Below are 57,124 nucleotides of genomic sequence, written 5' to 3' on the forward strand. Positions count from 1 at the left end.
TGCGTGTAATTGGCATGCTCGCGGGGCGGGCGCTGAGCGTCGCGGATGCGGGGCTGGGCCGTGCATACGCGGCCGAGCCGACCACGCCGCGGGCGCGGGGGGCGTTTCCCGCCGAGGGCAAGATCAAATACGTCGCCCGCGATTCCATCCTGGAGTTCAAGGCGCTGCCCGAATATCACGAGCCCGAGTGGGTCACCGAGAAATACGTCAAGACTGGCAAGCTGCCGCCGGTCAAGGATCGCCTGCCGAAGGAGCCGCTGGTGTTCAAGACCGGCAACATGCCGGACGGCATCGGCGTTTATGGCGACACCATGCGCCACGTCATTGGCGGCCGGCCGGAAGGCTGGAATTATGGCGCCGGCCAGACCCAAGGATGGGGCGGCATCGACATCGGCCTTTCGGAATGCCTGACGCGCACCGCGCCTTTGTTCCAGGTCGAGGCCAAGGACACCGAGCCGCTGCCCAACCTCGCCAGGAGCTGGGACTGGTCGAAGGATGGCCACACGCTGACCATGCACCTGGTCGAAGGCGCCAAATGGTCTGACGGCGTTGCCTTCAATGCCGACGATGTCATGTTCTACTGGGACGATGAGGTCGTCGACCCCAATGTCTCGCCGTTGAACGGCGCCACAGCGGAAACCTTCGGTGTCGGCACGACGCTGAAGAAGGTCGACGATTACACCGTCGAGTGGACCTTCAAGGACGCTTTCCCCAAACAGTATCTCTACGCCATGGCCTATGGCACCTTCTGCCCCGGCCCAGCGCATATCCTCAAGCCGCAGCATCCGAAGTACTCGAAGAATACCTACGAGCAGTTCAAGAACGCGTTCCCGCCGGAATATATGAACATTCCGGTGATGGGCGCCTGGGTGCCGGTGGAGTATAGGCCTGACGACATCATCGTCTTGCGCCGCAATCCCTACTACTGGAAGGTCGACGAGAAGGGCAACCAGCTGCCCTATCTCAACGAACTGCACTACAAGCTGTCGACCTGGGCCGACCGCGACGTGCAGGCGGTGGCAGGGGCCGCCGACTTCTCCAACCTCGAGCAGCCGGAGAATTTCGTCGCTTCGCTGAAGCGAGCGGCGGACAAGGACGCGCCGGCCCGGCTCGCCTTTGGCCCGCGCCTGATCGGCTACAATCTGCGCATGAACTTTTCCGCCAATGGCTGGGGCAATCCCGACGAACGCGGCCAGGCGATCCGCGAGCTCAATCGCAATGAGGACTTCCGCAAGGGCATCACCATGGCGCTCGACCGCAAGGCGCTCGGCGACTCGCTGGTCAAGGGGCCGTTCACCGCCATCTACCCCGGTGGCTTTTCCTCGGGCACCAGCTTCTATGACCGCAACTCGACCGTCTACTATCCCTTCGACATCGAGGGCGCCAAGGCGGAACTGGCCAAGGCTGGTCTCAAGGATACGGATGGCGACGGCTTCGTGAACTTCCCGGCCGGGACCGCCGGCGGCAAGAATGTCGAGATCGTGATGCTGGTCAACAATGACTACGGCACTGACAAGAGCCTCGCCGAAGGCGTCGTCGGCCAGATGGAAAAGCTTGGCATCAGGGTCGTGCTCAACGGCCTCAACGGCACCCAGCGTGATGCCTCGCAATATTCCGGCCGCTTCGACTGGCTGATCAGGCGCAACGAGCAGGAGCTGACTTCCGTCGTGCAGAATACCGTGCAACTCGCGCCCGTCGGACCCAAGACCAGCTGGGATCACCGCGCGCCCGAAAGCGGCGTGGTCGACCTGATGCCGTTCGAAAAGGAGCTTGTCGACATCGTCAACAAGTTCGTCTCCTCGTCAGACAATGACGAGCGCGCCAGCCTGATGAAGACGTTCCAGAAGATCTCGACGGAGCATGTCTACAATATCGGACTGACCGAATATCCCGGCGCCCTGATCATCAACAAGCGCTTCTCCAACATCCCGCAGGGAACGCCGATCTTCATGTTCAACTGGGCCGAGGATTCGATCGTGCGCGAACGCGTCTTCGTCGCCGCCGACAAGCAGCAAAAATACGAACTCTTTCCCGACCAGCTTCCCGGCAAGCCCGGCGACAAGGGTCCGACGAACTGAGTTTCCTCCCCTGGCTGACGCCCGGCCGCGCGGCGCGCGCGGCCGGGACGGAGTAAGGTCAGCGGCAACAGATTAGATCAAAGGAGGAGAAACGGTCCGATGCTGCGATTCCTGGCCATGCGCATAGCATCGGCGGTCCCGGTCATGGTCATCCTGAGCCTGGTCACCTTTGCCATCATCCAGGCGCCGCCGGGCGACTATGCCGACTATATCCGCTCGCAGCTTATCAACCAGGGCGGGGCGTCTTTTGCCGAAGCCGACGCGCAGGCGCAGGCCTATAGGGTCGAGCACGGCCTCGATAAACCGCTGCCCGTCCAGTACCTGAACTGGGTCGCCGGCATCATCACCCGCGGCGATTTCGGCTACAGCCTCTATTACAACAAGCCGGTCGCCGCCGTGGTCGGCGAGCGGCTGCCGCGCACGCTGCTGCTGGCACTGGTCTGCCATCTGCTGGCGTCGGTGCTCGGCATCACCTTCGGCATCTGGGCGGCGACCAGGCAATACACATGGATCGACTCGGCGCTGTCGGCCATCTCCTTCCTCGGCATGACCGTGCCGCGCTTCCTGATGGCGCTGATCATCGTCTATCTCCTGGTCTTCCAGTTCAACGTGTCGGAGATCGGCAGCTTCTTCTCGCCGCAATATGGCGGCGCGCCGTGGTCGTGGGCGAAATTCGCCGATCTCGTCAAGCATGTCTGGCCGGTGGTGGCGATCGCCACCTTCGGCGGGCTCGCCTACAATATGCGCGTCATGCGCGGCAATCTGCTCGATACGCTGAACGCGCAATATGTCGAGACGGCCAAGGCCAAGGGCCTGACCGGCAGCGCCGTCGTCATGCGCCATGCCGTGCCCAACGCACTGCACCCGCTCATCATGTATCAGGGCGTGGTGCTGCCCTACATGCTGACCGGCGAGATCGAGACGGGCATCATCTTTGCGCTGCCCACGGTCGGGCCCGCCATCGTCGGCTCGATGGCGGTCGGCGACGTTTATGTCACGGCGACCTTCATGATGGTGCTGTCGGCAACGCTGATCGTCGGCAACATCATCGCCGACATGCTGCTCGCGCTGCTCGATCCGCGCGTACGCCAGTTCAGGGAGAGCTAGATGCTGGCGCGTGACCCATCCCCGCCGCCGCCCCCGGCTGAAGCAACCGCGATTGCGACCCCACGCGGCAATGAGAGCTATATGGCGCTGGTCTGGCGCCGGCTGAGGCGCTCCTGGACCGGCATGGCCGGGCTGATCCTGGTCGTGCTTCTGGTGCTGATGGCGCTGTTTGCCGATTTCTTCGCGCCGATGGACCCCAAGGCGACCGATGTCGCTTTCGCCCCGCCGCAAGTGATGAGTTTTCACGACAGAGACGGGAATTTCGTGCTCCAGCCGCGGGTCTATGCGCTGGCGGATTCTGCAGACCTCGACCCGGTCACCTTCCAGCCGGTCGTCGGGCCGGATTACGAGCATCCGCGCCTGCTCGGCTTCTTCGTCAAGGGCGCCGACTACCGGCTGCTTGGCCTGATCCCCGCCAACCGGCATTTCTTCGCTTCGGCCGACGGCCAGCCGGTGCATTTTCTCGGCACCGACAAATTCGGCCGCGATGTGTTGTCGCGCGCCATCCAGGGCTCGCGCGTCTCGCTGATGATCGCGCTGACGGTGGTGTTCATCATCACCGTCATCGGCACCACGGTCGGCATGGTCTCGGGCTATTTCGGCGGCCGCTTCGACGTCTGGATGCAGCGCTTTGTCGAGTTGGTGCTCGCTTTCCCGCAATTGCCGCTTTATCTTGCGCTGACGACGCTGATCCCGGTGACCGCGCCGACCAACGTCTTCCTCGCCTTTGTCATCATCGTCATGTCGGCGCTGGGCTGGGCGCAGATGTCGCGCGAGGTGCGCGGCAAGACGCTGGCGCTGGCGCGGATCGACTATGTGCGCGCCGCCATGGCGGTCGGCGCCACCGACATGCGCATCATCATGCAACACATTTTCCCCAATGTGATGAGCCACGTCATCGTCGCCGTGACGATCGCCATCCCGACGGTGGTACTGCTCGAAGCCTTTCTCGGCTTCCTCGGCTTCGCGGTGAAGCCGCCGCTGATCTCGTGGGGGCTGATGCTGCAGGACACGGCTACCTATTCGGTCATCGGCACCTATCCGTGGATCCTGTCGCCGGTCGGCTTCGTGCTGATCACCGTCTTTGCCTTCAACGCGCTGGGCGACGGCCTGCGCGATGCCGTCGATCCCTATTGAGGTGGCCGGGATGACTGTAGCGCTCGCAGCCACCTTCGCACCAGCCGTCCGGTTCGACCATGCCGGCCGCCACGACCAACCCATCATCGATGCCCGCAACATCGAGGTCGCCTTCAAGGTCGAGCACGGCGTCGTCGACGCGGTGAAGGATGTCTCGTTCCAGCTCTATCGCGGGGAGACGATCGCCATCGTCGGCGAGTCCGGTTCCGGCAAGTCGGTGACGGCGCGCGCTGTCATGGGGCTCTTGTCAAAGCGGGCCACCGTGTCGCCGAAATCCACCATCCACTATTGCGGGCAGGACATACTGAAATTCCCCGAGAGCGCCCGGCGCAAGTTGCGCGGCAATCGCATCTCGATGATCTTCCAGGAGCCGATGAGCTCGCTCAACCCGATCTATACGGTCGGCAGTCAGATCGTCGAGGCGATCAGAGTGCATCGAAAGGTCAGCCGCAAGCAAGCCTGGGCGCGGGCGCTCGAGCTTTTGCGGCATGTCCAGATCCCCGAGCCGGAAGCGCGCATCAAACAGTATCCGCACCAGATGTCGGGCGGGCAGCGCCAGCGCGTGATGATCGCCATGGCGCTCGCCAACGACCCCGATGTGCTGATCGCCGACGAGCCAACGACAGCGCTCGACGTCACGGTGCAAGCACAGATCCTCAATTTGATCCGCAATCTGCAAAAAGAACTCAGGATGGCGGTCATCCTGATCACCCACGACCTCACCGTGGTGCGGAAATTCTCGGACTATGTCTATGTCATGCAGCATGGCGAGATGTGCGAGCACAACGTTACCGAGCGGCTGTTCGCCGACCCGCAGCATGCCTATACCAAGCGGCTGCTCGCTTCAGAGCCGCACGGCAAGCCGCAGCCGCTGCCGGAAAACAGCGGCACCATCCTCGAGGCCCGCAATATGCGCGTCTGCTTCATGCTGCGCCATGGCAGCTTCCTGAAGCCGGACTGGCGCGAGCTGGTCGCCGTCGACGATCTCGGCCTGAAGCTTTGCCGCCACGAGACACTGGGGCTGGTCGGCGAATCCGGCTCCGGCAAGACCACCTTCGGTCTCGCCTTGCTCAGACTCACCGAGGCCAAGCGCGGCGAGGTCAGCTTCGACGGCCAGCCGATCCACGGCCTGTCGCGCGCCGAGATGCGGCCGCTGCGCTCGCGCATGCAGGTCGTTTTTCAGGATCCGTTCTCGTCGCTCAACCCGCGTATGACGATCGGCCAGATCATCGAGGAAGGGCTGGTCGTCAACAGGATCGGCGCGACACGGCGCGAGCGGATCGATCGGGTTCGCGACGCCCTGGTCAGCGCCGGCATGCCCGGCGATATCCTGTCGCGGTTCCCGCACGAATTTTCCGGCGGCCAGCGGCAGCGCATCGCCATTGCCCGAGCCATCGCGCTGGAGCCCGAATTCATCCTGCTCGACGAACCGACATCGGCGCTCGACCTTTCGGTGCAGGCGCAGATCATCGACCTGTTGCGCAAGCTGCAGGACGAACGCGGCCTTAGCTATCTCTTCATTTCGCACGACCTCAAGGTCGTGCGCGCGCTCTGCCACCGTGTCATCGTCATGCAGAACGGCAAGATCGTCGAACAGGGGACTGTCGACGAGGTCCTCACCCATCCCAAGACCGCCTACACCGAACGGCTCGTCAGGGCCGCCTTCGACGTGGCGTAGCAAAGTGCCGGAGGTTTAATAGTGGCAAGACATCCCAGGATCACCTTCATTGGCGCGGGTTCGACCGTGTTCATGAAGAACATTGTCGGCGACGTGCTGCAGCGCCCATCGCTGTCAGGCGCGACGATCGCGCTGATGGACATCAATCCGCAGCGGCTGGAAGAGAGCGCCATCGTCGTCAACAAGCTGATCGCAACGCTGGGCGTGAAGGCGAAGGCCGAGACCTATTCCGACCAGCGCAGGGCGCTCGCCGGCGCCGACTTCGTCGTCGTCGCCTTCCAGATCGGCGGCTTTGAGCCCTGCACCGTCACCGATTTCGAGGTGCCGAAGAAATACGGCCTGCGCCAGACCATTGCCGACACGCTCGGCGTCGGCGGCATCATGCGCGGCCTCCGGACCGTGCCGCATCTGTGGAAGATCTGCGAGGACATGCTGGCCGTCTGCCCCGACGCGATCATGCTGCAATACGTCAACCCGATGGCGATCAACACCTGGGCGATTTCAGAGAAATTTCCTGACATCAAACAGGTCGGCCTCTGCCATTCGGTGCAAGGCACAGCGATGGAACTGGCGCACGATCTCGACATTCCCTACGACGAGATACGCTACCGCTCGGCCGGCATCAACCACATGGCCTTCTACCTGAAGTTCGAGCACCGGCAGCCGGATGGCTCTTACCGCAACCTCTATCCGGACCTCGTCCGCGCCTATCGCGAGGGCAGGGCACCGAAGCCGGGCTGGAACCCGCGGTGCCCCAACAAGGTGCGCTACGAGATGCTCACGCGGCTCGGCTATTTCGTCACCGAAAGCTCCGAGCATTTCGCCGAATACACGCCCTATTTCATCAAGGAAGGCCGCCCCGACCTGATCGACAAGTTCGGCATTCCGCTCGACGAATATCCCAAGCGCTGCATCGAACAGATCGAGCGCTGGAAGGGCCAGGCCGAGGCCTATCGCTCGGCCGACCGCATCGAAGTCGAGCAATCGAAGGAATACGCGTCCTCGATCATGAACTCGGTGTGGACCGGGGAGCCTTCGGTGATCTACGGCAATGTCCGCAACAATGGCTGCATCACCTCGCTGCCGGACAATTGCGCCGCCGAGGTGCCGTGTCTGGTGGACGCCTCCGGCATCCAGCCGACCTATATTGGCGAGCTGCCGCCGCAACTCACCGCGTTGATACGCACCAACATCAATGTGCAGGAACTGACGGTGCAGGCGTTGATGACCGAAAACCGCGAGCACATCTACCACGCGGCGATGATGGACCCGCATACGGCGGCCGAACTCGATCTCGACCAGATCTGGGCGCTGGTCGATGAGTTGCTGGCGACACATGGCGACTGGCTGCCGACCTGGGCGCGTGGGAGCGCCAAGGTCCGGGCCGCCTGAGCGCTGCTGCGGCGGTATCTACTCCACCGTCAGGCCTCCGGTGGCGCCGGCAACCGGTGGCGCAGTTCCTCGACCAGCACGCGCTCGTTCTCCGAATAGTCGATCGGAACGACGACGAGATGGACGCCACCGCCGGCAAAAGCCTGTTCAAGCGTCGATTGTATTTCTGAGACGGCGCCGACCCTGGTTCCCTTGGCGCCATAGGCCTCGGCATATCTGACGAAATCGGGATTGCCGAAGGTCATGCCGAAATCGGGGAACCGGTCGACCGCCTGCTTCCAGCGGATCATGCCGAAAGCATTGTCCTCGATGATCAGCACGACGAGGTTGAGCTTCAGCCTGACGGCGGTTTCCAGTTCCTGGCTGTTCATCATGAAGCCGCCATCGCCGCAGATCGCCATGACGCGGCGTGCGGGATAGAGCATCGCGGCCGTCATCGCCGAGGGCAGGCCGGCGCCCATCGTGGCCAGGGCGTTGTCGAGCAGCAAAGTGTTGGCGACGCGCGTGCGGTAATTGCGCGCGAACCAGATCTTGTACATGCCGTTGTCGAGCGCCAGGATGCCATCGGCCGGCATCACCGCGCGCACGTCATGAACCAGACGCTGCGGCGTGAAACGGTCTTCGGTGGCGCGGGCGGCAATGCGGGTCAAAATGCCTTCGCGCAATGGCAGCAACGCTTGCGCGTTGGGGATCTTGCCCTCGATCCGGTCGGCAAGCAGCCTGAGCGAAGCGCCGATGTCACCGATCACTTCGGTCTGCGGGAAATAGACCTGCTCGACATTGGCTGGCTGGTAACCGACATGGATCACCTTCGGTCCCTTGTCGCCCATAATGAAGGGCGGCTTCTCGATCGTGTCGTGGCCGATGGTGATGATGAGGTCGGCCTGTTCTATCGCCTCATGCACATAGTCGCGCTCCGACAGCGCCGCTGTGCCCATGTAGAGTTCGGTGCCGCCGGGCACCGTGCCCTTGCCCATCTGGGTGGTGAAATAGGGAATGCCGGTTCTGATGACGAACTGGGCGAGGTCGGAGGTCGAGCGCGGCCGCGACGCGGCGGCGCCCAGCATCGCCAGCGGCCGCTGCGCCTTGATGATCATCTCAGCGGCACGGTCGAGCGCCAGCGGGCTGGCCAGCGGAAGCTCGACCGGATGCGGCGGGATCAGCGCGACATCGTCGCACTCCTCGGCCGCGATGTCTTCGGGCAGTTCCAGATGCACCGGCCCCGGACGCTCCTCCTCGGCAATCCGAAACGCTTCGCGCACCACGGCGGGAATGGTCTTCGCCGAGATGATCTGACGTGACAGCTTGGTCAACGGCTTCATCGCGGCGACGATGTCGACGATCTGGAAGCGGGCCTGGCGCGACGAGCGGATGCCCTTCTGCCCGGTGATCATGATCATCGGCATGGCGCCGAGCAGCGCATAGGCGGCACCCGTCGTCAGGTTCAGGGCGCCGGGTCCCAGCGTGGTGATGCACACACCTGGCTTGCCGGTGAGCCTGCCATGGGTGGCGGCCATGAACGCCGCCGCCTGCTCATGACGGGTGAGGATGAGCTGGATCGAGGATTTGCGGATGGATTCGACGACGTCCAGGTTTTCTTCGCCGGGAATGCCGAAGATGCGATCGACGCCCTCATTCTCGAGGGCGGCAACAAGCAGGTCAGAACCTTTGGGCACGAAGCATCTCCTGGGCAAAGCGGCGGCGAACCGCGTCGGGATATGATCAGACATAGTGCTGGCAAAGTCCTACCGCGAGGCGCGGCCGCCGCCAATATCGCTCTGCCTTACAGATCCTTCCGTTTCCTGAATTGGCCGGGCGAGACGCCGGCGTGGCGCCTGAAGGCGGTGGAGAAGGCGGCTTCCGAGCTGTAGCCGACCGCCTCGGCGACTTGGCCCAGGCTCTTGCCCTCGTGCAGCAGCCGGCTGGCCTGCCGCATGCGGCAGCCGAAGAGATAGGCCATGGGCGCTTCGCCGACGAGATCGCGAAAGCGGGCGGCAAAGGTTGCCCTGGAGAGCCCGACCGCGCGTGCCAGGGTCTCGATCGTCCAGTCGTGGCCATAGGCTTCATGCAGGGTCGCGAGCGCTCTGGCGATCGCGGGGTCCTGCAATCCCCTCAGCCAACCTGGATTGTCCATGCTTTCCAGACCGGAGCGCAAGGCGCGCGTGACGATGGCCCCAGACAGGCGAGCCATTACTACGTCGCTGCCGGGACCTTCGTCGGTCGCTTCCACCAGCAAGGCCTCGACATAGCCACGCAGCCATTTGGGCAGACGGCCATTCGATCCCCGGATGTGAACGATGCGCGGCAGGCCGGCAAGTGCCGGATGGTCGGCGTCGCGAAAGGCGAAGGCGCCGCACAGGATGACGGTCTTTTCGCCTTCGCCGCCGCTGCGAATACGCCCGGCTGCGGTTTGGGTCGCCAGTTCGGCGGCGGGGACGTTCGCGCTTTTGAGCGCGCCGGGCGACCGCAGCACATGCGGATCGGCGCGCGGTGCAATGATCAGGTCGCCGGCATCGAGAGGCTCGACATCTTCCTCACCGAACACCGCCTCGCATCGCCCCTTGATGACGACGTGAATGCCGCGAAGTCCAGCCTGGCTGAACGAGATCGCCCAGGGCGCGGCCAGTTCGAGGCGCCGGTACCCGGCGGCTGCGAAGTGCAATTCGCGCATGAGGGTAGCCAGGAGATCCACGCTTCGCTCCAGAAACAGACGATCGATAAATCAATCCAGACGCTGTCGAATAGCGCGCCGGCCTTACTGGACCTAGCTATGCCCGACAGGCCGCTTGCCGGCGATAACGAAACTCAGGAGTTATTCATGCCGCCAATCGAGCTTTTTGTCGCGCAGCTTTGTCCCTATGCGCACCGTGTCAGGCTCGCCCTTGCCGAGAAAGGCCTGCAGGCGACGGAAATCGAAATCGATCTGCGCAACAAGCCGGCGTGGTTCCTGAAACTCACGCCGACGGGAAAGGTGCCGCTGCTGCGCCATCAGGGGCAATATGTCAGGGAGTCGGCGATCATCTGCGAATATCTCGATGATGCATTCCCCGAACGGCCGATTTTCCCCAGGGATGCTCATGCCCGCGCTGAGGCGCGCATCTGGATCAGCTTCGCCGACACGCAGCTTTACGCCAGGACGGCAACCATGATGCACAGTTCCGACGCTATGGTTCATGAGCGGATCAAGGCCCAGCTTGGCGACGCCCTGCGCTTTGTGGAACAGCATGCCTTTGCGAGGCGAGGGGCGGACGAACGGTTTTTGCTGGGCTCGGAATTCAGCGCCGCCGACGTCGCCTTCTATCCCTGGTTCGAACAGCTGTGCGTGCTTGAGAAATATCTGGGCTTTGCCATGCCGACCGAATGCGAGCGCCTGCTGCGGTGGCAGGAAACGGTTGCCGCCAGGGAGGCGGTGCGGACCTGCGCAAGGTCGCCCGGCTTCTACCTGGAATCCTATGGCCGGCTTCTCGCGGCCTGAGACGAGCGGGCAAACGGAAAAAAATTCCTCACTATGGTGCTGCAAGGTCAGTCATTTGCTTCTTGCGGCAGGCGCAAGCCTGTAAATATGCGGCATCAAGCAGGTCCGCGAGAGGTGAGAGAAACATGCCCAATCCAACCGTCGTCGGGTTTTCCGGCAATTTCACCCGGCCGTCCAAGACGCGCGGCTTCGTCGACCAGGTCGTCAGGGACATTGCGCGCCAGCATGGATTGTCGGCGAGTACCTACGACATCGAAGACCTCGGCCCCTCACTTGGCGCTGCCAAATGGGCGCGCGATCTCGACGGTCAGGCGCGGGCAATCTTCGACAGCGTCGTCAATGCCGATGTGCTGGTGGTGGGGTCGCCGACCTACAAGGGCAGCTACACCGGCCTGTTCAAGCACTTCTTCGATCTGTTCGATCCCGCTTCCTTGCGCGGTAAGCCGGTGGTGCTGCTTGCCACCGGCGGTAACGATCGCCACGCGTTGATCGTCGAGCACCAGTTGCGGCCGCTGTTCGGCTTCTTCGAGGCGCTGACGCTGCCGACAGGGGTCTATGCCACGGACAAGGATTTTTCCGATGGCGTGCTGCGGGCAGAACCCATCCTGAAGCGCGTCGAGCAGGTCGTCGGCGAGGTCGGGCTGGTGCTGGCCAATCGCTCAGCTGCCGGCGTCGCGGCCGGATAGCACGCAGATTTTTACGTGATCCGCAAATCAATACCCCGCCGGCCAGGCCTGGCGGGGTATCGCCGTGCAAAGGTTCCCGCGCTTGCGGTCATCCTGAGCGACGATGACAACGCGGCTTGGCTAACTCCGAAATCCATTTCAGACGGATTTATCGCGATAACTAGTTCCTGTCCGCCGGCTTCGAACGCATCCTTGACACGGTCTCGCGCTCGGCGCGCTTGGAGCGCAGCGGCGGCAGGCCGCGGTCGATCAGGTCCATGTCTTCCAGAACCATGTCGCCCATGCGCTTGAAGGCGATGTCGAGCGCGCCGGCGCGATGGGCGGAGCGCAGGAAGCCGGGGATCGCACGGACCGGATGGTCCGCCGCCAGCGGCTCTTCGGGGAAGACATCGCTGGCGGCAAGGATGTGACCACTCTTCACCGCCGCCATCAAGGCCGGAAAATCGACGACGCCGGCGCGGCTGAGCAGGATGAAGGCGGCGCCCTTGCGCATGCTGGCAAAGGCATCGGTGCCGAGAAAACCCTGGTTCTCCGAGGTCACCGAAGCGACGACGAAGACGAAGTCACTGGTCGACAGCACCTCGTCGAGCGAGGCCGGTTCGACGCCATTGTCGATCAGGATCGATGGCGGCAGCCAGGGATCGAAGACCTTGGTGCGGGTACGAAAGCCCGACAGCAGCCGGTTCAGCGCACGGCCGAGATCGCCGAAGCCGATGATGCCGACATCGGCGCCGGACAGAAGCCGCGCCGTCAAATTGCCATCGCCGCCCCACAGCTCCTCGCCTTTGCGGAAAGCGAGGTCGGCATCGACAATATTTCGGGCAAGGTTGAGCGCCATGGCGAGGCCAAGCTCGGCCACCGGCTCGGCGAAGACGAGGCCGGTGGTGACGACATGGATGCCGCGCGCAAACAGCGTCTCATAGGGCATGTTGTTGATGAGGTTGGTCTCGACATTGAAGACGCAACGCAGCGCCTGCATCCGGTCCAAGGTCTCGGGCGAGATCGGCGGCTGGCCGATAATATAGCGGGCTTCGGCAAGCACGTCGGCGGGCAAGTTCGCCACGCCCTCGGCCGTCGTCTCGACGACGCGGTAATGCGCCTTGAGGCGCGCCAGCTGCGGTGAGGTGAAGATCAGGTCGAGCGTGCGTGGTTCCGGCGCGCTGATGACCAGCGGCAGGGCCTTGTTTGGCATAACGACTCCTCCCCGGCGCGATCCGTATCGCGTATTTTGCTTTGCACTTGCGGTAGTCCCCAAAACCGCTTGCCGCCGTCCGGCGGCATGTGCTTGAGGGGTAAAATACCCACGATTAAACGATTTACAACTCCGGGAGGGGCCGCCGATCGCGTGGCTCGAGCCTTGCCGGGTTTTGATGCGGGAATCCGTTGGCTCGCCAGGCAACGGCCCTGAGGGCTCCTTTCCTTCTCCCCTGTGAGAGAAGGTGCAGTCAAAACGGATAGTGCTGCCCCGGATCCTCGATGGTCAGCCAGCGCAGGTCGGTGAACTCGGCAATCGAGGCCTTGCCGCCGAAGCGGCCGTAGCCTGAACCCTTGACGCCGCCGAACGGCATTTGTGCCTCGTCGCCGACGGTCGGGCCGTTGATGTGGCAGATACCGGCTTCGATGCGCGCGGCGACCGTCATGGCACGGCGGATGTCGCGGCTGAACACGGCTGAGGACAGGCCGTATTCGGTGTCGTTGGCGACACGTACCGCTTCGTCCTCGCCCTCAACGCGGATCACGGGCTTGACCGGGCCGAAGGATTCTTCCGAATAGACGCGCATCGCCGGCGTCACGTGGTCGAGCAATGTCGCCTCGACCACGGTTCCGGTGCGCTTGCCGCCGGCCACAAGCCTGGCGCCCTTGGCGACGGCGTCGGCAACCAGTTCTTCCATCTTGTCGGCGGCCTGGCTGCTGATCAGCGAACCGAGCACGACATGGCCGCGCGGGTCGCCGGCCGGCAGCTGCGCCGCGCGGACGGCGAGCTTGGCGACGAATTCGTCGGCGACCTTTTCATCAACGACCAGACGCTCGGTCGACATGCAGATCTGGCCCTGATGCATGTAGGCGCCGAAGGTCGCCGCATTGACCGCGGCGTCGATGTCGGCATCGTCCAGCACGACCAGCGGCGCCTTGCCGCCAAGTTCGAGCAGCGCTGGCTTCAAGTGACGGCCGGCGAGTTCGGCAATGATCCTGCCGACCTTCGTCGAGCCGGTGAAGTTGACGCGTCTGACTGCTGGGTGCGCGACCAGTGTTTCGACGATTGCCGCTGCGTCCTTGGGGTCATTGGTGACGACATTGATGACGCCCTTGGGCAGGCCGGCCTCGACCAGCACCTGGCCGATCAGCCGGTGCGTGCCTGGGCACATTTCCGAAGCTTTCAGCACAACCGTGTTGCCGCAGGCGATCGGCATGGCGATGGCACGGGTTCCGAGGATGACCGGTGCATTCCACGGCGCGATGCCGAGGCAGACGCCGGCCGGCTGGCGGATCGCCATGGCCAGCGTGCCGGGCTTGTCGGAGGGAATGACCTCGCCCGAAATCTGCGTCGTCATGGCGGCTGCCTCGCGCAGCATTTTGGCGGCGAGCATGACGTTGAAGCCAGCCCAGGGGCCGGTCGCGCCGGTTTCTTCCATCATCAACTTGGTGAATTCGCCGACCTTGGAGTCCATGACATCGGCCGCCTTGGACAGCAAAGCGCGGCGCTCGCCCGGACCGGTCTTCGACCACGTCTTGAAAGCGGCAGCAGCGGCTTCGACCGCGGCATTGGCGTCGGCGATGCTGGCTGCGGCAGCGCGGGTCGCCAGCTTGCCGGTGAACGGGTCCATGCGCTCGTAAGAGGCTGAGCCGGAGGCATCCCTTTTGTCGCCGTCGATCAGAAGTCCGATGTCCATTGTTCTCTCCCTCGCTCGCCGTGGAGCGTCTTTTCTATCAATTATCGACCACGATCTGATCCGAACACCGGCTCCCACTTTTCGGGATCATGGTCTAGAAGCCGAGCACCTCGGCATTGATCGATGCTTCAAGCCCACCGTCAACAGGCACATTGGCGCCGTTGACCCAGCGTGCGCCGTCCGAGCACAGGAACAGCACGACAGGCGCGATGTCGCCCGAGGTTCCGGCGCGCCCGACCCTGGCGATGTCGCTGTCCACGCGGGCGTCACCCAGCACATTGCGGAACTGTTTGAGGATCGGCGTCTCGACCGGGCCGGGGCTCACTGCATTGACGCGGATGCCGCGGCTCCTGAACAGATCCTGATGTGCGGCGCGCTGCGTCCACAACAGCAGCAGCTCCTTGGAAACGGGATAGCCTTCCTCGTTCTTCACCTGATGGTCGGCGATCATCTTCGCCACATCGGGAAAGCCTTCGATGCCGACCATCGATGCCGCGCGGTTGAGATTGGCGCGCCAGCCATAGCCGGCGATCGAGGCGACGTTGACCACGGCGCCGCCTTCACGAAGTCTTGGTGCGAGGCCTTCCGAGAGCGCGCGCAGGCCGTAGAAGTTGACCGCCAGTGTCGACACCGCACCGGTGTTGCCGGGGAGGCCGGCGACATTGCAGAGCGCATCGATGCGCTGCGGCAGGCGCCCGAGGAGATCGTCGACGCCGGCCTTGGATGAGATGTCAGCCTTGACGAAACTGCCGGCCGATGCTGCCGGTTCACGCACGTCGACGCCGATCACGTCAGCGCCCAGTTGGCCGGCAAGTTCGGCCGTGCGAGCGCCGATACCAGAGGCGACACCGGTGATGAGGATGGTCTTGCCGAACAGCATGGTCACGCCTTTTCTGGATGCGTTGCGGCCTGTTGCGGCGAGGGCGCCGCGTCGCCATCTGCGGCGTTTGGCGGGAGCCTGACGCGATAGCCGACCGGCAGCAGGCGCAGGCCGAAGCGCTCCTCCAGCGTTCCCCACAGGCCGCGCGGCAGGAAGAGCGAGAACAGCACCGCCGTGGCGCCGAGGCCGATCAGATACCAGACGCCGGCGCCGCCGAACCAGGTCTCGATGAGGAAGAACAGCAGCGCACCCAGAATGGCGCCCTCGAAGGTGCCGATGCCGCCGACCAGCACCATGAAGATCATGTAGGCGGTCCACTGGACGTTGAAGTAGGTTTTCGGCTGGAAGGTGATCGACGTGGCCAACCACAGCGCGCCGGCCATGCCGATGCCGAAGGCGGCGAGCACGAAGAGCAGCCGCTTGGTTCCGGTGACGCGCACGCCGACCGATGCCGCGGCCTCCTCATTGTCCCTGATGGCGCGGATGGCCGCACCCGTGCTGCCACGCAGCAGGCTAAACAGGATGGCAAGGAGCGCCGTCATCGCGGCCAACGCCAGCCAGTAGATCGTCGCCCGCCTGGAACCGGCGTCATAGATGTTGAGCGAGATCAGCGACGTCCCGGTCTCGCCTTGCACCAGCCGGTCGAGATTGACCAGCAGATGGGTGAGCGCCGCGATCACCCACATGCCGATGGCGAACTCGCCGTTCTTAAGCTTCAGCATGAACAGCGACATTGGCCAGGAGATCGCGCCGACGATGATCGCCGAAACGAACAGCGAGGCGAACGGGTTGAGGCCGGCATCGGCCAGACGGATGGCGAAATAGGCGCCGAGGCCGAAGAACACTTGCTGTCCAACCGAAACCAGCCCGCCGAAGCCGGCCAGCGCGTTCCACATCGCTGCCAGGATCACATAGATGAACAAGGCGGTCAGGCGGTCGACGGCGCCGGCCGACAGGAAGTGCGGCGCGATGCCAAGCAGCGCGATGATGACGACGACCGCAATCGCCGAGATGCGCGAGGCGGAGGTGCCGCGCTCGATGACGGGGTCGTTTAAAACCGCGCTCATGATGCTTTCCTCGCGGGCAGGCGCAGCAGGCCGCGCAGGCCAAGGCCGGAGGTGGAGAGCCGGATGAACAGCACGATCAGGAAGGCGACATGGCCGCCGATCAGAAAACCTTGCGGATGGATCTGCGCGCCGAGCGTCTGGGCGAGCGCCAGAACGATGCCGCCGACCAGCGTGCCCCATAGCGAACCGGCGCCGCCGATCACCGCCGCCTCGAAAGCGAACAGCAATTGAGGTGCGCCGGTATAGGGATCGAAGGTGGCGCGCATGGCGAGGAAGGCGCCGGCAAGACCGACCGTGACCATGGCGATGGCGGCGGCGAGGGCGTTGGCGCGGCGCGCATCGACGCCGACGAGACCGGCCGTGTCGGGATCTTCCGACGTGGCGCGGATCGAGCGGCCAAGCCTGGTGTTGGTAAGGAACAGCTGCAGTCCGCCAAGCAATATGACGGCGGCGGCGAACATGATCACGGCAAGCTTGCCGACATAGATGCTGCCCGGCCATTCCCAGGAATCGTAGGAGAGGCTGCCGATATAGGGCGCCAGCGAACGTGTGTCGGCGCCGAACTGCTCGAACAGCGCATTGTCGATGACGATGGCGAGGCCGAACGTGGTCAGGATCGGCAGCAGCGCGCCTCCACGGGCGCTGCGCTCGAGCAGGAAGCGTTGCAGCGCCCAGCCGATGGCCGCCATCAGCGGCAGCACGATGAGCAGGCCGACGAAGGGCGAGATATGGAATTGCGAGGCGAGCCACCACAGCGCGTAGGCGGAAAACACGGCCAGGCTGCCATGCGCGAGGTTGATGATGCGCATCACCGAAAACATGAAGGAGAGGCCGCAGGCGATCAGCGCGTAGTAGCCGCCGAGCAGGATGCCCTGGACGATCTGGTTGCTCATGCCGGCACACTCCCGGCGCTTTTTCTGTGCAGGCCGAAATAGGCTTTCGTCACTTCATCGCGGGACATGCCCTTGCTCGGGCCTTCCAGCGCGACGCGTCCTTCGAGCATGCAGATGACCTTGTCCGAGACCGAGAGCGCGCGATTGAGGTCCTGTTCGACCAGGATGATCGTCGTGCCGGAGCTGATCAGCCCTTGCAGCGAAGCGTATACGCGATCGACCACCAGCGGCGACAGGCCGAGCGAGACCTCGTCGAGCAGCAGCAGCTCCGGATTGCTCATCAACGCGCGGCCGATGGCGGTGGCCTGCTGCTCGCCACCGGAGAGATGCCCGGTCTTGGCGTGGCGGCGCGGCTTCAGATTGGGGAACGTGTCGAGCACTCGTTCCACGCTCCAGTCGCCGGGACGGCCGGCGGTTCTGCCAAGCAGGAGGTTCTCCTCGACCGTCATCTGCACGAACAGTTTTCGACCTTCCGGCACCAGCGCGACGCCCATGCCGACGCGCTTGTGCGAGGGAACGCCGGTGATATCGGCGCCATTCAGCAGCACGCGGCCGGCCGTCGGCTGGTGCGCGCCGGCGATCGCCCGCAGCAGCGTCGTCTTGCCGGCGCCGTTGGCGCCGACCAGCGCCAGCGTTTCGCCGCGCTCGATCGTAAAGCTCACACCGCGCACCGCCTGCAACAGGCCATGGCGGACGACCAGATTCTCGATTGCGAGCAGGCTCATTTCGGGCCTCCGCCGAGATAGGCGCGCACGACTTCCGGGTCGGCCATCACCGCTTGCGGCTCGCCATCGGCGATGATCTTGCCGGCGTCCATACAGATCAGCCGCTCTGCCACCTGCAGCAGGATGTGGACGATGTGCTCGATCCAGACGATGCCGATCTTGCGGCGGCGCAATTCCTTGATGGTATCGACAAGTTCGCTCGCCTCGCCATCGGTCAGTCCGCCGCCGATCTCGTCGAGCAGAAGCAGCGTAGGCCTTGCCGCGAGCGCGCGGGCAAGTTCCAGCCGCTTGCGGTCGAGCAGGCCGAGCGTTTCGGCGCGCCGGTTGGCCACGCCCATCATGCCGCACAGTTTCAGCGACTCCAGCGCCTCTTCATAGGCCTCGTCGCGGGCGAGACCGGCGCCATGCGACGCGGCAACAAAAACGTTCTCGAAGGTGGTCATGCCGCTGAACGGCTTGGGCACCTGGTGCGTGCGCACCAGGCCGAGACGACAGCGCGCTGTAGCCGGCATCGCGGTCACATCGCCACCCTTGAAGGCGACCGTGCCGGCGCTCGGCGGGAAGGCGCCTGATAAGATGCTGAGCAGCGTCGTCTTGCCGGCGCCGTTCGGGCCGACGATGCCGACGGCCTCATCGGCATTCATGGCGAAGTCGACATCGTCGAGCACCACCAGCGCGCCGAAGCGTTTCTGGATGCCGGCAGCGCGGAGGATCGCGGCGTTTGCTGAACCGTTCACGATGCGATCCCCGTAGCCGACCGTCAGCCGTTATACGGCTGGAGCTTGGCCTCGACCGGAACCTTCGGGTCGGTGGCGTTCTCGGTCACGACGTAGTCGAGCGGGAATTTGCCGCCTTCCTTGGCCGCCACCCATTGGGTGCCGATGATCGGGCCGGGAGAGACATTGGCGACCGGGCCGCTGGTGAAGTCGACCTTGCCGATCATGGTCTCGGTGTTGAGCGTGCTCAGCGCCTTGGCGACGGCCGCCTTGTCCTTGGCGTCGGTGCTTGCCTTCAGCGCCTCGAAGCCGGCGTCGAGCAGCGACATCGAGGCGCCGAGCTGCTGCGTCCACTGCTTGCCGCTGGCGGCCTCATAACCGTCGGCCAGTTCGATTCCCGAAACGCCGGTCAGCGGCGACTTGTAGGGAAAGGCCTTGTGCCAGTAAGCGGCGCTCGAAATCTTGTTGCCGAGATCGCCCAGCGCCTCGATGTCGGACGGGAACAATCCGGTCTTGGCGACCTGGCAGATCTTGATCTGCTTGATCAGGCCTTGCTGTGCAGCCTGACGCCAGAAGGCGGCGAAGTCCGGCGGGATCGGGAAGGAGTTGAAGATCTCGACGCCTTCCTGCTTGAACAGCGCGATCTGCGAGGAATAGTCGGTGGTGCCGGTCTCGTAGGCGCCGGGATCGACGATGGTGAAACCCTGCTTTGCCAGCAACGGCGCCAGATGGGTGCGGATGGCATTGCCGTCGGCGTCGTTGGGATACATGACGCCGACCTTCTTGTTGGTCTCGATCAGGTTCCATTGCGAGATGTAGGTCCGGAAGAACTCGTCGACGCCGAAGCCGAAATGATAGGTCCATTTGAACGGCGAGGGTTCGCCGGGCTTGGCGCCGCGGCCGAAATACCAGGCCTCCCACGGCATGACGGTGGAGAGGCAAGGCACGCCGGCGGCTTCGCAGGCGTCGGCGACCGGGTTGATCACCTCCGGCGTCGACACCGCAAGCATCAGGTCGACGGCCTGGTTGTTGATGAGGTCCTTGGCGAGCTGGCCGGCGCGGGACGGGTCGGATTGCGTGTCCTGGTCGATGATCTCGACACTGTATTTCTTGCCGCCGATGTCTAGGCCGTTGGCGAGCGCCTTGCGGGCGAGGTCGAGCACATAGCCGTCGGTCTGGCCGAAGCCGGCGAGCGGCCCGGTGCGCGGGCTGACAAAGCCGACCTTCAGCGTGTCGGCGGCCTGCGCGAAGGCCTGGCCGCGGCTGAGCGCAAGTGCCGCGCCGCCGGCGAGCGATGTGGCGATGAACTGGCGCCGCGAGACGCCGGATTTGCTTGAGGTCATGCTGGTATTCCTCCCTTTCCTGACGGCACCTGGAGGTCACCGCCGGCCTGCTCAAAATCGATGCCGCCCGTTCTTAAGATCGGAGATCGCCCCGGCAGGCCTTGAGGCGGCAGCGGAACGCCGCCAATGCCGATAACGGCACGATTTCGATCCTCCCATCGTCACAGTGCCCTAGGTGTTTGGTTTGGTAAAATGATATTTTGCGGTGTTTCGTTAACCAACAGGTTATGGAAATACGGCTGAAGGCCCGCTCTGCGCCAGATTGGCGAAAGGTGCTCAGGCGTTCTGGCTGGCCGCCTCGCGAATGGTCTGCAGCAGGATGGTGAAGGCCGGCGAAGGCGCAGTGTCGGTCCGCATCGTCAGGCCGACCGGCCCTTTGGTTTCCTCGGTGTTGACGGGCAAGGCGACGAAGGCGCCGCTGGAGAGTTCGTTGGCGACGACGCCTGTCGATATGATCCAGACCGCATTGCTTTGGCGCAGGAAGGCACGGCCGAAGGAATCCGAGACGGTCTCGATCTCGGTCGCAGGCGCCGTCATGCCGTTGGTGATGAACAGGCGGTCGACGAAGGGGCGGATGACCGACTCCCGCGTCGGCATCAGCACCGGGAATTCATCGAGCCGGGCGAAGATGTCCTGGCCCGGCTGCAGCAGCGGATGGCCGGCCCTCACCACGAACAGCACCGGTTCGGAATAGAGATGCTCGAAGAAGAAGCCGGTCATGTTTTCCGGCGCCGCAAGCCGGCCGACGACGAGATCGAGCGCACCGACGCGCAACTGTTCCAGCAGGACCGCGTTCTCGCCGGTGACGATCTTGATCGCAGCACCGGTATTTTCACTCAGGAACAGGCTTATGGCGCGTGGCATCACCTTGGCCGACACTGTCGGGAGCGCGCCGATGCGGATCGGATGCCGGTTGATGGCGCCGTCCTGGCGGACGGAATCGACGCCGCGCTTCAGTGCCGTGATCGCCGTGCCGGCATGGCCGAGAAAGATTTCGCCAAGCCGTGTCACCCTGATGCCGCGGCCGTCGCGTTCGACGACAGCGATGCCAAGCGCCTCCTCCAATTCGCGCAACGTCTTGGTCACGGCCGGTGGGCTGACATGGAGAAAGTCGGCCGCCCTCGCCACGCTGCCTTGCCGCGCTACCTCAAGGAATGCCTGCAGGTGACGGAACCTTATGCGGCTTTCGGACATGTTCTCATAACCTAGCAGTTAATGAAACGGCGTAAAATATCATTTTACCAAACCAAATGCCTTGTGCAATGTGAACACGGAGGATCGAAATCGTGCCATTCGTCAACATTGGCGGCATCACGCTGCACCATCGCCATATCAAGGCGAAGGGAAATGCGCGGCCGATCGTGTTCATCAATTCGCTGGGCACCGACTTCCGCGTCTGGGACGAGGTGTTGTCCGAACTGGGTGGCGAAATGCCTGTGTTGGTCTACGACAAGCGCGGCCATGGCCTGTCCGACATTGGTGGCGTCAGCTCGATCGACGAGCATGTCGATGATCTGTCGGGCCTGATCGATCATTTCGAACTGAACAATGCGGTGCTGTGCGGCCTGTCGGTGGGCGGCCTGATTGCGCAAGGGTTTTATGCCCGGCGCCCCGAAATCGTCGACGGCCTCATCCTGTGCGACACCGCCCACAAGATCGGCACGGCCGACAGCTGGAACACCCGCATCGAAACGGTCGAAAGCAAAGGTATCCAGGCCATCGCCGATGCCGTGCTCAAAATGTGGTTTACGCCTGCCTTCCACGCGGACCGTGTCGCCGAGCTCGACGGCTACTGGAACATGATGACCCGGCAAGCCGTCGCCGGCTATGTCGGCACCTGCGCCGCGGTGCGCGATGCCGATTTCACCGAGGCCGCGCAGGGGATCGCGGTACCCACGCTTTGCGTCGTTGGCGACCAGGACGGCTCGACGCCGCCGGATCTCGTCCGCTGGCTGGCCGATCTGATCCCAGGCGCACATTTCGAAATCATTCGTGACGCCGCGCACATCCCTTGCGTCGAACAGCCCAAGGCGCTGACCACCCTGATCCGCGATTTCGTCGCGGCGCTTCCCCTGAGAAAGCAGACCCATGGATGAACTGCCCAAAAACGAAACCAGATATCAGACCGGGCTGACCGTCAGGCGCTCGGTGCTCGGCGACCCGCATGTTGATCGCAGCGAGGATGCCGTCACCGATTTCGACCGGCCGTTCCAGGAGCTGATCACCGAGGCAGCCTGGGGCACTGTGTGGGCGCGTCCGGGCTTCAGCAGGCGCGAACGCTCGATCGTGACGCTGGCACTGCTGGCCGCCCTTGGCCATGATGAAGAGGTCGCCATGCATGTGCGCGCCACCGCCAACACCGGTGCGTCGCGCGACGATATCTGCGAAGCGTTCCTGCATGTCGCGATCTATGCCGGCGTGCCGGCCGCCAACCGCGCCTTCAGGATCGCCAAGGAGGTGTTTTCGGAAATGGACGGAAGCAGGGCTGGCCATGCCAGCTGATGCCGGCTCGAACCGCAGGCCCGAGAGCGGAGCCTTCTTCCAGCGCGACCGCGGCTGGCATCCGCCGGCGCTGACGCCCGACTACAAGACGTCGGTGCTGCGCTCGCCGCAAAAGGCGCTGCTGGCCTTCGACAACACGGCGTCGGAAATCACCGGTCCGGTGTTCGGCCACGCCATGCTCGGCGAACTCGACAATGACCTGATCCACAACTTCGCCAAGCCCGGCGAGAGCGCAATCGGCGAGCGTATCATCGTCTATGGCCGCGTGCTCGACGAGCGCGGCCAGGGCGTCTCCGGCGCGCTGCTCGAATTCTGGCAGGCCAATTCAGGCGGCCGCTACCGCCACAAGAAGGACGGCTATCTCGCGCCGCTCGATCCGAATTTCGGCGGCTGCGGCCGCACCATCACCGATGCCGACGGCGGCTATGCCTTTCGCACGGTGAAGCCAGGTCCCTATCCCTGGCAGAACGGGCCCAATGACTGGCGGCCGTCGCACATCCATTTCTCGGTGTTCGGCCACGGCTTCGCACAGCGGCTGATCACGCAGATGTATTTCGAGGGCGACCCGCTGATCTGGCGGTGCCCGATCGTGCGCGGTATCCGCGACAGGGCGGCGATCGAAACGCTGGTCGCCGCGCTCGACATGCAGGCGACGATCCCGTTCGATGCGCGCGCCTACAAGTTCGACATCGTGTTGCGCGGACGTCGCGCCTCGCTGTTCGAAAACCGGCCGGAGGGAAATTGATGGCGCAGGCGCTGACCCGGCTGAAGGAGAGCCCGTCGCAGACCGCCGGGCCTTACGTGCATATCGGGCTGACGCCGAATTTCGGTGGTATCGGCGGCGTCTACCCGACAGACTTGGGCGCCACGATGCTCAACGACAACGCCAAGGGCGACCGCATCGGTTTGCGCATTCGCGTGCTCGACGGCACCGGCACGCCGCTCAGGGATGCCTTGATCGAAATCTGGCAAGCGGATGCCAATGGCTTCTACAATTCGCCGGCCGAATTGCGCGGCGATGCCGATCCGGATTTTCAGGGCTGGGGCCGTCAGCCGACCGACATGGAAACCGGCCTGTGCAGTTTTCAGACGATCAAGCCGGGACGCGTGCCGTATGGCGACGGGCGGCTGATGGCGCCGCATATCAGCTTGTGGATCGTCGCGCGCGGCATCAATATCGGCCTCCACACGCGGCTCTATTTCTCAGACGAGGCCAAGGCCAATGCCGAGGATCCGATCCTGGCCCGCATCGAGCACAAGGTGCGAGTGCCGACGCTGATCGCCGAGCGGCAAGGCGACAACTATATTTTCGACGTCCATCTCCAAGGGGAGAAGGAAACGGTCTTCTTCGACAGCTAGGAGACCAATGACATGACCGTATCGCCCTTCGACCATCCGCTGCTTTCCGGCCTGCTCGGCGACGAGGAGGCGGCTCGGCATTTTTCGGTGGATGGGGAAATCGCCGCCATGCTCGATTTCGAGCGCGCGCTGGCGCAAGCGGAAGCCGAAAGCGGGATTATCGGCACGGATGCCGCCGCGGCGATTATACCTGTCCTGTTGTCATACAAGCCGGACACCGCGCGGCTGCGGGCCGGTGTGGCGAAGGATGGCGTGATCGTGCCCGAACTGGTGCGCCAGTTGAAGGCAGCGGTCGGGGCGCCGCACGACGCCGGCGTGCATTTCGGCGCAACCAGCCAGGACGTCATCGACACTGGCCTGGTGCTTCGGCTGCGCCGGCTCATTGAACATGTCGACCTGCTGCTGACTGAAAACATTCTGCGGCTGGTGGGGCTGGAAGAACGTTTTGGCAGCCGTGCATTGACAGCGATGACGCGCATGCAGCCGGCGATCCCAATTCAGGCGTCGGACCGCGTGGCGGTGTGGCGCACGCCGCTGCAACGGCATCAGCAGAGACTGTCGGAGCAATCCAAGCGTCTGCTCGTGGTGCAGTTTGGCGGCGCCGCCGGCACGCTGGAGAAGCTGGGCGACAAAGGACCTGCCGTGCGCGCGGCCCTTGCCGCAAAGCTCGGCCTTGGCGACGCGCCGCAATGGCACAGCCAGCGGGATGCGCTGGCCGAATTCGCCGGGCTGCTATCGCTCATCACCGGCAGCCTCGGCAAGTTCGGCCAGGACATTGCGCTGATGGCTCAAGATAGAACCGACATCAAGCTGTCCGGCGGCGGCGGCTCGTCGGCCATGCCGCACAAGCAGAACCCGGTGAAGGCGGAAGTGCTGGTGACGCTGGCGCGCTTCAACGCCACCCAGCTTTCCGGCATGCATCAGGCGCTGGTGCATGAGCAGGAGCGCTCCGGTGCTGCCTGGACGCTGGAATGGCTGCTCTTGCCGCAGATGGCGGTTGCGACCGCGGCTGCGCTACGGCTCGCCGCCGAACTCGCCGGACAGATCGAAAGCCTGGGACACTGATGCGCACCCGGATTGTCATTGTCGGCTCCGGACCGTCCGGGCTGCTGCTTGGCCAGCTTCTCGGCACCATTGGCGTCGAGACGGTGATCCTCGAACGTTCGAGCCGGGAGCATGTGCTTGGCCGGGTGCGGGCAGGGGTGCTCGAACAAGGCACCGTCGAGTTGCTCGAAGAGGCGGGCGCAGCTGTAAGGCTGCATGCCGAGGGCCTGCTGCATGCCGGCATCTCGCTTGCGTTCGGCGGCGGCCTGCACCGGCTCGACCTCACGGCACTGACCGGCGGCAAGCATGTCACCGTCTATGGTCAGACCGAAGTGACGCACGATCTGATGGACAAGCGCGAGGCGGCCGGGCTGACCACCGTCTATGAGGCGGCCAACGTCGCGCTGCATGGTTTCGATGGCGAAGCGCCTTACGTCACCTACGGGAAGGACGGCGTCGGCCATCGCATCGACTGCGACTTCATCGCCGGCTGCGATGGCTATCACGGCGTCAGCCGCAAATCGGCGCCTGGGCAGGCGCTGAAAACCTTCGAGCGGACCTATCCCTTCGGCTGGCTCGGCGTGCTGGCCGAAGTGCCGCCGGCCGATCACGATCTGGTCTACGCCAACCATGAGCGGGGCTTTGCGCTGTGCTCGATGCGTTCGACGCATCGCAGCCGCTACTATGTGCAGGTCGCGGCTGACGAACAGGTCGACGCCTGGAGCGACGGTCGCTTCTGGGACGAGTTGCGCAGTCGCCTGCCGGAACAGACCGCAGCCGCCGTCGTTACCGGCCCGTCCTTCGAAAAATCGATCGCGCCGCTGCGCTCCTTCGTCGCCGAACCGATGCGCTTCGGCCGGCTGTTCCTGGTCGGCGACGCCGCCCATATCGTGCCGCCGACGGGCGCCAAGGGGCTCAACCTCGCCGCCAGCGACGTGCGCTATCTCTTTGCCGGGCTTCGCGAATTCTATCTGGACAAGTCGCCGGCCGGGCTCGACGCCTATTCAGCCAAAGCGCTGGCTCGGGTGTGGAAGGCGGTGCGCTTCTCCTGGTGGATGACGACGATGCTGCACCGCTTTCCCGATACGGGCGAGTTCGGCCAGCGCATCCAGGAAGCCGAGCTCGACTATCTCGTGCATTCGCAGGCGGCGTCGACCGCGCTGGCGGAGAACTATGTCGGTTTGCCCTATTAAGGGCAGTGCGATCTCAAACCCGTTCGAGCGCCACTGCGATGCCCTGGCCGACGCCGATGCACATGGTGGCGAGCGCATAGCGGGCGCCGCGCTCGCGCAGTTCCAGTGCCGCGGTGCCAGTGATACGCGCGCCCGACATGCCCAAGGGATGACCAAGCGCGATGGCGCCCCCATTCGGATTAACGTGCTCCGCGTCCTCGGAGATGCCGAGTTGGCGGAGCACGGCGATGCCTTGGGAGGCGAAAGCTTCGTTGAGCTCGATGACATCGAATTGCTGCGGTGTCAGGCCGAGGCGGGCGCAGAGCTTTTGTGTCGCCGGGGCAGGGCCGATGCCCATGATGCGTGGCGCCACGCCGGCAGCAGCGCCGCCGAGGACGCGGGCGATCGGCGTCAGGCCGTATTTTTTCACAGCCGCTTCGGAGGCGATGATCAGCGCTGCCGCGCCGTCATTGACGCCGGACGCGTTGCCGGCGGTGACGGTGCCGCCCTGGCGGAACGGCGTCGGCAATTTGGCTAGCGACTCGACCGTGGTGCCGGCGCGGGGATGCTCATCCTTCGATACGATAATCGCATCGCCCTTTTTCTGTGGGATCGTCACCGGGGTAATCTCCTTCGCCAGCCGGCCATTGGCCTGTGCCGCGACGGCCTTGTCCTGGCTGCGCACGGCAAAGGCGTCCTGGTCGGCGCGCGACACTGAAAAATCCTCGGCGACGTTCTCGCCGGTCTCCGGCATGGAATCGACGCCATACTGTTTCTTCATCAGCGGGTTGATGAAACGCCAGCCGATGGTGGTGTCGTGGATCTCGGCGTGGCGCGAAAAGGCTGTCTCGGCCTTGGGCATGACGAAGGGGGCGCGGCTCATCGATTCGACGCCGCCGGCGATCATCAACTCGGCTTCGCCCGCCTTGATGGCGCGGGCGGCAATGGTGAGCGCATCCATGCCGGAACCGCAGAGGCGATTGACGGTCGAGCCTGAAATTTCCTTCGGCAGTCCGGCCAGGAGCAGCGACATACGGGCTACATTGCGGTTGTCCTCGCCGGCCTGATTGGCGCAGCCATAGACGACGTCGTCGACAGCCTGCCAGTCGATGCCGGCATTGCGCTCGACCAGCGCCTTCAGCGGGATGGCGCCAAGATCGTCGGCCCGCACCGACGACAGCGAGCCGCCGAATCGGCCGATCGGGGTGCGGATGTAATCGCAGATGAATGCCTCGGTCATGTCATGCGGCCTTTTCTTTACCGCTTCCCTCATGCGCCGCCTTGGTGTGGGCCTGCAGGTCGCGCAATGTCGTCAGCTCGAGTTCCGTCGGCGCCGGCGTTTCGTCAAGCGCCTCGGCGAACTTTACGATCCAGCCACAGCTGTCCTGCACCTGCTGCCGCGTTGCGCCGGGATGCAACGACACCACGGTGAATTCCTTGCTCACCGGATCTGGCTTCCAGATGGCAAGGTCGGTGATCAGCAGCGTCGGCCCTGATGTCTCGATGCCGAGGCGCTGGCGATGGTCGCCGCCATCGCCATGGCCGAAGGAGGTGAAGAAGTCGATCTTCTCGACCATGCCGCGCTTGGACTGCGCCATGGTGATGTAGATCTCCTTCGACGAGGTGGCGATCTCCGGCGCGCCGCCGCCGCCGGGCAGGCGGGTCTTGGGATGCGCATAGTCGCCGATGATGGTGGTGTTGATGTTGCCGAACTTGTCGAGCTGGGCGGCACCGAGGAAACCGATCGAAATGCGGCCGCCCTGCAGCCAGTAACGAAACATCTCCGGCACCGAGACGGTCGTGACGGCGGTGTCGCAAAGTTCGCCGTCACCGATCGACAGCGGCAAAACATCGGGCGCGGTGCCGATGGTGCCGCTTTCATAGATCAGCGTGATGTCGGGCGCATGCGTCAGTCGCGCGACGTTGCAGGCGGCTGACGGCGCGCCAATGCCGACGAAGCAGACATCGTCGTTTTTCAGGGCTCGGCTGGCGGCAATCGTCATCATCTCATTGGGAGTAAAGCCGCTCATCCCGCGCTCCTCAGATGCTTTACGCGGCCGGCGAAATCGTCCGCCGTGCGATCGAGGACATTGGCCTGCATCCAGGTCTGGAATTTTTCACGGTCGGCGGCGATGTCGTCCCATTCGAGATAGGCGGCGTTGTCCCTGGCATAGTAGCCGTGCGCGTAGGAGGGATGCGAACCGCCTGATACCACCGAGATCGCAGCGATGGTCCAGCGCGGCAGCACGGTGAGGTTGGGATGCAGGTCGTCGAAATTGTCGACGACTTCCTCTACCGTCACCACGGCGCGCTTGGCCGCGAGCACCGCTTCCTTCTGGATGCCGATAATGCCTTCGACCAGAACATTGCCTTTTTTGTCGGCCTTCTGAGCGTGGATGAAGGTCACGTCCGGGCGGATGGAAGGAACGGCGGCAAGCACCTCGCCGGTGAACGGGCAGGTGACCGAGCGGATGTTGGGATTGACTGCCGCCAGCCCGGCGCCGCGATAGCCGCGGAACACTGCGCAAGGCAGGCCGGCAGCTCCCGCCTCGTAGGCGTTGGCCATGCCGGCATGGCTGTGCTCCTCGATCTCGATCGACCGGGGGAAGCCGTTCTCGATGGCGTCGCGGGCGCGGCGCAGCAGGCCGACGCCGGGATTGCCGACATAGGAGAAGATGATCTTCTTGGCCATGCCCATGCCGATCATCTGGTCGTAGACCAGGTCGGGGGTCATGCGGATGAGCGTCAGGTCGCGAAAGCCCTGGCGGATGGCCTCATGCGCCGCCGCCGTCGGGATCAGATGCGTGAAGCCTTCGAAGGCGACCGTGTCGCCATCGTGCAGGTTCTCCGCCACGGCCTGTTTGAGGGGCAGGAATTTGACCATCGCCAAGAACTCCGAAGTTCAAAAAGTTCGTATTGCGAACATTTGTTTTGTATGAGATATTTTTACATCGCGCCGCCGAGACGAGTCAAGGCGGCGCATTGTCTTGCGGAGGCCGCATGGAGGACGAGGCAACGACGCGCGACCATGTCGGCTCGCTGGAGCGCGGCCTCGCAGTCATGGAGATACTGGCCCGGCATCCGGCCGGGATGACGCTGACCGAAATGGCGGAGGAGGCGGGGCTGACCCGCGCCGGCGCGCGTCGCTTCCTGCTGACGCTAACCGCGACCGGCTATGCCACGCAATCCGGCCGGCAGTTTTCGCTGTCGCCGCGCCTGCTCACCATCGTGCGCTCTTGGCTCGGCGGCGCCTCGCTGTGGACATTCGCGGCATCCATCATGCGCGACGTCGCGGGCCAATTCGACGAGGCCTGTAACGCGGCGGTGCTGTCGGGCGAGGAAGTCGTCTATGTCGCGCGCATTCCTGGCCGCCGCATCCTCAGCGTTTCGCTCGATGTCGGCACCAGGCTGCCGGCGCATTGCACCTCGATGGGGCGCGTCCTGCTTGCGGGGCTGGGCGCGGATGAGCTGAGGGCCTTGCTTGCAGAGGCGAGGATCGAACGGCGCACGCCGAAGACGATCACCAGCCGCGCCGCGCTGGCCAAGGCCATCGACGCGGCGAGGGCGGATGGCTTTGCCGTCGTCGATGAAGAGCTGGAACTTGGCCTGCGCTCGATAGCGGTGCCGATCTATGACCGCGCCGGCAAGACCGTGGCGGCGATCAACGTCTCGACGCAGTCGGCGCGGTTCTCCGTCGAGGCGATGGAGCGGGATATCCTGCCAGCGCTGCGAACGGCCAAGCAACGGATTGAGGAATTTTTCTTCGTGTGAGCGCAAGGCTAATCGCCTGAGGGAAGCGCTGCCCCCGCTCTGTCTCGGAGACGGGACGCCCTGCGCGGTTAGCGTCGCCATGCGAACAAACGATGCCCGGGGCACCTGAGCACAACGCATATGCGTGAATCCAAATATATCGTTGACGTCGCCCTTCAACTCCAATATCGAACAGGACTATACAGGTTTACTGAACAGGTACCCATATGAAGCGGCGCGCGGTTCAACTTTCTCCCGGCACGGGCAAGCCCGAGCAGATCGCCACCGTTCTCGAACATGAGATCCGCTCCGGCGTGCTTGGCTTCGGCGACCGCCTGCAAAGCGAGAACGAACTCGTCCAGCGCTTTTCCGTCAGCCGCAACACGGTCCGCAAGGGCCTCGAGGAGCTGTCCAGCCGTGGGCTGATCACCACCAAGGTCGGTATCGGCTCCTTCGTCACTTTCGACGGCAAGCCGGTCGATGACAGCATTGGCTGGTCGCGGGCGCTTGCCAATGCCGGCGCCAATGCCGAGACCCGGACGCTGCGGCTTGAAGTGATCGAGGATGCCGATCTTGCCGCGCTGCTTGGCATCGAAAGCCCGTTCTTCATCGCCGTCGACCGGGTGCGCACCAATGCCAGCGACGGCCATGCGATCTCCATCGAACGCAGCCGCCTGCCGCTGTCGCCCGAACTGGAGGACGTGCCGCTGCGTGGCCTGCGCGAAGGCTCGCTGCACCAGACGCTGCGCGCCGCCGGCCTCATCCCAGACCATGGCGAGGAATGGGTGGGCATCGAGATGCTCAACCCCGAAGACGCCGCCATTCTCGGCTGCCCGCAAGGCACGCCGTTCCTGCGCGGACGCCGGCTGACGCGTGCGGCTGACGACCGGCCGATCGAATATGTAACCAGCCTGCTCAACCCGGCGCATTTCGCGCTGCATATGAGGTTTTGAGCGATGCCGGACAGAACCAACGACACGCTCGATCGCGCCATGGGCGCGCTTGTCGGTGGGGCGCTCGGTGATGCGCTGGGCATGCCGACGCAGCTTCTGTCGCCGGCGCGGATCGCCGAGCTATACGGCCATGTCGAGGATTTCGTGGCGCCGTTTGCCGATCATCCGGTGTCGAAGGGGCTCGTTGCCGGCACCATCACCGACGATACCGAACAGACGCTGCTGCTTGGTCGCATTCTCGTCGAGTCCGGCGACCGCTTCGATCATGCGCGCTGGGTGAACGCACTGCTCGATTGGGAGCGCGAGGTCAAGGCGCGCGGCAGCTATGACCTGCTGGGACCATCGACCAAGCGCGCCATCGACGCCATCAATGACGGCGTGCCGGCGGAAGAGGCGGGAAGCCGGGGCGACACCAATGGCGCGGCCATGCGCATCGCGCCGGTCGGCATCATGATGCCGCTGGAACCGCTCGACGCTTTTATCGCCAAGGTGGCGGAGACCTGCCGCGCGACGCACAACACCTCGATCGCCATTGCCACGGCTGCCGCCGTCGCCGCCGCCGTCAGCCGTGGCGTCGCCGGCGGCGACTGGCGTGCCGCTTCCGACAGCGCGGTAGCAGCCGCGCGGCGAGGCGCCAGGCTCGGACATTGGGTGACTGGTGGCGATATCGCCGCGCGTATCGCCTGGGCGCAGGAGCTCGTGCGCGGCAAGACCACGCGGGATGCGATCGGGCTCATCACCGATCTCGTCGGCACCGGTGTGGCCAGCCAGGAGTCCGTGCCGGCAGCTTTCGCCGTGCTTGAAGTCGCGCAGGGCGATCCCTGGCAAGCGGCAATCATCAGCGCCAATCTCGGCGGCGACACCGACACGATCGGCGCGATTGCCTCAAGCATGGCCGGCGCCTGCGTCGGCTTTTCGCAACTGCCGCAACAACACATCGCCAGGCTCGTCGGCATAGATATGGCGGAGGTGCGCTCGCTTGCCGAAGACCTCCTCGCGGCGCGCACGGCAAAGGCCAGCAAGGATGCCGCGGCATGAGTGGGCGTCTGGTCCATATCGGCAGCGCCGTCGTCGACTATGTCTACCGCATCGACGCCTTGCCGGCCCCGGGCTGCGAGAAGACCGCGTCGAGCTTTGCGCAGGTCGCCGGCGGCGGCTTCAACATGATGGTGGCGGCCAGCCGCACCGGCATGACGGTGGTGTTCGGCGGCCAGCTCGGCAGCGGACCGAATGGCGATTTTTTGCGCGCCGCATTTGCGGCCGAAGGCATCACAACGCTGACGTCGCCATCGCCGGTCATGGACAGCGGCAATTGCGTCGCCATGATCTCCGGGGATGCCGAGCGCACCTTCGTGTCGTGGCCCGGTGCGGAGAGCATTCTCAGCCTCGAGATGATGAGGCCCGTGGTGGTCGCGCCTGATGATTGGGTATTCACGTCAGGGTATACGCTGAGCTATCCCGGCAGCCGCGACGCGCTGACCGACTGGATCGAGGCGCTGCCAGAAAACATTCCCTTCGTTTTCGATCCAACGCCGGTCATCGCGGATATCCCACGTCCCATCCTGTCGCGGGTGCTTGCCCGTACGACATGGCTGAGCTGCAACATGACGGAAGCGGTCGAGATCGCTGGGCAAGGCGATGTCGAGGCACTCGCCGCCCTGCTGCTCGCCGACCACTGCCCAAAGGCCGAAGGCGTCGTTATCCGCGCCGGCGCCAAGGGCTGTTTCGTGAGGTTGGTCAATGGCGAGACGCAGACCATTGCCGGCTTCAAGGTCGATGCCATCAACACCAATGGCGCCGGCGACACCCATATCGGCGGTTTCGTCAGTGCACTCTCGCGCGGCGTGCACCCCTTCGAGGCGGCGCGCTATGCCAATGCGGCGGCAGCACTTTCCGTCACCCGCCATGGCGGTTCATCGGCGCCAACGGACACGGAGATTCAGATATTCCTGAGCCATGCCGATGATCACGAGCATGGCCGGAAGCAACAGGCCTAAACATGCCCCGCCAAGCGGGCAAACAATGAGAGGAACGAACATGCGTATGACCAGACTGACTGCTTTCCTGACTGCAACCTCCGTCATTGCCTCTGTGCTGGCCGCCAGTGCCGCCGAAGTGCATGTGCTCAATTGGAAGGGCTACGGCGCCGACGAGCCGTGGGCGATCGAAGCCTTCGAAAAGGCGACCGGCAACAAGGTCGTGAACGACTTCTTCAATTCCGAACAGGAAATGCTGACCAAGATCCGCACCAATCCGGGCCTCTATGACGTGGTCATGATCAACGCCGCCTTCAACGATCAGGCGATGGCGGAAAAGCTGATCCAGCCGATCGATACCTCCAAGCTGCCGAATTATGCCGACATCAGCAAGGACAAGGCGCAATCGCCGATGCTCGACCATGACGGCAAGGTCTATGGCGTGCCGTGGGTGTGGGGCCTGACGGCGCTGGCTATCAACGAAAAGGCCTTCGACAAGCCACCGACCTCGATCGCCGAAATGTGGGACCCAGCGCATAAGGGCCGGGTCGTCATTCGCGACGACGCTGTCGAAGCGGTGCAGTTCGGCGCCATCGCCACCGGCCAGAACATCAACGACATCAAGGATATGGACGCGGTCAAGACCAAGCTGACCTCGCTGATGCCGCAGATCAAGACCTTCTGGAGCTCGGAGAACGACTGGAACCAGATGGTCGCCTCCAACCAGATCGACATCGGCACCTATTGGAGCGGCTCGGCCGATCGCGCCAAGACCCACTTCAAGCTGCCGGTCTCGCTGGTCGTTCCGCAGGAAGGCGCCGTCGCCTGGCTCGACGCGTTCTCGATCCCGGTGGGCTCGAAGAATGTCGAAGGTGCGCAGGCCTTCATCAACTGGATGATCGATCCGAAATTCTATGTCGAATGGGTCACCAAGGTCGGCGCTCCGGTGTCGGCCAACACCAAGGCGGTGGAGGCGCTGCCTGAAGACTCCTTCAACCGCAAGGTGATGGGCGATCCCGAGGTGGCCAAGCGCATCCAGTTCCAGGCGCCGATCACCGACGCGCAGCGCGAGGCCTATCTGGCGCTGTGGCAGCAGCTCAAAGTCGACGTGAAGTAACGCTCACGTCCGGACCAGCCGGCGGTTGGCGCCGGCTGGCCCTTCAATCCTGGGGAGGAGGGTATCATGGCAGTACAGGGTGCGGTCGCGTCGCGCAGCGGGCTGAGATCGGCCCTGCCGCTGCTGGCGCCGGCCTATCTCTGGCTGACGGTGGCGATCTTCCTGCCGCTCTCGGCCATGGTATTCTTCTCCTTCATGACCGACCTGCCGCTGTCGGGAAAGCCGTGGGCGGTCACCCTTGGCAATTACGCCGCCTTCTTCTCGCAGAGCCTGTACCTGACGCTGCTGCTCGCTTCGCTGCGGCTCGGCCTCGAAGTGACTTTGTGGTGCGTCGTCATCGGCTACCCCGCCGCCTATGTGCTGGCCAAGGTGCTGAAGGGGCGCAGCCGCGAGGCGATCTTCCTGCTGGTCATCCTGCCGTTCTGGTCGAACGGGCTGGTGCGCATCTTCTCCTGGGCGATGGTGCTGCGCGAGGGCGGCATCCTCGACACGGCGCTCAACGCCGTGCTGCCGTTCAAGATCAACATCGACCTGATGTATTCCTATCCCGCAATCATCATCGGCCTGGTGCACTCCTACGTGCCCTATATGGTGCTGACCTGCTATCTCACGCTGCAGGCAATCGACGACTCGCTGATCGAGGCCGGGCGCTCGCTCGGCGCCTCGCGGCTGCAGGTGCTGAAGCGGGTGATCATCCCGCTGTCTATGCCCGGCCTGGTGGCAGGTGCGGCACTGATCTTCGTGCCGGTCGTCGGCTCGTTCATGGAGCCGCGCATTCTCGGCGGTCGCACCGGCACCTTCTACGGCACGGTGATCGAAGACCAGTTCGTCGCCGTGTTCAACTGGCCGCTTGGTGCGGCATTGTCGTTCATCCTGCTCGCCGTCGTGCTGGTCATCCTCGCAGTTGCCTCGCCGGTGCTGAAGAGGGCCGCGTGATGAAGACCACCCGCATCCTCCAAGGGCTGGGCCGGTTTTACATCTTCCTGCTGCTCGCCTTCCTCTATCTGCCGATCATCATCATGGCGCTGATGTCGTTCAACGTCTCGCCCTTCTACCAATTGCCGTTCGAATGGACGACGGAATGGTATGCCTCGCTCTGGCAGAACGACCAGCTGATCGCGGCCACCTGGAACAGCCTCGAGATCGCGGTCATTACCACGCTCATCTCAGTGGTGCTTGGCTCGGCCGCTTCGCTAGCGCTGTTCCGCTATGATTTCCGCGGCAAGAAAGTGCTGCAGGCGCTGCTGTTTCCGCCAATCGCCATTCCGTGGCTGATCACCGGCACGGCGATGCTGATCTTCTTCTTCGGCGTCGGCATTGGCCGCGGCCTGTTCGCCATCCTGCTCGGCCATGTGGCGCTGGCGCTGCCCTATGTCATCGTCGTCGTCTCGGCCCGGCTGCAGACTTTTGCACCGGAGCTGGAAGAGGCGGCGCGCTCGCTCGGCGCCAACCAGTGGCAAGTGACGAGGCGTGTGACGCTGCCGTGGATCATGCCCGGCGTCATTGCCGGCGGCTTGTTCGCATTTGCCGTGTCGTTCGACCAGTTCGTCGTCTCCTACTTCCTGGCGACGCCGGGCCAGACGACGCTGCCGGTCGAAATCTACGCCGCGATCCGCAAGGGGTTCACGCCCGAGATCAACGCGGTCTCGACCATCATCATCGTCGTGTCGATGGCGCTGATGCTGATCACGGCGCGCTTCTTCAAATTCGGCGGAGAGAAATAATGGCCGGCGTGCAGGTATCGAACGTCTCCCGCAGTTTTGGCGCGCACAAGGCGCTGGACGACGTCTCCATCGATTTCGCCGATGGCGGTTTCTATGGGCTGCTTGGCCCCTCGGGCAGCGGCAAGACCACGCTGCTGCGCCAGATCGCCGGCTTCGACTTTCCCGATACTGGCCGCATCACCATTGGCGGTGAGAGTGTGGAACGCGTGCCGGTCGAAAAGCGACGCATCGGCATGGTGTTCCAGAACTATGCGCTGTTTCCCAATATGAGCGTCGCCGATAATGTCGCCTTCGGCCTGTCGGTGCGCGGCGAAACGAAAGCGACGATCGCCACCGAAGTGCAGCGCGCGCTCGATCTGGTTCAGCTCGGCAAGCTCGGCGAGCGCCGGCCGCACCAGCTCTCCGGCGGCCAACGCCAGCGTGTGGCGCTGGCGCGCGCCATCGTCACCAAGCCGCGCGTGCTGTTGCTCGACGAGCCGCTCGGCGCGCTCGACAAGGCGCTGCGCGTCGACATGCAGATCGAGCTGAAGCGCATCCAGCGCGAGATCGGCATCACCGCCATCTTCGTCACCCACGACCAGGAAGAGGCGCTGACGATGAGCGACCGCATCGGCATCCTGCGCGATGGCAGGCTCGTGCAGGAGGGGCCGCCGGAGGAGATCTATGACCGACCGAAGAGCGAGTTCGCCGCCACCTTCCTTGGCGACGCAAACATTTTTCGTGGCGATGCGACCGGCGACGGCATCCGCCTGCCTGACGGCATGGCGATCGCCGCCGGGGTGGGTGATCGGCTTGCCGCCGGTACGAAGGCCAGCTGCGCCGTGCGTCCCGAACGCATTCGCATCGCGACCGATGCCGGGGTTGCGGATGCGGCCAATGCCAACGCTCTGAAGGGCCAGATCTCCAAGCGCATCTTCGCCGGCAACAACAGCACCTATTTCGTCGAGCGCGCCGGCCAGACGCTGAAGGTCATCGTCCAGAATACCGGCAATGACCGGCTGGCCGAGGGCCAGGATGTAATGCTCAGCTGGTCGCCGGAAAGCACTGTGCTGATTGCCGCAAACTAGTTCGCACCGTCACCCCGGCATGGTTCTGATGGGAATTGATGGAGCGGACCTTGGCTGATGGGCCGGCCATGGCGTTATATCCTGTCGTCCAAGGGAGGAATGGATGGCAGGCCATGGTTTCGAGCCGGATGTGAGGGTTCGCACCAGCGAATACCGGATCGGTTGCATCGGCGCCGGCATGATCATGGCCGAATGCCATCTTGCCGCCTATGCGCAGGCCGGTTTCCCAGTCGTCGCCATCGCCTCGCGCACCAAGGCCAGCGCCGAGAAGGTGGCGAAGCGCTGGAGCATTGCGACCGTCCACGACACACCGGAACAGCTGATCGAGGATTCTGAGGTCGAGATCGTCGACCTTGCCTTTCCGCCCGACCAGCAGCCGGCGCTGATCCGCCATGCGCTGAAGCAGCCTCACATCAAGGCGATCCTGGCGCAGAAGCCACTGGCGCTGTCGGTCGATGAAGCCGTGAAGCTGCGCGACGAGGCAGCCAAGTCAGGCAAGATCCTCTCGGTCAACCAGAACATGCGCTACGACCAGTCGATTCGCGTCTTGAAGCAGATCATCGACAGCGGCGCGCTGGGCGACATCGTCTTTGCGCAGATCGACATGCATGCGATCCCGCACTGGCAGACTTTCCTTCAGGACTACGACCGGCTGACGCTCGCCAATATGAGCGTGCATCATCTGGACGTGCTGCGCTTCCTGTTCGGCGATCCCTCGGAAATCACCACGCTGACGCGCAAGGATCCGCGCACGACATTCGACCATTCAGACGGCATCACCGTCTCGACGCTGCGCTTTCCCTCCGGCGTGCTCGCCGTGTCGCTGGAGGATGTCTGGTCCGGACCGCGCCAGGAAGGCTATGAGGACGACCAGCACATCAACTGGCGCGTCGACGGCACCAAGGGTGTCGCGAAGGGCACCATCGGCTGGCCGAAAGGCGCTGCCTCGACGCTGACCTATGCGTCGACCGAGACGACCGGCGGCAAATGGGTGAGCCCGAGCTGGGACACGATGTGGTTCCCGCACGCCTTCATCGGCGTCATGGAGCAATTGCAGCACGCGGTGAAGACCGGTGCGCCGTCGGCATTGTCGGTGGCCGACAACGTCAAGACAATGGCACTGGTCGAGGCCGGCTATCGCTCGATGGCGCAAGGCCGCACCGTCAAACTGTCCGAGATATCGATCGACTGAACATGCCCGCCGAATAGTGTGGCGGCTGAATCGCTTACCGGGAGGAGTTCACATCATGATGCAGGCAGGTATCTTCACCGGCTATTTCCCCTATGAGCTCGCCGAGGCCGCCCGCCGCATTCGCGGGCTCGGTTTCAACACGGTGCAGCTCGACATGCATTTCAAGGATGTCGATCTCTCGGCCGGGCAGATCACCGGGGACAAGGCCAGGAAAGTGCGCGACACGTTCCGCGACCACAATCTGCCGGTCTGCTGCATCTCGGGCTACACCAACATCATCCATCCCGACAAGTCCGAGCGCAACAAGCGTGTCGGCTATCTCAAGGAGATCATCCGCAATGCGCGCGACTTCGGCTCGCCCTACGTGATCTCGGAGACCGGCACCTACAACACCGAATCCGACTGGGTGCATCATCCCAGGAACAAGACCGAGGAAGGGTTCGAGGAATGCCGCAAGGTGATCTCGGACCTTGCCCAGACAGCCTATGACCATGGAGCGGTGTTCCTGCTCGAAACCTATGTCAACAATGTTGTCGGCTCGGTCGAGGAGACGGTCAAAATGTTCGCGCAGGTCGACCATCCCGGCCTCGGCCTGCTGATGGATCCGACCAATTATTTCGAGGCGCACAATATCGACCGCATGGACCAGGTGCTGAACCAGGTGTTCGACACGCTTGCCGACAAGATCCGGATCGCCCATGCCAAAGATGTGAAACGCTCCGGCAGCGACAAGACGGAAAAGCATGCCGATATCGGCGATGCGGATGCGCATGAGGGGCTGACCTTCCGCGGCGTCGGCGAGATCGAGTTGCCGGCGCCCGGGCTGGGATCGCTGAATTACGATCTCTATCTGCAGCGGCTCAGTGAGAAGCACCCGAACATCCCCGTCATCATCGAGCATCTGACCGAGGACGACGTGCCGCGGGCGAAAACATTTCTCGACGGGAAGTTCCGCGCCAACGGGCTTTGAGGTAGGCGAGACGGTGATGGCGACGGCGGCCAAGACAAAGCGCGATTACAGCCTGGTCGGCGAAAGCACCCGCCGGGCGATCGAGACCGGGCTGGCCTCGGCCGAGTGGTATCACACCGACGTGCCGCGCAAGGCAATGAAGGAACTGATGCAGCGCTCCGATGGGCCGGCGATCCGCGATACCATCATCTGGATCGCTGCGATCCTGGGCTCGGCCGCCGGCATCGTCTGGTTCTGGGGCACGTGGTGGGTGGTGCCGTTCCTGCTCGTCTATGGCGTGCTGTATGGATCGTCGAGCGACTCGCGCTGGCATGAATGCGGCCATGGCACCGCCTTCCGCACACGCTGGATGAACGATGCGATCTACGAAATCGCCAGCTTCATGGTGGTGCGCAATCCGGTGCAATGGCGCTGGAGTCATGCGCGGCATCACACCGACACGATCATCGTCGGCCGTGACGCCGAGATCGCGGTAATGCGGCCGCCAAATCTGGTCAAGGCGGCGCTTGCCTTCACCGGCATTCTCGATTTCCGTTATTCGCTGCCGATCCTGGCGCGCCAGGCGTTGGGCAAGCTGTCGGACGACGAAAAGAGCTACATTCCTGAGACCGAACAGGGCAAGGCCATCACGGCGGCGCGCTGGCATGCCGCCGTGTACGTTGCGACGATCGCCCTCGCGATCGCGCTGGGTTCATGGCTGCCGCTGGTGCTGATCGGCCTGCCGCGTCTTTATGGCAGCTGGCACATGGTTCTGACCGGCCTGCTCCAGCATATCGGGTTGGCTGACAATGTCGTCGACCACCGGCTGAACACGCGCACCGTCTACATGAACCCGGTCAGCCGCTTCATCTACTGGAACATGAATTACCACGTCGAGCATCACATGTTTCCGATGGTGCCCTACCATGCGCTGCCGAGGCTGCACGAGCTGATCAAGCACGACCTGCCGGCGGCGAACCCGTCCATATGGCATGCCTATCGCGAGGTCTGGCCGGTGCTGCTGAAGCAGCTGCGGTACGAGGATTATTTCCTCAAGCGCGAATTGCCGCCGACGGCGCGGCCCTATCGCGGTGAATTTCACGAGCTCGATATGTCGGCGGCGGCCGAGTAGCGAATAAACCACCCGCCTTCTATCCGGCCTGTTACGGGGCCGGTAAGGTGACCGGGAAAAGCAACCAGCCAACAGGGACATCCCGATGAGCCGAAAGAGACCGACCGTCGCCGATCTGCGCGCCATGAAGGGCAAGCGCCAGCTGACCATGCTGCGCGTTCTGACCATGGACGAGGCCGAGGCTGCCGAGCGGGCAGGGGTCGATATCGTCTCGGTGCCGCCCGAGCTGGTGCTCAACCCTGAGTATCGCGATGCGGCGCCTAGCCTGTTCACCATGCCGGGCGAGAACTTCTATGAAATAGGCACGGCGGACGATTTCCTGCGCTGGGCGTTCCGGCTCTACAAGGCCGGAGCCGACGCCGTTTATTGCAGCGCCGGTTTCGCCACCGTGAAGCGGCTCGCCGACGACGCGATCCCCGTGATCGGCCATGTCGGCCTCATTCCGTCCCGCGCCACCTGGACCGGCGGCTTCAAGGCCGTCGGCAAGACCGCCGACACCGCCATGCAGATTTTTGAGGCGGTCAAGCAGTATGAGGCCGTTGGAGCGCTTGGCGCCGAGATCGAAGTGGTGCCGGTCGAGGTGGCGAAGGCGATCTCAGAACGGACCTCGCTGATCATGCTGTCGATGGGTGCCGGCACCGGCTGCGACGCGCAGTATCTGTTCGCCGACGATATTCTTGGCCAGAACCGGGGCCACATGCCGCGCCATTCCAAGGTCTACCGCAACTTCGCCGCCGAGTACGATCGCCTGCAGGCCGAACGCGTCGCGGCGTTTTCCGAGTACGTTGCCGACGTCGATAGCGGCGCCTATCCGGAAGACAGGCATGTCGTGCGCATGGATCCGGCCGAGCTCAGCCTGTTCATGAAACGGGTGGACGCAAAGGGCTGACTACTCGGCCTCTTTGCCGGTCGTCGCAGCGCCTTGCCATGTTCCGTCGGCGAGCATTGCGTGGAGCACCTCGGCGTCTGTTCCCAGCGGCCGGTCTTCCCTCAGCATCGCTACATGCGCGCGCACCGCGGTATGGACCGCTGCTGTGCCGGGCGCCAGCTTGAGACCGTCGCGCAGGTCCACGGCTTGCGCGGCGGCCATCAGTTCGAAGGCGATCAGCCGTCGCCACAGCGCGATCATCCCGGCGCATTTCGACACGGCAAGCGGCGTCTGCGTGGCGTGGTCCTCTACGCCTTCGGACACGGCCAGGAAATCCAGCATCACCGGATTGGCCTTGTGGCGGATGCCGGCCAGGATTGCCGTTGCCGTCTTTTGCAGCGGCACGAAACCGGCCGAGGCGCCGCCAACCGGCGACAGATATCTGGGCAGACCGTTGCGACCGGAGCCGGCGAGCTGGATGAAGCGGGCAACGCTTGCCGCGGCGCATTGTGCGATCGCCAGGCCGAGCGTCTCGAAGGCCAGCGCCAGCGATGCGGTGTGGAAATTGCCGGTCGACAGAACCAGCCCGTCATCGCCCAGCACCAGTGGATTGTCGGCGGCGGCATTGAGTTCGATCTCCAGCGCCAGCCGCGCCTGGTCGATCGCCTGGATCAATGCACCATGGATCGACGGCATGCAGCGGATCGACAGCGGGTCCTGCAGGGTGGTCGGCGCCGGCTCTTCGTCGCGGGCAAGCAGGTAGCGCAAGCCCTTGGCCGCGAGTTGCTGGCAGGCTGCCGGCCGCGCCAGATGCAGGCGCGGATCGAGGATGGTGCGGTTGGCGCCAAACCCTTCCATGGTCAGCGCGCCGGCCTGCTGCTGTTGCGCAAAGGCCGACAGCGCGTCGGCCAGTACCAACGCGCCAGTGCCGGCTGATACCGCCGAGGCGTTGATCAGCGACAGGCCGTCTTTCGGCGCCAGGCTGATCGGAGCCAACCGCGCCATCATCAACGCCTTGGCCGCCGGCATGCGCCGACCCTGATAGTCAGCTTCGCCGTCGCCGGTCAGCAGACGGGCGAGCGCCGCCATCAGCACGAGATCGCCGGCGCCGATCGAGCCCAACTGCGGCATTACCGGATGCACGCCTGCATTGAGCGCATCGACAAGGGCGGTGAAAGCCGCCGGCGAAATGCCGGAGCCGCCGACTGCCAGCATCGCTGCGCGCGCAAGCATGGTCGCCCGCACCGCCTCTTGGGGCAACGGTTCGCCGACAGCGCCGCTTCGCCCTTCCAGCAACTGGCGCTGGAAGGCGCTGGCATCGCCCTCGACCGATGTGCCGAGATTGGCGCCGAGCCCGGTGTTGAGCCCATAGATTTGCTGACCGGACGCGGCGACCTGATCGAGCACTTTTCGCGCTTTGTCGAGCCTCTCGATGACAGCAGGCTCAACCTCCACCTTGCGGCCGGCGCGGGCGACCGCCGCGACATCCTCGACGCTGACGCCGGCGCCGGTGAGGACGAGCGCGCTCATGCGAAGCGCAGCCTCTGGCCGATGCCTTTATCAGCAGCCTTGGCCAGCATCGCCTTGCCCAGCGCAATGTCGGACAGCGACAGGCCGCGATGCCAGAACAGGATCGTCTCGTCGTCGCTCTGGCGTCCCGGCTTGAGACCGGCAGCGATCTGGCCGAGCTCGGCGTGCAGCGTCGCTTCGCTCAGCCGCCCGGTCTCGACATGGGCGCGCAGCGAGCCGAACTTGCCGCCTTTGCACTGGCCCCAGTCGTCGACGACCATTTTCTGCATGATGTCGGTCAATGACAGCTCCACCGCGCTCATCGTACCATAGGGCACGACCAGCGCACCGGGCTTGATCCATTCGGTCTTGAGCAGCGGCTGCGGCTCCGGCAGCCGTGAGGCTTCGACGACGATGTCGGCGCCCTTGATGCAGCTTTCCCAGTCGGCAACCGCGGTAACTTTCTTGCCGAGACCGGCCGAGAGTTTGGCAGCGAAGCCGTCGCGGCTTTCCGGGCGGCGCGAATGGACGCGGATCTCGTCGAAGTCGAAGAGATGGTCGAGCAGGCGCACATTCCAGTAGGCGGTGCCGCGCGCGCCGATATGGGCCAGCACCTTGGAGTTCTTGCGCGCCAGATGTTTGGCGCCGATAGCGGTGACGGCGCCGGTGCGCATGTCGGTGATGACGGTGGCGTCGAGAATGGCGCGCGGCGTGCCGGTGCGCGGATCGAACAGGTTTAGAATGCCAAATTCTGAAGGGAGCCCGTGCAGATAATTGTCGACATAGTCGCCGACGATTTTCACGCCCGCCGTATCGAGCGGCGCAACGTAGCCGCGCAGAACGTTGAAATGGCCATGGAAGGAAGGGGCGGGTTCAAGATGGACGCGCGGCTCGATCACCGTCTGGCCATTGCCTTGCGCGATAAGCCCGGCTTCGACAGCGGCAATGATTTCGCCGTCGGTCATCTCCAGGGCTTCGATATCGAGGCCATTGAGGTAGTCGATATAGATAGGCTTCATGCAATGTCCTTGGCCGCCCGCCCATCCATAACAGGCTGCGAGCCGACACGGAAGTTTGTTGGATAAGCTCTGGACGGGGCCAGCCATATGCTGTTCAACGCGGTTCGCCATGACTGCCGTTCCCGACACCGAGGCTTCCGCCGTAACCGCCAGCAATGCGCGGCGCGTGGCGCTGATCGTCGCCATCGCGTTTTTCATGCAGCTGCTGGATTCGACGATCATCTCGACCTCGCTGCCGCAGATGGGACAATCCTTCGGCGTGCCGGCGGTGGCGATGAGCATCGGCATCACCGCCTATATGCTGACCATGGCAGTGTTCGTGCCGCTGTCGGGCTGGCTTGCCGACCGCTTCGGCGCGCGCAACATCTTCCTGCTGGCGATCGTACTGTTCACGCTGGCCTCGCTGGCCTGCGGCTTCTCGCAAAGTCTGCCTCAGTTCGTTGCCGCTCGCGTCGTGCAAGGCCTGGGCAGCGCGCTGATGACGCCGGTCGGCCGCATCCTTGTGCTGCGCAATGCGTCGAAGTCGGAGCTGCTCAACGCCACGGCGCTGATCACCTGGCCGGCGTTGTTTGCGCCCGTGGTCGGGCCGGTGCTTGGCGGCTTCATCACAACCTATCTCTCCTGGCACTGGAATTTCTTCATCAACATCCCGCTTGGGCTCGTCGGGCTGGCGCTGGTCGCGCGCTTCATTCCGGGCGACCGCGCGGCCGATCCCAAGCCGCTGGATTGGCCGGGGTTTTTCCTCACGTCGCTGGGGCTCGCGCTGCTGCTCTACGGCCTTGAGCGCATCGCACATCCGGAAGACGGCGCCTTGCCCGCCGTGCTGCTGGTTGCCGCCGGCATCGTCATCGGCTGGCTGGCGGTGCGGCATCTCCGGCGCGCGCCGCATCCGCTGCTCGATCTCAGCGCGTTCAGGGTGCAGACCTTCGCCATCTCGACGCTTGCCGCCGGCACCATTTTTCGCGTGGCGATCAACGCCACGCCGTTCCTTTTGCCGCTGCTGTTTCAGGTCGGCTTTGGCCTTTCGCCGGTCGATGCCGGCTTGATGATCGTGGCCTACTTCCTCGGCAATCTCGGCATGAAGACGGTGACGACGCCGATGCTGCGACGCTTTGGTTTTCGCACGGTCATGGTCGTCAACGGCCTGATCGCCTCGGCCTCGATCATGGCGTGCGCGGCGATCTCGCCGGAGACGCCGCAGGCGCTGGTGGTAGCGCTGATGCTGATCGCCGGCCTGACGCGCTCGATGCAGTTCACGGCGCTGAATACTCTGGCCTTCGCCGACATCGATGCCGCGCAGCGCAACTCGGCGGCGACTTTGTCCTCCATGCTGCAGCAGATATCGATGCTGTTCGGCGTAGCGGTGGCGGCTGCCATCCTCAACCTGTCGCAGATCGTCAGGGGCCGGCCGGCGCTCGACCTCGTCGATTTTCGCATCGCCTTCCTGGTCATCGGCGCCATCGGGCTGGTGGCGGCGTTGCGGTTCCTCGTGCTGCCGCCCGGCGCAGGCGCCGAAGTTTCAGGCCACCTGACCAGGACCTGAATTCGCGATTTTCGCCGCTCAGGCGGCAATTAATTCCGCCTTGTGCTTTCGCCTCAGAACGGCACCTTTGCGCATACGCGCAATGGCGCAACGGAATGCCAAAAGCGCAGCCTTTTCCTAGGATTGCGCCAGTTCTAGCAATCGGTGCGTCCACTGGAAGATTATCACTGCCAACGGGCGTTCCGAGCGCGGATTCATTTGACGAAGCGGCGCCGAGCCGATTAGCTTTCTTCGGAAGGGGTGGCAGAGTTGCCATCGGGGCGAATGCAGACATGAACACGATTGGCTGGCCACATTTCAGGAGCCTGAACCAGGAAGGCATTGTCTTTGCCATCGCCGTGGTGCTGTTCGTCGCCGCTGCCATTGGGCTGCCTGGTTTCATCGCTGCCAACAATCTCGTTGCCATCGTCCGCTCGGTGTCGGTGCTGGGTATTTTGGCGCTCGGCATGGCGGTCGTCATAATCGGCAGGGGCATCGACCTGTCGGCGGTGGCGATCATGGCGATGTCGGTCGCCTGGTATTTGCAACTGCTCAACGCCGGAACGCCTGATGGTCTCGCCTTCGCCTATGTGCTGGCAGGCGTGCTCGCCATCGGCCTGCTCAACGGTTTTCTCGTCGCTTATGCCGACGTGCCGGCGATCTTCGTGACGCTGGCGACCGGCTCCTTCGTCTTCGGCTATGTCCGCTCGCAACTGATCACGCAGGATGCGGTGCCGGTGCCTCAGGGCCATTGGGTGGAGCTGCTCGGCGGCCTGCGTTTCCTCGACATTCCGATCGAAGTGTTCGTCTTCGCCGGGCTCGCCTTCCTGTTCTTCCTGTTCCTGCGCTACACCAAATGGGGCCGCTACATCTATTTCGCCGGCGACAATCCGGTCGCCGCGCGCAACATCGGCATTCCGGTGCGGCCAATGCTGGTGCTGCGTTATGTGGTTTCGGCCTTTGTCGCGCTGATCGCCGGCCTGCTCACGGCGGCAAGCCTGCATTCGATCAACACCCGCGTCGTCAACTCGACGCTGCTCTATGACATCGTGCTGGTGGCGGTGATCGGCGGCATCGGCCTTTCCGGCGGGCGGGGCGGGGTGCGCAATGTGCTGGTGGGCGCTGCACTGATCGGCATCCTGTCGAACGCGATGACCATCATCGACATTCCGCTGCTCTATCAAAACCTGATCAAGGCGGCGATCCTGCTCGGAGCCATCATCGTCGACGGCATCATCAATCCGCGTGACGAACAGACCGCGCAGCAGGGCGACATCTAAGGGGTACCCGACCGGGTCATGCCGACCGGCCGGCAATAAGTGAAAAACAGAGGATGTGACATGAAACTGATCAGAACACTGATGGCGGCCGCCACGGCGCTTGCCGCTACCGCCTTCGTCGCGCCGACCTTCGCCGCCGACGATCCGGGCCCGGCCGCATACGCGCAGGCGCTCAAGGGCAAGCGCGTCATGCTGGTGCCGCTGGCGATGGGCTTCGACCTTGCGCAGGGCTGGTCGCACTATCTGAAGACGGAAGTCGAGGCCTGGGGCGGCACCTTCGAAACACGCGATCCGAACTGGGTCGTCGATGCCGGTGCACAGGCGATCACCGACGCGATCTCGTCCGACACAAGGCCGGACGTGCTGATCATCCATGCGCCGGATCTCAACTCCTATTCCAAGCTGATGAAGAAGGCGCAGGCCGCCGGCACCTACGTCATACTGGTCGACAATCCCGCCAACTTCCCGGCCGACGCCTTTGTCGGCAGTGACTGGGACCGGCTCGGCCAACTCGAGGCCGAAGCGGCGATCAAGGGCTGCGGCGAGAATTCGTCGAAGAAGATCGGCCTTGTGCAGGGTGATCAGGCCAACTCGTCCAGTCTCTACCAGTATGCCGGCATCATGAAGGTGCTGGAGAAGCACCCCGACTTCAAAGTCGTGGCCAAGCCCGACTCCAACTGGGATCCGACGACGTCGCGCAACGTGACGACGACAATGCTGCAGCAGAACCCCGACATCTGCTCGATCATCGACTTCTGGGATGGCGACGCCACCGGCGCATCCGCCGCCATCCGCGACGCCAAGCTCGACGGCAAGGTCTTTTTGGTCACCACCGGCGGCGGCGAGAAGGCGGCCGATTGCGACAAATTGCAGGACGGAACTTACGGCGCCGTTGTCATGACAGACCTTGCCCGCCAGTCCGGCGACATGAACGCTATCATCAAGTTCCTGCTGCAGAGCGGCCAGCCGGCCGGCACGTCGCACACCTACATCTACACACTGGAGAAGGCTACGACCAAGGCCGACCTCAAGCCCGACAGCTGCTGGGACCTGAAGGCGCTGCAGGCCGAAGCGGCGGCGAAGTAAGCCGCGCTTTTTCGACTGAAATAAACGAGGTGGCTGGACAATCCGGTCACCTCGTTCCCTCATGGAATAGCAGCCGCCGATGTCCTTTCGCGAACGCCTCCAGTCATGGCGCTACAATCTCGTGCCCGACCATCTGGTCGGCGAAATCCTGACAAAACGCTGGACCGACAACGCCATTCCGTTCCTGGCGCTGGTGGCGACGCTCAGCGTGTTCGGCTCGATCATTCCCGGCTTCTTCAAGCTGACCTCGCTGCAGGAATCGACCCGCCAGCTCGGCGAGTTCTCGATGGTGGTCACCGGCATGACGGTGGTGATGCTGGGCGGCGGCATCGATCTGTCCGTCGGTTCGATCTTCGCGCTGTCCTGCTTCTCCGCCGTCTATGTCTTCTTCATCCTCGAACAGTCTATCTGGCTGGCGCTGGCGGCATCGCTTGCCACCGGGCTCATCTTCGGCGCCGTCAACGGCTACCTCGTCGGCTATCTCAGGCTGCGCGCCTTTCTGACTACGCTGGTCACCTTCATTTTTGGCCGGGCGCTGTTCGATATTCTCGTCACCACCTATGCCGCAGACGTGCAGCTTTCCCAGGCGACATCCGATGTGCTCGACTTCATCGGCGACAGCACCTTCTGGGGGCTTTCGGTCTCGGTGTGGCTGGCGATCATTCTTGCCATCGTCACCCATATCGCGCTGACGCGCTCACGGCCGGGCTGGCATGTGCTGGCGGTCGGCGGATCCAGGCGCTCGGCGCACAATGCCGGCATTCGCGTGCGCCGCACCGTGTTCATGACCTATGTCTTTTCCGGCTTCTGCGCCTCGATCGGCGGCTTCCTGATCGCTTGCCGCCTGAGTGGGGCAGGGCCGGGCACCGGCCTCAACCTTGAGATCATGGCGCTGACGGCGGCGGTGGTCGGCGGCGTCAGCCTGGGTGGTGGCCGCGGCTCGGTCATCAAGGGGCTGATGGGCGCCATCATCGTGCTGACCATGACCAACGGGCTGATCCGGCTGGGCTATGGCACCGGCACCAACCAGATGGTGCTGGGCATCATGCTGGCGGTGGCGGTGACGATCGACATTCGCTGGCTGAAGAACCGCCATAAGGTGCTCAACGAAGTCTATGTCGCGCCGGTCTATCTCAAGATGGGCGAGACACAGTCTGCGGTGCCGGGCTCAGGCACGCCCTACGCGCTCGACAACCGGCTGTCGGCGGCCGACCATATCGGGCTCGGCGAGTTGGAAGGGCCGGAAGACGTCATCCTCGACCGCGACGATCACCTCTATTGCGGCACGCGCCATGGCGAGATCGTCCGCTTCTTCGCGCCGGATTACGTTAAGTCGGAGGTGTTTGCCCACATCGGCGGCTTTCCGCTGGGCCTGGCCTTCGACAAATCGGGCAATCTGATCAGCTGCGTCGGCGCCATGGGGCTCTATTCCGTCTCGCCGGATCGGGATGTGAAACGCCTGTCGGCGGAGACGTCGCGTTCCTGGACCTCGATCGTCGACGATGCGCGGCTGCGCGACCCCAACGATTGCGACATCGCGCCGGACGGGCGGATCTATTTCACTGACTCCACCAAGCGCTATGACGCCCACGATTGGGCGCTGGACTCGATCGAGAACCGCGCCACCGGCCGGCTGCTGGTCTATGACCCGAAGGACGGTTCGACGAAGACACTGCTCGACGGCTACCGCTACACCAATGGCGTGTGCATGGCGCATGACGGGAAGTCGCTGTTCTTCGCTGAGAGCTGGGCCTGCCGTGTGCATCGATACTGGCTGGAAGGGCCGAAAGCAGGCACCGCCGAATGCGTCATCCGCGACATGCCGGGCTATCCCGACAACATCAACCGGGCGTCGGACGGCAATTACTGGATGGCATGGCTCGGCATGCGCACGCCGAGCTTCGACCTGTCGCTGCGCCATCCCGATATGCGCAAGCGCATGACGCGCCGGCTGCCGCAGGACGAGTGGCTGTTCCCCAACATCAACACCGGCGGCGTGGTGAAATTCAACGACAAGGCCGGCATTGTAGAGGCGATGGGCGACCTCACCGGCGGCGCGCATCCGATGGTCACCTCGATGCGCGAGCACAAGGGTTTCCTGTTCGTCGGCGGCATCCTTAACAACCGCATCGGCCGCTACAAGATTGCGGGCGCCGACCCGAACTGGACCAGTTCCGCTTCTTATTGGGGAGCGAAGCCATGATCCTCGATCCTGTGCTCGACCTGTTTCGTGGCAAGGCGGTGACCATCCCACCGCTCGACGGTGCCTTCCGTCCCAACACGCGGCTGGACGAGGCGCCAGTGTTCGCCGATTTGACGGAGCCCGACAATCTTCTGGTTGCCGATGGCCGGCTGCTCGTTTCCAGCGGCAATGCGGTATATTCGCTTGCCGCAGGGGTGGAGCCGAAGGTTGTCGGGACCTTTCTTTCCCCCATCACGGCGCTGGCTCTATCACTGTCGGGCGAACTGACGGTGGGGTTGGAAAGCGGCAAGCTGCTGGTTGCCGGCAAGGAGGTTTCGCTGCCGGCCGGCGTCAGCTGCATCACCGCGCTTGCCTATGCCGAGGACGACACGTTGTGGCTGGCCAATGGCTCGGCTGAGCATGCGCCGTCGCTATGGGCCGCCGACCTGATGAAGAAGGGCGCGTCCGGATCGCTTTGGAGGCGGGACGCAGCCGGCGGCGGGTTCCGCAAAGTGGCCGGCGAGATCGCCTTTCCCTATGGGCTGCATCCCATTGGGCGGGATGTGCTGGTCAGCGAAAGCTGGCGTCACCAGCTCGTTCGCTTCGATGGTGCGACCGGTAGCCGCTCGACCGTGCTGACGCATCTGCCCGGCTATCCCGCGCGCCTCGCGCCGGCCGGCGATGGCGGCGCGTGGCTGGCTCTGTTCGCGCCACGCAAACGGCTGATCGAATTCGTTCTCCAGGAAACCCACTATCGGCGCGACATGCTAAACCAGGTGGCGCCGGCCTACTGGATCGCGCCGGCTTTGGCCTCCAATCGCAGCTTCCTCGAACCGCTGCAATGCGGCGGCATCCGCACCATGGGCATCCACAAGCCCTGGTCGCCGAGCCGCTCCTATGGGCTGGTGGTCAGGCTCGATCAGAACATGCAGCCGCAATTCAGCCTGCACAGCCGCGCCGACGGCAGGCGCCATGGCATCTGCAGCGTGGCGGAAACGGACGGCCGCCTGTTCATCGCCTCCAGGGGCGGCGATTGCGTGCTGGCCATCGACGCAGGAGGTCTCTGATGGAACCGATCGTGCGCCTGGAAAACGTCACCAAAAACTATCGCGGCGTGCCCGCGGTCAGACAAGTCAGCTTCGAACTGCGCAAGGGCGAAATCCACGCGCTGCTCGGCGAGAATGGCGCCGGAAAATCGACACTGACCAAGATCATTGCCGGCGTCGTCGACGCCACTTCCGGCAAGATGTTCCACAAAGGCCGCGAGATCGCCTACGCCTCGCCGCATGCGGCGCTCGAGGCCGGCATCGCCATGGTGTTCCAGGAGACCAGCCTGGTGCCGTCGATGACAGTGGCGCAAAACCTCTATCTCGGCACCGAAAAGTTTCTCAACCGGCTGCGCGGCACCTACATTTCGGCGCAACAGTTTTTGCAATCGCTGAACTTCCCGGTCGACCCGAACGCCATGGTGGCGACGCTGGGCGCGGCCAAGCGTCAGATGGTCGAGATCGCGCGCGCCGTTCACCACAATGCCGAGATCATCATCTTCGACGAGCCGACGGCGACGCTGACGCCGGAGGAGAAGCGGCACTTTTTCGCACTGATCCGGCGGCTGAAGGCGAACGGCGTCTCGATCGTCTTCATCAGCCATGCATTGGAAGAGGCGCTGATGATCGCCGACCGCATCACAATCCTGCGCGATGGCGAACTGGTGATCACCGACGACACATCGGCCTTCGACCGCGACAAGATCGTCGCCGCCATGGTCGGGCGTACGCTGTCGGGACAGATCTACCGCCAGCGCGACGAGGCCAGGCTGCGCAAGGCCGGCAAGAAGGTGCTGTCGGTGCAGGACATTTCGATGAGCAATGTCGTGCGCAACACCTCCTTCTCGATCTTTCAGGCACAGATCACCGGTGTGTTCGGGCTGATCGGCTCCGGCCGCACCGAGACCTTCAAGATCGTCTCCGGCATCTACAAGCGCGATTTCCTGCGCGGCGGCGCCATCGAGCTGGACGACCGGCCGGTGCGCTATATCGTGCCGAGCGAAGCGGTCGCCGACGGCATCGTCTATGTTACCGAGGACCGCAAGAGCGAGGGCATTTTCGAGACGATGGGCGTTGCCGAGAACCTGTTCGGCGGGCTCCTGGCGGCGGGCCGCGAAAAGGCCTGGGTGATCAACCAGCAGGAGATGCGCACGCTTTCCGCTGAATGGACGAAGACGCTGAACATCAAGGCGATCAACGACAATGCCCGCGTGGTCGAGCTTTCCGGCGGCAACCAGCAGAAGGTGGTGATCGGCAAGGGGCTGGTGCAGCAGCCGCGTATCGTGATCTTCGACGAGCCGACGCGCGGCGTCGATGTCGGCGCCATCGCCGAGATCCACCAGATCATCAACCGGCTGGCCGACGAGGGGTTGGCCGTGGTGGTGATCTCGTCCTACCTGCCGGAAATCATGAACCTGTCGGATCGGATTCTGGTGTGCCGACAGGGGCGCATCGTGGAGGAGTTCTCGCCGGCGGAGGCGACGGAGGAGAAGATCATGTATGCGGCAGTGCACTAGGTTGCCGGTCGGTGTTTGACGGTGCGCATACGTCACCAATTGGCCAAGGCCTCAGCGCCTTCGTCATGCTCGGGTCTCCGCGACGGCGCTTCGCGCCTGCTTCGCCCCTGAATGACGAAGCTGAGATGCTTCGGCCAATCGCCATGGTTCTGTCAGCATCAAAAACTGAATCGGAATAGCCGGTTAGCCGCCCTTGCTCGAGACCTGATTCAACCACCTGATCCACCGATTCAACGAAAGGAAACGCCATGGCCGCCACAAAACTCCTCAGCGATGCCGAGGTCGAAAAAATCCCGGTTGCGAAGGCTGTGTTCGACGACATCCGCGCGACGCGCAAGTCGGACTTCGTCAACAATTTCTGGCGCGGGCTGGCCAACGATCCGGCCTTGCTGAAACGGACATGGGACCAGGTGAAAGTGGTGATGGCTACGGAAAGCGCCATCGATCCGCTGACCAAGGAGATGATCTACATCGCTGTGTCGACCGCCAATGGCTGCTCCTATTGCGTCCATTCGCACACGGCTGCGGCGCGGGCCAAAGGCTTGACCGATGCGCAGCATGGCGATCTGGTGTCGATCATCGGGCTGGCCGGGCAGACCAACCATCTGGTGACTGCGATGCAGATTCCGGTCGATCCTGAGTTCGAAGTGAAGTGAGGGGCGGCTTTCCCTTCTCCCCTGTGGGAGAAGGGAAAGCGTGCGCTATGCCGGTCTGTAAACCTTCTCTGCTGTATTCCAAAAGATATCCGCTTCCGCCACCGGACCGTGCTTCGCCACGGCTGCACGATGCGCCTTGATCAGTTCGGCGTGGCTGGTCCAGAGCTTCTCTATCGGGAAGTTGGAGCCGAACATCAGGTGGTCAGCGCCCAGAATGTCGATGGCATTGTCGACGATGTAGGCAATCAACGCCGGATCGTTGCGGTGGGCGAAGGTGCCGAGGCCCGACAGCTTGGCGTAGAAGTTCGGCGCTGTTGATAGAGTACTCAGGCCGGCTTTCCAGGCCTCGGTGGTTTCCGGCTCCATGCCGGTCAGCATGCCGGCATGGGTGAGGATGAAATTGGTGTCGGGGTTCTCGCCGACGAGCGTCAGCCCGTTCTTCATCTGGGCGGGGAAAAGCTGCAGGTCGAAGGACAGGCCATAGTCTTTAAGCCGCGCGACATTGGCCCGCACCCTGGGGTCGATGACCTGATCGGCCGAGGCAGCGAAGCGGAAGGCCGGCGTCTCGTGCCAATGCAGCTGCATGCGCACGCCGCGCAGCAGCGGGTACTTTTTCAATCGATCGATCTGGGGCCGGACATCGTCGACAGTCATATCGGTATAGCCGACGATAGCGTGCGGCCAGCCGGTCTGGTCGGCAGTCTTCTGCAGGAAGGCGACTTCTTTTTCGAAATCCTCCTTGGCCCAGTTGGTCTGGACATAGACGGCCTTCTCGACACCTGCGCCTTGCTGATCGGCGAGAAATTCCTCGATCGGATAGTCGCGGCGGATCGGTTCGTAGGGGCCGAAAATGCGCGGCACCATCGGCCCGACCAGCCATGGCTGGTCCTGCTGGCGCCAGATGTGGAAATGCGCGTCGATGGCTTTCTGCATCACGATACCCTTTTCCAGATTGCCGACGCCGCCGGGGCGGGGCGGGCGAGCGACAGGACGAAATCGGTGAGGCTCCCGAGCGACGAGCCGTCGATGAGATCGTCGAGATCAGGCAGGATGGCGCGGAGTGCTGCCGTGGCGGGAAGGAAACGCGGGTCACCGGCCAGCGGTGTGGCCAGCGACAGGCGAAAGGCGCGGGCGCTCAGCCGGCGCATTGCGGTCTCGAGATCGGCATGGTCGCCGCGCTCCAGCGCGTCCGACAGGATGATCACAGCGGCACCGCGGGCGAAAGCTGAGAAACGCGGCACCGAGAGGAAGGCGAGCAAGGTCGGTCCCATGCGCGTGCCGCCGTCCCAGTCGTCGACGAGTGCCGCCGCGCGGGCGAGAGCCTGGTCGCGATCGCGGATACGCAGTGCGGACGTGATGCGGGTGAGCCGCGTGCCAAAGGTGAAGATTTCGGCACGGTCAGCACCTTGTACGGCGGCGTGCGCCAGTTTGAGGTAGTCCGCCGTGTGCAGCTTCATCGAGCCGGAGACGTCGATCAGGATCAGCAGTTTGCGCGCCACCGTCTGGCGGCGGCGCAGCTGCGGCGAGGGGATATCGCCATCGGCGCTGACGATTTCCCTGAGCGAGCGGCGCAGATCGAGCTTGCCGCGCGAATGGGTGCGCACGGTGCGGAATGAGCGGCGCGCGGGGAGGGCTGAAGCGAGCTTGCGGCGGAAGGGCCCAAGGCCATCGTCGTCGCGGAGGAAGTCGCGGCTGCTGAGCTGTTCGATTGCCGACGACAGCTCGCCGCCTTTCTCCTGGCGCATGGTCTCGCTCTCCTTCTCGCGCGTGCCGCCGTCGTCCTTGATGCGGGTCTCCTCGTCTTCCTCGCCTTCGACGGAAGGTTGGCCATCGCCATGGAAGTGATCGCGAAAATGCGCCTCGAATTCGCCGCGGCGATCGGGCGGGGGGGCAAGCGTTGCGAGCGCCGCCTCGCGGATGTCGGCCATCGAGCGGGGGCCGAGCAGGGTGACCGCCTGCATGAAGCTGCAGACCTGCTCGGGGGCGACGGCAAAGGCGTGGCGGCGCAGCAGCCGGGCGAAGTCGAGGAAGGGCGCGGAGGCGAGAGGAAGGGTTCCCTGACGCATCATTCCTTCGCGCCCCCCTCTGTCCTGCCAGCGTTGCACAGTGCCCAGGTGAGGCCACCTCGCTATGAACGAGCTGTTGACCTCACACGTCACCCCAGCGCCTCCTCGACAATCTGGCCAAGCTCCGGCGCGATTGCGGACAAATCCTCCTCGTCCTTGATAAGCACACCGATGGCTCGGCGGAAGGCTTGCGGCCATGGGCTGCCGCCTTTCTCCAGTATGGTGGCGGCGTTGGCCCATTCGACGGCCTCGGAGATGCCGGGCGGCTTGGCCAGTGGCCGCGCGCGGATCGACTGCACGGCATTCGCCACGGCGCGCGCGGTGGTCTCGGCGACATTGCCGGCGCGCAGCATGATGATGGCGGCTTCGCGCTCGGCGTCGGGATAGCCGATCCAGTGATAGACGCAACGCCGACGCAGCGCCTCCGCCAGTTCGCGGGTTCGGTTCGAGGTCAGGATGACGATCGGCTGCGCCTCGGCGCGGACCGTGCCACGCTCAGGGATGCTGATTTGGAAATCGGAAAGGAATTCGAGAAGCAGCGCTTCGAATTCGTGGTCGGAGCGGTCGATCTCGTCGACCAGCAGCACGCGCTGCTCCGGCGCCCGCAGCACCTGCAGCAATGGCCGCGCGATCAGAAAGCGGTCGTCATAGATGTCGATCTCATGCTCGCCGGCATGGCGGATGGCGAGCAGCTGGCGCTGGTAGTTCCATTCGTAGAGCGCGTGTGCTGCGTCGATGCCTTCATAGCATTGCAGCCGCACCAGATCGCGGCCAAGCAGTTGCGCGATCGCCTTCGCAGCTTCGGTCTTGCCAACGCCGGGCGCGCCTTCCAGCAGCAGCGGCTTGCCGAGCCGTATGGCCAGGAAGATGGCGGTGGCCAGGCTGTCGTCGGCGAGGTAGCGCGATCCAGCGAGGTGGCGTGCCACCGCCTCCGGCGAGGTCGCGACAGTCTCGGCATTCGGCTCCTGCATGTCGTCCTCAGTTCGCCGCTTGCGCCTTCAGCGCGCGCAATATGCGCTCCGGTGTGATCGGCAGCGTGTCGATGCGCACGCCGACGGCGTCGAAGACGGCATTGGCAACCGCGGGGATCTGCGGGTTCGCGCACATTTCGCCTGGTCCTTTGGCACCGTAAGGACCATCCGCCGACGGCCGCTCCAGCACGATGATCTCGGTTTGGGCGAGATCGCCCGGTCCCGGCATCAGATACTGGTTGAAGTCGGTGCCGCCATGGTCGCGGTTGGGATAATAGGGCTCGGTCGTTTCGTAGAGCGCGTGGCTGATGCCCATCCAGGAACCGCCGACCAGTTGCTGCTCGACCATTTTCGGGTTCAGCGCGCGGCCGATCTCAAAGACGTTCTTCACGGTCAGCACCGTAACCTCGCCCGTCTCGTCATCGACCTCGACTTCGGCCACCGTGCAGGCATGGGCGTAGCAGGTCGACGGCTTCATCGCGCCGGTCTCTTTCTCCGGATAGGAGCGCGGGATCAGGAACATGCCGCGCCCGGATATCGAGCGCCCACGCTTGAAATGCGCCGACAAGGCGACATCGAAGATCGAGATCGACTTTTGCGGCGCGCCCTTGACCAGAATATTGCCCTGGCCGTCAGTCTCAAGGTCGGAAGCGTTGACCTCCAGCTCTTCCGCCGCCACTTCCAACATCACCTGGCGCGCTTCCTTGGCCGCCTGGATGACGGCGTTGCCGGCGCGGTGGGTGCCGCGCGAGGCGAAGGTACCCATGCAGTGCGGGCCGGTGTCGGTGTCGGCGGTGTCGATGGTGACCCGGTCGGTCGGCACGCCGATGGTCTCGGCGCAGATCTGCGCCATGATCTGCTTCAGGCCCTGGCCGAGATCGACCGACGAAAGTGTGACCATAAAATTGCCGGTCGGCGTCGAATGCACCAGCGCCTGCGTCGGGTCGCCGCCAAGGTTCATGCCCGTCGGGTAGTTGATCGCGGCGACGCCGCGTCCGCGCCTTATCGCCATCTCAAGCTCCCTTCGTGTAGGAGGACATCGCCATATACTTCTCCGCCACCGGCCAGTTGGCGGCGCGCGACGCCTCCTGCATGCACTCGATCAGCGCCGCTCCTTCGGTCGGCTGGCGATGCGCCTTCATGTCGCCATCGCGATAGGCGTTGATGAAGCGGAATTCGAGCGGGTCCATGCCGATCAGCCGCGCCAGCTTGTCCATCTGCACCTCAAGCGCGAAGTCGCCGATGGTGACGCCGAAGCCGCGCATGGCGGAGGAGGGGGTGCGGTTGGTATAGACGCAATAAGTGTCGATCCAGACATTGGGAATGGTGTAGGGCCCGGGATAGTGCGCGGCACCCTTCTGCGCCCCATAAGGCGAGTGGCGCGAATAGGCGCCGGC

The 57,124-nt window shown here is 64.0% G+C and carries 53 protein-coding genes (1 of these 53 cut by a window edge); 32 read left to right on the top strand and 21 right to left on the bottom strand.

The window, feature by feature from the left end:
• The 5 genes from NKH35_RS14265 to NKH35_RS14285 all read left to right on the top strand — a co-directional run.
• Positions 1-2,078, top strand: a 2,078-nt coding sequence (locus NKH35_RS14265) for an ABC transporter substrate-binding protein (RefSeq protein WP_502906979.1), incomplete at its 5' end; no start/stop codon positions are given.
• A 99-nt stretch (positions 2,079-2,177) separates the two neighbouring features.
• The gene (locus NKH35_RS14270; RefSeq protein ID WP_023833956.1) at positions 2,178-3,185 is read left to right on the top strand and encodes an ABC transporter permease; all 1,008 of its coding nucleotides are present in this window, start codon (positions 2,178-2,180) and stop codon (positions 3,183-3,185) included.
• Positions 3,186-4,322, top strand: coding sequence for an ABC transporter permease (locus tag NKH35_RS14275; RefSeq protein ID WP_023696252.1), 1,137 nt, complete (start codon positions 3,186-3,188; stop codon positions 4,320-4,322).
• A 10-nt stretch (positions 4,323-4,332) separates the two neighbouring features.
• Positions 4,333-6,000: an ABC transporter ATP-binding protein gene (locus NKH35_RS14280; RefSeq protein ID WP_352915005.1), complete on the top strand. Its 1,668-nt coding sequence runs from the start codon at positions 4,333-4,335 to the stop codon at positions 5,998-6,000.
• 21 nt (positions 6,001-6,021) lie between these two features.
• Positions 6,022-7,392, top strand: a complete 1,371-nt coding sequence (locus tag NKH35_RS14285; protein ID WP_352915008.1) for an alpha-glucosidase/alpha-galactosidase — start codon at positions 6,022-6,024, stop codon at positions 7,390-7,392.
• Positions 7,393-7,421: 29 nt separating this feature from the next.
• Here NKH35_RS14285 and NKH35_RS14290 read toward each other — a convergent pair whose 3' ends face one another.
• Entirely contained in the window at positions 7,422-9,068 is a 1,647-nt protein-coding gene (locus NKH35_RS14290; protein WP_023824827.1) for an acetolactate synthase large subunit, read from the bottom strand.
• A 107-nt stretch (positions 9,069-9,175) separates the two neighbouring features.
• Positions 9,176-10,063, bottom strand: a complete 888-nt coding sequence (locus NKH35_RS14295; protein WP_023691348.1) for an AraC family transcriptional regulator — start codon at positions 10,061-10,063, stop codon at positions 9,176-9,178.
• A gap of 147 nt (positions 10,064-10,210) precedes the next feature.
• On the opposite strand from NKH35_RS14295, the gene NKH35_RS14300 reads away from it, so the two are divergent.
• Together NKH35_RS14300 and msuE are read left to right on the top strand one after the other, a co-directional pair.
• Positions 10,211-10,867, top strand: coding sequence for a glutathione S-transferase family protein (locus NKH35_RS14300; RefSeq protein ID WP_352521544.1), 657 nt, complete (start codon positions 10,211-10,213; stop codon positions 10,865-10,867).
• Between the two features lie 125 nt (positions 10,868-10,992).
• Entirely contained in the window at positions 10,993-11,553 is a 561-nt protein-coding gene (msuE, locus tag NKH35_RS14305) for an FMN reductase (RefSeq protein ID WP_352444550.1), read from the top strand.
• 160 nt (positions 11,554-11,713) lie between these two features.
• Here msuE and NKH35_RS14310 read toward each other — a convergent pair whose 3' ends face one another.
• From NKH35_RS14310 to pcaQ, 9 genes are all read right to left on the bottom strand, one after another.
• Entirely contained in the window at positions 11,714-12,745 is a 1,032-nt protein-coding gene (locus NKH35_RS14310; protein WP_352444548.1) for a hydroxyacid dehydrogenase, read from the bottom strand.
• A gap of 253 nt (positions 12,746-12,998) precedes the next feature.
• Complete coding sequence (locus NKH35_RS14315; protein WP_352915011.1) at positions 12,999-14,444, bottom strand: aldehyde dehydrogenase; 1,446 nt, start codon at positions 14,442-14,444, stop codon at positions 12,999-13,001.
• A gap of 94 nt (positions 14,445-14,538) precedes the next feature.
• Entirely contained in the window at positions 14,539-15,324 is a 786-nt protein-coding gene (locus tag NKH35_RS14320) for a coniferyl-alcohol dehydrogenase (protein WP_023725451.1), read from the bottom strand.
• 2 nt (positions 15,325-15,326) lie between these two features.
• On the bottom strand, positions 15,327-16,391 hold the full coding sequence (locus NKH35_RS14325; RefSeq protein ID WP_023736027.1) for a branched-chain amino acid ABC transporter permease: 1,065 nt from the start codon (positions 16,389-16,391) through the stop codon (positions 15,327-15,329).
• Positions 16,388-17,284, bottom strand: a complete 897-nt coding sequence (locus NKH35_RS14330) for a branched-chain amino acid ABC transporter permease (RefSeq protein WP_352915013.1) — start codon at positions 17,282-17,284, stop codon at positions 16,388-16,390. The genes NKH35_RS14325 and NKH35_RS14330 overlap by 4 nt, the downstream gene beginning before the upstream one ends.
• Positions 17,281-18,009, bottom strand: coding sequence for an ABC transporter ATP-binding protein (locus NKH35_RS14335; protein WP_352858439.1), 729 nt, complete (start codon positions 18,007-18,009; stop codon positions 17,281-17,283). Before NKH35_RS14335 ends, NKH35_RS14330 begins: the two co-directional genes overlap by 4 nt.
• Positions 18,006-18,746 carry an ABC transporter ATP-binding protein gene (locus NKH35_RS14340; RefSeq protein WP_023691339.1) on the bottom strand — a complete coding sequence of 247 codons (741 nt, stop codon included), beginning with the start codon at positions 18,744-18,746 and terminating at the stop codon, positions 18,006-18,008. Before NKH35_RS14340 ends, NKH35_RS14335 begins: the two co-directional genes overlap by 4 nt.
• A gap of 23 nt (positions 18,747-18,769) precedes the next feature.
• Positions 18,770-20,068 carry an ABC transporter substrate-binding protein gene (locus NKH35_RS14345; RefSeq protein ID WP_023733161.1) on the bottom strand — a complete coding sequence of 433 codons (1,299 nt, stop codon included), beginning with the start codon at positions 20,066-20,068 and terminating at the stop codon, positions 18,770-18,772.
• 276 nt (positions 20,069-20,344) lie between these two features.
• Positions 20,345-21,262 carry a pca operon transcription factor PcaQ gene (pcaQ, locus tag NKH35_RS14350; RefSeq protein ID WP_023685275.1) on the bottom strand — a complete coding sequence of 306 codons (918 nt, stop codon included), beginning with the start codon at positions 21,260-21,262 and terminating at the stop codon, positions 20,345-20,347.
• A gap of 92 nt (positions 21,263-21,354) precedes the next feature.
• Between pcaQ and pcaD the strand changes: the two genes are divergently transcribed.
• From pcaD to pobA, 6 genes are read left to right on the top strand one after another with little or no spacing between them, the layout of a single operon-like run.
• Entirely contained in the window at positions 21,355-22,164 is an 810-nt protein-coding gene (pcaD, locus tag NKH35_RS14355) for a 3-oxoadipate enol-lactonase (RefSeq protein WP_023687922.1), read from the top strand.
• Positions 22,157-22,570 carry a 4-carboxymuconolactone decarboxylase gene (gene pcaC, locus NKH35_RS14360; protein ID WP_023685273.1) on the top strand — a complete coding sequence of 138 codons (414 nt, stop codon included), beginning with the start codon at positions 22,157-22,159 and terminating at the stop codon, positions 22,568-22,570. The genes pcaD and pcaC overlap by 8 nt, the downstream gene beginning before the upstream one ends.
• Positions 22,560-23,315: a protocatechuate 3,4-dioxygenase subunit beta gene (pcaH, locus tag NKH35_RS14365; protein WP_352915016.1), complete on the top strand. Its 756-nt coding sequence runs from the start codon at positions 22,560-22,562 to the stop codon at positions 23,313-23,315. Before pcaC ends, pcaH begins: the two co-directional genes overlap by 11 nt.
• Complete coding sequence (pcaG, locus tag NKH35_RS14370) at positions 23,315-23,929, top strand: protocatechuate 3,4-dioxygenase subunit alpha (protein ID WP_352915019.1); 615 nt, start codon at positions 23,315-23,317, stop codon at positions 23,927-23,929. The genes pcaH and pcaG overlap by 1 nt, the downstream gene beginning before the upstream one ends.
• 12 nt (positions 23,930-23,941) lie before the next feature.
• Entirely contained in the window at positions 23,942-24,994 is a 1,053-nt protein-coding gene (locus tag NKH35_RS14375) for a 3-carboxy-cis,cis-muconate cycloisomerase (protein ID WP_352812042.1), read from the top strand.
• Positions 24,994-26,166 (top strand): 4-hydroxybenzoate 3-monooxygenase, encoded by a 1,173-nt coding sequence (gene pobA, locus NKH35_RS14380; RefSeq protein WP_352915021.1) that lies wholly within the window; start codon positions 24,994-24,996, stop codon positions 26,164-26,166. The genes NKH35_RS14375 and pobA overlap by 1 nt, the downstream gene beginning before the upstream one ends.
• A 13-nt stretch (positions 26,167-26,179) precedes the next feature.
• Here pobA and pcaF read toward each other — a convergent pair whose 3' ends face one another.
• From pcaF to NKH35_RS14395, 3 genes are read right to left on the bottom strand one after another with little or no spacing between them, the layout of a single operon-like run.
• Positions 26,180-27,385, bottom strand: coding sequence for a 3-oxoadipyl-CoA thiolase (gene pcaF / locus NKH35_RS14385; protein ID WP_031201502.1), 1,206 nt, complete (start codon positions 27,383-27,385; stop codon positions 26,180-26,182).
• Position 27,386: 1 nt separating this feature from the next.
• A complete protein-coding gene (locus NKH35_RS14390) occupies positions 27,387-28,175 on the bottom strand; it encodes a CoA-transferase subunit beta (RefSeq protein WP_023804903.1) in 789 nt (262 codons plus the stop codon).
• Positions 28,172-29,029 carry a CoA transferase subunit A gene (locus NKH35_RS14395; RefSeq protein ID WP_023804904.1) on the bottom strand — a complete coding sequence of 286 codons (858 nt, stop codon included), beginning with the start codon at positions 29,027-29,029 and terminating at the stop codon, positions 28,172-28,174. The genes NKH35_RS14390 and NKH35_RS14395 overlap by 4 nt, the downstream gene beginning before the upstream one ends.
• A gap of 116 nt (positions 29,030-29,145) precedes the next feature.
• Between NKH35_RS14395 and NKH35_RS14400 the strand changes: the two genes are divergently transcribed.
• The 12 genes from NKH35_RS14400 (at position 29,146) to NKH35_RS14455 (ending at position 40,894) form a co-directional block, all read left to right on the top strand.
• On the top strand, positions 29,146-29,916 hold the full coding sequence (locus NKH35_RS14400; RefSeq protein WP_023804905.1) for an IclR family transcriptional regulator domain-containing protein: 771 nt from the start codon (positions 29,146-29,148) through the stop codon (positions 29,914-29,916).
• A 206-nt stretch (positions 29,917-30,122) separates the two neighbouring features.
• Positions 30,123-30,848 carry a GntR family transcriptional regulator gene (locus tag NKH35_RS14405; protein WP_023804906.1) on the top strand — a complete coding sequence of 242 codons (726 nt, stop codon included), beginning with the start codon at positions 30,123-30,125 and terminating at the stop codon, positions 30,846-30,848.
• Positions 30,849-30,851: 3 nt separating this feature from the next.
• A complete protein-coding gene (locus tag NKH35_RS14410; RefSeq protein WP_352915025.1) occupies positions 30,852-31,886 on the top strand; it encodes an ADP-ribosylglycohydrolase family protein in 1,035 nt (344 codons plus the stop codon).
• The gene (locus NKH35_RS14415) at positions 31,883-32,845 is read left to right on the top strand and encodes a PfkB family carbohydrate kinase (protein ID WP_352915027.1); all 963 of its coding nucleotides are present in this window, start codon (positions 31,883-31,885) and stop codon (positions 32,843-32,845) included. The genes NKH35_RS14410 and NKH35_RS14415 overlap by 4 nt, the downstream gene beginning before the upstream one ends.
• 40 nt (positions 32,846-32,885) lie before the next feature.
• Complete coding sequence (locus NKH35_RS14420; RefSeq protein WP_352915029.1) at positions 32,886-33,941, top strand: ABC transporter substrate-binding protein; 1,056 nt, start codon at positions 32,886-32,888, stop codon at positions 33,939-33,941.
• Positions 33,942-34,007: 66 nt separating this feature from the next.
• A complete protein-coding gene (locus tag NKH35_RS14425) occupies positions 34,008-34,877 on the top strand; it encodes an ABC transporter permease (protein ID WP_352915032.1) in 870 nt (289 codons plus the stop codon).
• Positions 34,877-35,665, top strand: a complete 789-nt coding sequence (locus NKH35_RS14430; protein WP_352915092.1) for an ABC transporter permease — start codon at positions 34,877-34,879, stop codon at positions 35,663-35,665. The genes NKH35_RS14425 and NKH35_RS14430 overlap by 1 nt, the downstream gene beginning before the upstream one ends.
• The gene (locus tag NKH35_RS14435; RefSeq protein ID WP_352915034.1) at positions 35,665-36,732 is read left to right on the top strand and encodes an ABC transporter ATP-binding protein; all 1,068 of its coding nucleotides are present in this window, start codon (positions 35,665-35,667) and stop codon (positions 36,730-36,732) included. The genes NKH35_RS14430 and NKH35_RS14435 overlap by 1 nt, the downstream gene beginning before the upstream one ends.
• Positions 36,733-36,835: 103 nt before the next feature.
• Complete coding sequence (locus NKH35_RS14440; protein WP_352915037.1) at positions 36,836-37,924, top strand: Gfo/Idh/MocA family protein; 1,089 nt, start codon at positions 36,836-36,838, stop codon at positions 37,922-37,924.
• 55 nt (positions 37,925-37,979) lie between these two features.
• Positions 37,980-38,894 (top strand): sugar phosphate isomerase/epimerase family protein, encoded by a 915-nt coding sequence (locus NKH35_RS14445; protein ID WP_352915040.1) that lies wholly within the window; start codon positions 37,980-37,982, stop codon positions 38,892-38,894.
• Between the two features lie 16 nt (positions 38,895-38,910).
• Positions 38,911-40,005, top strand: coding sequence for a fatty acid desaturase family protein (locus tag NKH35_RS14450; RefSeq protein ID WP_352915043.1), 1,095 nt, complete (start codon positions 38,911-38,913; stop codon positions 40,003-40,005).
• An 85-nt stretch (positions 40,006-40,090) separates the two neighbouring features.
• Entirely contained in the window at positions 40,091-40,894 is an 804-nt protein-coding gene (locus NKH35_RS14455; protein ID WP_023725437.1) for a 3-methyl-2-oxobutanoate hydroxymethyltransferase, read from the top strand.
• On the opposite strand, the gene NKH35_RS14460 is transcribed toward NKH35_RS14455, so the two are convergent.
• Entirely contained in the window at positions 40,895-42,403 is a 1,509-nt protein-coding gene (locus tag NKH35_RS14460; RefSeq protein ID WP_352515215.1) for an HAL/PAL/TAL family ammonia-lyase, read from the bottom strand.
• Positions 42,400-43,401, bottom strand: coding sequence for an ornithine cyclodeaminase family protein (locus NKH35_RS14465; RefSeq protein ID WP_352915047.1), 1,002 nt, complete (start codon positions 43,399-43,401; stop codon positions 42,400-42,402). Before NKH35_RS14465 ends, NKH35_RS14460 begins: the two co-directional genes overlap by 4 nt.
• Positions 43,402-43,510: 109 nt before the next feature.
• Between NKH35_RS14465 and NKH35_RS14470 the strand changes: the two genes are divergently transcribed.
• The 7 genes from NKH35_RS14470 (at position 43,511) to NKH35_RS14500 (ending at position 52,690) form a co-directional block, all read left to right on the top strand.
• On the top strand, positions 43,511-44,944 hold the full coding sequence (locus NKH35_RS14470; RefSeq protein ID WP_352915050.1) for a DHA2 family efflux MFS transporter permease subunit: 1,434 nt from the start codon (positions 43,511-43,513) through the stop codon (positions 44,942-44,944).
• Positions 44,945-45,216: 272 nt separating this feature from the next.
• A complete protein-coding gene (locus NKH35_RS14475) occupies positions 45,217-46,203 on the top strand; it encodes an ABC transporter permease (RefSeq protein ID WP_023733141.1) in 987 nt (328 codons plus the stop codon).
• A 60-nt stretch (positions 46,204-46,263) separates the two neighbouring features.
• The gene (locus NKH35_RS14480) at positions 46,264-47,289 is read left to right on the top strand and encodes a sugar ABC transporter substrate-binding protein (RefSeq protein WP_023668177.1); all 1,026 of its coding nucleotides are present in this window, start codon (positions 46,264-46,266) and stop codon (positions 47,287-47,289) included.
• A gap of 79 nt (positions 47,290-47,368) precedes the next feature.
• Complete coding sequence (locus NKH35_RS14485; protein ID WP_352915053.1) at positions 47,369-49,492, top strand: ABC transporter permease; 2,124 nt, start codon at positions 47,369-47,371, stop codon at positions 49,490-49,492.
• Positions 49,489-50,538 (top strand): hypothetical protein, encoded by a 1,050-nt coding sequence (locus tag NKH35_RS14490; RefSeq protein WP_352915056.1) that lies wholly within the window; start codon positions 49,489-49,491, stop codon positions 50,536-50,538. Before NKH35_RS14485 ends, NKH35_RS14490 begins: the two co-directional genes overlap by 4 nt.
• The gene (locus NKH35_RS14495) at positions 50,538-52,034 is read left to right on the top strand and encodes a sugar ABC transporter ATP-binding protein (RefSeq protein WP_023687942.1); all 1,497 of its coding nucleotides are present in this window, start codon (positions 50,538-50,540) and stop codon (positions 52,032-52,034) included. Before NKH35_RS14490 ends, NKH35_RS14495 begins: the two co-directional genes overlap by 1 nt.
• A gap of 248 nt (positions 52,035-52,282) precedes the next feature.
• Entirely contained in the window at positions 52,283-52,690 is a 408-nt protein-coding gene (locus NKH35_RS14500) for a carboxymuconolactone decarboxylase family protein (RefSeq protein WP_023729419.1), read from the top strand.
• Positions 52,691-52,735: 45 nt separating this feature from the next.
• Here the strand turns inward: NKH35_RS14500 and NKH35_RS14505 are convergent, their stop codons facing one another.
• From NKH35_RS14505 to NKH35_RS14525, 5 genes are all read right to left on the bottom strand, one after another.
• Positions 52,736-53,623 (bottom strand): amidohydrolase family protein, encoded by an 888-nt coding sequence (locus NKH35_RS14505; RefSeq protein ID WP_023705629.1) that lies wholly within the window; start codon positions 53,621-53,623, stop codon positions 52,736-52,738.
• Positions 53,623-54,759 carry a vWA domain-containing protein gene (locus NKH35_RS14510; RefSeq protein ID WP_352915060.1) on the bottom strand — a complete coding sequence of 379 codons (1,137 nt, stop codon included), beginning with the start codon at positions 54,757-54,759 and terminating at the stop codon, positions 53,623-53,625. Before NKH35_RS14510 ends, NKH35_RS14505 begins: the two co-directional genes overlap by 1 nt.
• A gap of 86 nt (positions 54,760-54,845) precedes the next feature.
• Positions 54,846-55,727, bottom strand: coding sequence for an AAA family ATPase (locus tag NKH35_RS14515; protein WP_352915063.1), 882 nt, complete (start codon positions 55,725-55,727; stop codon positions 54,846-54,848).
• A gap of 7 nt (positions 55,728-55,734) precedes the next feature.
• On the bottom strand, positions 55,735-56,739 hold the full coding sequence (locus NKH35_RS14520; protein ID WP_023699673.1) for a xanthine dehydrogenase family protein molybdopterin-binding subunit: 1,005 nt from the start codon (positions 56,737-56,739) through the stop codon (positions 55,735-55,737).
• A gap of 1 nt (position 56,740) precedes the next feature.
• On the bottom strand, positions 56,741-57,124 hold the final stretch of the coding sequence (locus tag NKH35_RS14525) for a xanthine dehydrogenase family protein molybdopterin-binding subunit (RefSeq protein ID WP_352446074.1). It continues 984 nt past the right edge of the window; only the last 384 of its 1,368 coding nucleotides appear in the window; its start codon lies off the right edge, out of view — the gene reads right to left on this strand; the stop codon is at positions 56,741-56,743.

It is taken from the genome of Mesorhizobium sp. M1143 (assembly GCF_040318435.1).
Lineage (GTDB): Bacteria > Pseudomonadota > Alphaproteobacteria > Rhizobiales > Rhizobiaceae > Mesorhizobium.

Bases quoted from the DNA above. Each gene is read 5' to 3' on its own strand.
- NKH35_RS14270 (WP_023833956.1), top strand. From the start codon at position 2,178: ATGCTGCGATTCCTGGCCATGCGCATAGCATCGGCGGTCCCGGTCATG.
- NKH35_RS14275 (WP_023696252.1), top strand. From the start codon at position 3,186: ATGCTGGCGCGTGACCCATCCCCGCCGCCGCCCCCGGCTGAAGCAACC.
- NKH35_RS14280 (WP_352915005.1), top strand. From the start codon at position 4,333: ATGACTGTAGCGCTCGCAGCCACCTTCGCACCAGCCGTCCGGTTCGAC.
- NKH35_RS14295 (WP_023691348.1), bottom strand. From the start codon at position 10,063: ATGCGCGAATTGCACTTCGCAGCCGCCGGGTACCGGCGCCTCGAACTG.
- NKH35_RS14300 (WP_352521544.1), top strand. From the start codon at position 10,211: ATGCCGCCAATCGAGCTTTTTGTCGCGCAGCTTTGTCCCTATGCGCAC.
- msuE (WP_352444550.1), top strand. From the start codon at position 10,993: ATGCCCAATCCAACCGTCGTCGGGTTTTCCGGCAATTTCACCCGGCCG.
- NKH35_RS14310 (WP_352444548.1), bottom strand. From the start codon at position 12,745: ATGCCAAACAAGGCCCTGCCGCTGGTCATCAGCGCGCCGGAACCACGC.
- NKH35_RS14315 (WP_352915011.1), bottom strand. From the start codon at position 14,444: ATGGACATCGGACTTCTGATCGACGGCGACAAAAGGGATGCCTCCGGC.
- NKH35_RS14320 (WP_023725451.1), bottom strand. From the start codon at position 15,324: ATGCTGTTCGGCAAGACCATCCTCATCACCGGTGTCGCCTCTGGTATC.
- NKH35_RS14325 (WP_023736027.1), bottom strand. From the start codon at position 16,391: ATGAGCGCGGTTTTAAACGACCCCGTCATCGAGCGCGGCACCTCCGCC.
- NKH35_RS14330 (WP_352915013.1), bottom strand. From the start codon at position 17,284: ATGAGCAACCAGATCGTCCAGGGCATCCTGCTCGGCGGCTACTACGCG.
- NKH35_RS14335 (WP_352858439.1), bottom strand. From the start codon at position 18,009: ATGAGCCTGCTCGCAATCGAGAATCTGGTCGTCCGCCATGGCCTGTTG.
- NKH35_RS14345 (WP_023733161.1), bottom strand. From the start codon at position 20,068: ATGACCTCAAGCAAATCCGGCGTCTCGCGGCGCCAGTTCATCGCCACA.
- pcaQ (WP_023685275.1), bottom strand. From the start codon at position 21,262: ATGTCCGAAAGCCGCATAAGGTTCCGTCACCTGCAGGCATTCCTTGAG.
- pcaC (WP_023685273.1), top strand. From the start codon at position 22,157: ATGGATGAACTGCCCAAAAACGAAACCAGATATCAGACCGGGCTGACC.
- pcaH (WP_352915016.1), top strand. From the start codon at position 22,560: ATGCCAGCTGATGCCGGCTCGAACCGCAGGCCCGAGAGCGGAGCCTTC.
- pcaG (WP_352915019.1), top strand. From the start codon at position 23,315: ATGGCGCAGGCGCTGACCCGGCTGAAGGAGAGCCCGTCGCAGACCGCC.
- NKH35_RS14375 (WP_352812042.1), top strand. From the start codon at position 23,942: ATGACCGTATCGCCCTTCGACCATCCGCTGCTTTCCGGCCTGCTCGGC.
- pobA (WP_352915021.1), top strand. From the start codon at position 24,994: ATGCGCACCCGGATTGTCATTGTCGGCTCCGGACCGTCCGGGCTGCTG.
- pcaF (WP_031201502.1), bottom strand. From the start codon at position 27,385: ATGACCGAGGCATTCATCTGCGATTACATCCGCACCCCGATCGGCCGA.
- NKH35_RS14390 (WP_023804903.1), bottom strand. From the start codon at position 28,175: ATGAGCGGCTTTACTCCCAATGAGATGATGACGATTGCCGCCAGCCGA.
- NKH35_RS14395 (WP_023804904.1), bottom strand. From the start codon at position 29,029: ATGGTCAAATTCCTGCCCCTCAAACAGGCCGTGGCGGAGAACCTGCAC.
- NKH35_RS14400 (WP_023804905.1), top strand. From the start codon at position 29,146: ATGGAGGACGAGGCAACGACGCGCGACCATGTCGGCTCGCTGGAGCGC.
- NKH35_RS14405 (WP_023804906.1), top strand. From the start codon at position 30,123: ATGAAGCGGCGCGCGGTTCAACTTTCTCCCGGCACGGGCAAGCCCGAG.
- NKH35_RS14410 (WP_352915025.1), top strand. From the start codon at position 30,852: ATGCCGGACAGAACCAACGACACGCTCGATCGCGCCATGGGCGCGCTT.
- NKH35_RS14415 (WP_352915027.1), top strand. From the start codon at position 31,883: ATGAGTGGGCGTCTGGTCCATATCGGCAGCGCCGTCGTCGACTATGTC.
- NKH35_RS14420 (WP_352915029.1), top strand. From the start codon at position 32,886: ATGCGTATGACCAGACTGACTGCTTTCCTGACTGCAACCTCCGTCATT.
- NKH35_RS14425 (WP_352915032.1), top strand. From the start codon at position 34,008: ATGGCAGTACAGGGTGCGGTCGCGTCGCGCAGCGGGCTGAGATCGGCC.
- NKH35_RS14430 (WP_352915092.1), top strand. From the start codon at position 34,877: ATGAAGACCACCCGCATCCTCCAAGGGCTGGGCCGGTTTTACATCTTC.
- NKH35_RS14435 (WP_352915034.1), top strand. From the start codon at position 35,665: ATGGCCGGCGTGCAGGTATCGAACGTCTCCCGCAGTTTTGGCGCGCAC.
- NKH35_RS14440 (WP_352915037.1), top strand. From the start codon at position 36,836: ATGGCAGGCCATGGTTTCGAGCCGGATGTGAGGGTTCGCACCAGCGAA.
- NKH35_RS14445 (WP_352915040.1), top strand. From the start codon at position 37,980: ATGATGCAGGCAGGTATCTTCACCGGCTATTTCCCCTATGAGCTCGCC.
- NKH35_RS14450 (WP_352915043.1), top strand. From the start codon at position 38,911: ATGGCGACGGCGGCCAAGACAAAGCGCGATTACAGCCTGGTCGGCGAA.
- NKH35_RS14455 (WP_023725437.1), top strand. From the start codon at position 40,091: ATGAGCCGAAAGAGACCGACCGTCGCCGATCTGCGCGCCATGAAGGGC.
- NKH35_RS14460 (WP_352515215.1), bottom strand. From the start codon at position 42,403: ATGAGCGCGCTCGTCCTCACCGGCGCCGGCGTCAGCGTCGAGGATGTC.
- NKH35_RS14465 (WP_352915047.1), bottom strand. From the start codon at position 43,401: ATGAAGCCTATCTATATCGACTACCTCAATGGCCTCGATATCGAAGCC.
- NKH35_RS14470 (WP_352915050.1), top strand. From the start codon at position 43,511: ATGACTGCCGTTCCCGACACCGAGGCTTCCGCCGTAACCGCCAGCAAT.
- NKH35_RS14475 (WP_023733141.1), top strand. From the start codon at position 45,217: ATGAACACGATTGGCTGGCCACATTTCAGGAGCCTGAACCAGGAAGGC.
- NKH35_RS14480 (WP_023668177.1), top strand. From the start codon at position 46,264: ATGAAACTGATCAGAACACTGATGGCGGCCGCCACGGCGCTTGCCGCT.
- NKH35_RS14485 (WP_352915053.1), top strand. From the start codon at position 47,369: ATGTCCTTTCGCGAACGCCTCCAGTCATGGCGCTACAATCTCGTGCCC.
- NKH35_RS14490 (WP_352915056.1), top strand. From the start codon at position 49,489: ATGATCCTCGATCCTGTGCTCGACCTGTTTCGTGGCAAGGCGGTGACC.
- NKH35_RS14495 (WP_023687942.1), top strand. From the start codon at position 50,538: ATGGAACCGATCGTGCGCCTGGAAAACGTCACCAAAAACTATCGCGGC.
- NKH35_RS14500 (WP_023729419.1), top strand. From the start codon at position 52,283: ATGGCCGCCACAAAACTCCTCAGCGATGCCGAGGTCGAAAAAATCCCG.
- NKH35_RS14505 (WP_023705629.1), bottom strand. From the start codon at position 53,623: ATGCAGAAAGCCATCGACGCGCATTTCCACATCTGGCGCCAGCAGGAC.
- NKH35_RS14510 (WP_352915060.1), bottom strand. From the start codon at position 54,759: ATGATGCGTCAGGGAACCCTTCCTCTCGCCTCCGCGCCCTTCCTCGAC.
- NKH35_RS14515 (WP_352915063.1), bottom strand. From the start codon at position 55,727: ATGCAGGAGCCGAATGCCGAGACTGTCGCGACCTCGCCGGAGGCGGTG.
- NKH35_RS14520 (WP_023699673.1), bottom strand. From the start codon at position 56,739: ATGGCGATAAGGCGCGGACGCGGCGTCGCCGCGATCAACTACCCGACG.